This is a genomic window from Microvirga sp. VF16, from assembly GCF_016864375.1.
GTDB lineage: Bacteria > Pseudomonadota > Alphaproteobacteria > Rhizobiales > Beijerinckiaceae > Microvirga.
In genome coordinates this window covers 510,016-566,494 of record NZ_CP069354.1, presented here as the reverse complement: position 1 = coordinate 566,494, position 56,479 = coordinate 510,016, and the positions used below count along the sequence as shown (strand labels likewise).

Annotated in this window: 53 protein-coding genes and 3 pseudogenes (2 of these 56 running past the window's edge); 34 read left to right on the top strand and 22 right to left on the bottom strand. The window is 62.3% G+C overall.

Annotation, left to right across the window (positions count from 1 at the left end; all coding sequences use genetic code 11):
- Together JO965_RS02740 and JO965_RS02735 are read left to right on the top strand one after the other, a co-directional pair.
- A protein-coding gene (locus tag JO965_RS02740; protein WP_203442190.1) for an efflux RND transporter permease subunit crosses the window boundary here: on the top strand, positions 1 to 2,370 show its 3' portion. Its footprint begins 774 nt before the window's first position; 2,370 of the gene's 3,144 nt are visible here — the last part of the coding sequence; its start codon lies off the left edge, out of view; it ends in the stop codon at positions 2,368 to 2,370.
- A 74-nt stretch (positions 2,371 to 2,444) separates the two neighbouring features.
- Positions 2,445 to 3,068 carry a TetR/AcrR family transcriptional regulator gene (locus JO965_RS02735; protein WP_203442189.1) on the top strand — a complete coding sequence of 208 codons (624 nt, stop codon included), beginning with the start codon at positions 2,445 to 2,447 and terminating at the stop codon, positions 3,066 to 3,068.
- A 267-nt stretch (positions 3,069 to 3,335) separates the two neighbouring features.
- Here the strand turns inward: JO965_RS02735 and JO965_RS02730 are convergent, their stop codons facing one another.
- Positions 3,336 to 3,755: a hypothetical protein gene (locus JO965_RS02730; RefSeq protein ID WP_203442188.1), complete on the bottom strand. Its 420-nt coding sequence runs from the start codon at positions 3,753 to 3,755 to the stop codon at positions 3,336 to 3,338.
- A 712-nt stretch (positions 3,756 to 4,467) separates the two neighbouring features.
- On the opposite strand from JO965_RS02730, the gene JO965_RS02725 reads away from it, so the two are divergent.
- A complete protein-coding gene (locus JO965_RS02725) occupies positions 4,468 to 5,916 on the top strand; it encodes a hypothetical protein (RefSeq protein WP_203442187.1) in 1,449 nt (482 codons plus the stop codon).
- A 140-nt stretch (positions 5,917 to 6,056) separates the two neighbouring features.
- Here the strand turns inward: JO965_RS02725 and JO965_RS47675 are convergent.
- From JO965_RS47675 to JO965_RS02700, 7 genes and pseudogenes are all read right to left on the bottom strand, one after another.
- Positions 6,057 to 6,320: pseudogene (locus JO965_RS47675) on the bottom strand (IS6 family transposase); the annotation flags it as partial.
- Between the two features lie 197 nt (positions 6,321 to 6,517).
- On the bottom strand, positions 6,518 to 7,534 hold the full coding sequence (locus JO965_RS02720) for a sugar-binding protein (RefSeq protein WP_203442186.1): 1,017 nt from the start codon (positions 7,532 to 7,534) through the stop codon (positions 6,518 to 6,520).
- A gap of 38 nt (positions 7,535 to 7,572) precedes the next feature.
- Entirely contained in the window at positions 7,573 to 8,598 is a 1,026-nt protein-coding gene (locus JO965_RS02715; protein WP_203442185.1) for an ABC transporter permease, read from the bottom strand.
- Positions 8,599 to 8,610: 12 nt separating this feature from the next.
- Positions 8,611 to 9,351: an ATP-binding cassette domain-containing protein gene (locus JO965_RS02710; protein WP_203442184.1), complete on the bottom strand. Its 741-nt coding sequence runs from the start codon at positions 9,349 to 9,351 to the stop codon at positions 8,611 to 8,613.
- A 338-nt stretch (positions 9,352 to 9,689) separates the two neighbouring features.
- A complete protein-coding gene (locus JO965_RS02705; protein ID WP_203442183.1) occupies positions 9,690 to 10,448 on the bottom strand; it encodes an SDR family NAD(P)-dependent oxidoreductase in 759 nt (252 codons plus the stop codon).
- Between the two features lie 248 nt (positions 10,449 to 10,696).
- Positions 10,697 to 10,891: pseudogene (locus JO965_RS49255) on the bottom strand (IS6 family transposase); the annotation flags it as partial.
- A gap of 94 nt (positions 10,892 to 10,985) precedes the next feature.
- Positions 10,986 to 11,465 carry an Lrp/AsnC family transcriptional regulator gene (locus JO965_RS02700; protein ID WP_203442182.1) on the bottom strand — a complete coding sequence of 160 codons (480 nt, stop codon included), beginning with the start codon at positions 11,463 to 11,465 and terminating at the stop codon, positions 10,986 to 10,988.
- Between the two features lie 63 nt (positions 11,466 to 11,528).
- Between JO965_RS02700 and JO965_RS02695 the strand changes: the two genes are divergently transcribed.
- The 16 genes and pseudogenes from JO965_RS02695 (at position 11,529) to JO965_RS02620 (ending at position 28,379) form a co-directional block, all read left to right on the top strand.
- Positions 11,529 to 12,989, top strand: a complete 1,461-nt coding sequence (locus tag JO965_RS02695; protein ID WP_203442181.1) for a PLP-dependent aminotransferase family protein — start codon at positions 11,529 to 11,531, stop codon at positions 12,987 to 12,989.
- A 214-nt stretch (positions 12,990 to 13,203) separates the two neighbouring features.
- Positions 13,204 to 14,193 (top strand): hydroxyectoine utilization dehydratase EutB, encoded by a 990-nt coding sequence (eutB, locus tag JO965_RS02690; RefSeq protein WP_203442180.1) that lies wholly within the window; start codon positions 13,204 to 13,206, stop codon positions 14,191 to 14,193.
- Entirely contained in the window at positions 14,193 to 15,206 is a 1,014-nt protein-coding gene (gene eutC / locus JO965_RS02685) for an ectoine utilization protein EutC (RefSeq protein WP_203442179.1), read from the top strand. The genes eutB and eutC overlap by 1 nt, the downstream gene beginning before the upstream one ends.
- Positions 15,203 to 16,381, top strand: a complete 1,179-nt coding sequence (doeA, locus tag JO965_RS02680) for an ectoine hydrolase DoeA (RefSeq protein WP_203442178.1) — start codon at positions 15,203 to 15,205, stop codon at positions 16,379 to 16,381. The genes eutC and doeA overlap by 4 nt, the downstream gene beginning before the upstream one ends.
- Positions 16,378 to 17,385 (top strand): N(2)-acetyl-L-2,4-diaminobutanoate deacetylase DoeB, encoded by a 1,008-nt coding sequence (doeB, locus tag JO965_RS02675; RefSeq protein WP_203444036.1) that lies wholly within the window; start codon positions 16,378 to 16,380, stop codon positions 17,383 to 17,385. Before doeA ends, doeB begins: the two co-directional genes overlap by 4 nt.
- Before the next feature lie 83 nt (positions 17,386 to 17,468).
- On the top strand, positions 17,469 to 18,320 hold the full coding sequence (ehuB, locus tag JO965_RS02670) for an ectoine/hydroxyectoine ABC transporter substrate-binding protein EhuB (RefSeq protein ID WP_203442177.1): 852 nt from the start codon (positions 17,469 to 17,471) through the stop codon (positions 18,318 to 18,320).
- Between the two features lie 78 nt (positions 18,321 to 18,398).
- Complete coding sequence (gene ehuC / locus JO965_RS02665; protein WP_203442176.1) at positions 18,399 to 19,064, top strand: ectoine/hydroxyectoine ABC transporter permease subunit EhuC; 666 nt, start codon at positions 18,399 to 18,401, stop codon at positions 19,062 to 19,064.
- The gene (gene ehuD, locus JO965_RS02660; RefSeq protein WP_203442175.1) at positions 19,061 to 19,753 is read left to right on the top strand and encodes an ectoine/hydroxyectoine ABC transporter permease subunit EhuD; all 693 of its coding nucleotides are present in this window, start codon (positions 19,061 to 19,063) and stop codon (positions 19,751 to 19,753) included. Before ehuC ends, ehuD begins: the two co-directional genes overlap by 4 nt.
- Complete coding sequence (ehuA, locus tag JO965_RS02655; RefSeq protein WP_203442174.1) at positions 19,750 to 20,517, top strand: ectoine/hydroxyectoine ABC transporter ATP-binding protein EhuA; 768 nt, start codon at positions 19,750 to 19,752, stop codon at positions 20,515 to 20,517. The genes ehuD and ehuA overlap by 4 nt, the downstream gene beginning before the upstream one ends.
- A gap of 125 nt (positions 20,518 to 20,642) precedes the next feature.
- Positions 20,643 to 22,154 (top strand): NAD-dependent succinate-semialdehyde dehydrogenase, encoded by a 1,512-nt coding sequence (locus JO965_RS02650; RefSeq protein WP_203442173.1) that lies wholly within the window; start codon positions 20,643 to 20,645, stop codon positions 22,152 to 22,154.
- Positions 22,155 to 22,167: 13 nt separating this feature from the next.
- On the top strand, positions 22,168 to 23,559 hold the full coding sequence (locus JO965_RS02645; RefSeq protein WP_203442172.1) for an aspartate aminotransferase family protein: 1,392 nt from the start codon (positions 22,168 to 22,170) through the stop codon (positions 23,557 to 23,559).
- Positions 23,560 to 23,655: 96 nt separating this feature from the next.
- Positions 23,656 to 24,783: an alanine dehydrogenase gene (ald, locus tag JO965_RS02640; RefSeq protein ID WP_203442171.1), complete on the top strand. Its 1,128-nt coding sequence runs from the start codon at positions 23,656 to 23,658 to the stop codon at positions 24,781 to 24,783.
- 156 nt (positions 24,784 to 24,939) lie between these two features.
- Positions 24,940 to 26,313 (top strand): ArgE/DapE family deacylase, encoded by a 1,374-nt coding sequence (locus JO965_RS02635; protein WP_246776724.1) that lies wholly within the window; start codon positions 24,940 to 24,942, stop codon positions 26,311 to 26,313.
- 354 nt (positions 26,314 to 26,667) lie between these two features.
- Positions 26,668 to 27,096 (top strand): MerR family transcriptional regulator, encoded by a 429-nt coding sequence (locus JO965_RS02630; protein ID WP_203442170.1) that lies wholly within the window; start codon positions 26,668 to 26,670, stop codon positions 27,094 to 27,096.
- Positions 27,032 to 27,304: pseudogene (locus tag JO965_RS02625) on the top strand (carboxymuconolactone decarboxylase family protein); the annotation flags it as partial. The gene JO965_RS02630 and the pseudogene JO965_RS02625, both read left to right, overlap by 65 nt.
- Positions 27,305 to 27,383: 79 nt before the next feature.
- On the top strand, positions 27,384 to 28,379 hold the full coding sequence (locus JO965_RS02620) for an aldo/keto reductase (protein ID WP_203442169.1): 996 nt from the start codon (positions 27,384 to 27,386) through the stop codon (positions 28,377 to 28,379).
- 441 nt (positions 28,380 to 28,820) lie between these two features.
- On the opposite strand, the gene JO965_RS02615 is transcribed toward JO965_RS02620, so the two are convergent.
- Positions 28,821 to 30,206: a PLP-dependent aminotransferase family protein gene (locus JO965_RS02615; RefSeq protein WP_246776723.1), complete on the bottom strand. Its 1,386-nt coding sequence runs from the start codon at positions 30,204 to 30,206 to the stop codon at positions 28,821 to 28,823.
- A gap of 200 nt (positions 30,207 to 30,406) precedes the next feature.
- Between JO965_RS02615 and JO965_RS02610 the strand changes: the two genes are divergently transcribed.
- A complete protein-coding gene (locus JO965_RS02610) occupies positions 30,407 to 30,841 on the top strand; it encodes a DUF983 domain-containing protein (protein WP_203442167.1) in 435 nt (144 codons plus the stop codon).
- 70 nt (positions 30,842 to 30,911) lie between these two features.
- Positions 30,912 to 31,214 (top strand): aminotransferase class I/II-fold pyridoxal phosphate-dependent enzyme, encoded by a 303-nt coding sequence (locus JO965_RS49250; protein ID WP_203442166.1) that lies wholly within the window; start codon positions 30,912 to 30,914, stop codon positions 31,212 to 31,214.
- Here JO965_RS49250 and JO965_RS02600 read toward each other — a convergent pair.
- From JO965_RS02600 to JO965_RS02590, 3 genes are all read right to left on the bottom strand, one after another.
- Positions 31,133 to 31,930, bottom strand: a complete 798-nt coding sequence (locus JO965_RS02600; RefSeq protein ID WP_203444034.1) for an MOSC domain-containing protein — start codon at positions 31,928 to 31,930, stop codon at positions 31,133 to 31,135. The genes JO965_RS49250 and JO965_RS02600 overlap by 82 nt on opposite strands.
- Positions 31,931 to 32,142: 212 nt before the next feature.
- Complete coding sequence (locus tag JO965_RS02595) at positions 32,143 to 32,418, bottom strand: hypothetical protein (RefSeq protein WP_203442165.1); 276 nt, start codon at positions 32,416 to 32,418, stop codon at positions 32,143 to 32,145.
- Between the two features lie 6 nt (positions 32,419 to 32,424).
- The gene (locus tag JO965_RS02590; protein ID WP_203442164.1) at positions 32,425 to 32,751 is read right to left on the bottom strand and encodes a hypothetical protein; all 327 of its coding nucleotides are present in this window, start codon (positions 32,749 to 32,751) and stop codon (positions 32,425 to 32,427) included.
- Between the two features lie 175 nt (positions 32,752 to 32,926).
- Here JO965_RS02590 and clpB point away from each other — a divergent pair, with 175 nt between their 5' ends.
- Positions 32,927 to 35,548: an ATP-dependent chaperone ClpB gene (clpB, locus tag JO965_RS02585; RefSeq protein ID WP_203442163.1), complete on the top strand. Its 2,622-nt coding sequence runs from the start codon at positions 32,927 to 32,929 to the stop codon at positions 35,546 to 35,548.
- Between the two features lie 190 nt (positions 35,549 to 35,738).
- On the opposite strand, the gene hpf is transcribed toward clpB, so the two are convergent.
- Both hpf and JO965_RS02575 read right to left on the bottom strand, forming a co-directional pair.
- Positions 35,739 to 36,179, bottom strand: a complete 441-nt coding sequence (gene hpf / locus JO965_RS02580) for a ribosome hibernation-promoting factor, HPF/YfiA family (RefSeq protein ID WP_203442162.1) — start codon at positions 36,177 to 36,179, stop codon at positions 35,739 to 35,741.
- Between the two features lie 99 nt (positions 36,180 to 36,278).
- Positions 36,279 to 37,382 carry a S1C family serine protease gene (locus JO965_RS02575; protein WP_203442161.1) on the bottom strand — a complete coding sequence of 368 codons (1,104 nt, stop codon included), beginning with the start codon at positions 37,380 to 37,382 and terminating at the stop codon, positions 36,279 to 36,281.
- A gap of 154 nt (positions 37,383 to 37,536) precedes the next feature.
- Here JO965_RS02575 and JO965_RS02570 point away from each other — a divergent pair, with 154 nt between their 5' ends.
- From JO965_RS02570 to JO965_RS02555, 4 genes are all read left to right on the top strand, one after another.
- Entirely contained in the window at positions 37,537 to 38,259 is a 723-nt protein-coding gene (locus JO965_RS02570) for a DUF4142 domain-containing protein (protein WP_203442160.1), read from the top strand.
- A gap of 118 nt (positions 38,260 to 38,377) precedes the next feature.
- Complete coding sequence (locus tag JO965_RS02565) at positions 38,378 to 38,995, top strand: hypothetical protein (protein WP_203442159.1); 618 nt, start codon at positions 38,378 to 38,380, stop codon at positions 38,993 to 38,995.
- 388 nt (positions 38,996 to 39,383) lie between these two features.
- Complete coding sequence (locus JO965_RS02560) at positions 39,384 to 40,475, top strand: TRAP transporter substrate-binding protein (RefSeq protein ID WP_203442158.1); 1,092 nt, start codon at positions 39,384 to 39,386, stop codon at positions 40,473 to 40,475.
- A gap of 111 nt (positions 40,476 to 40,586) precedes the next feature.
- Positions 40,587 to 40,748, top strand: coding sequence for a hypothetical protein (locus JO965_RS02555; RefSeq protein ID WP_203442157.1), 162 nt, complete (start codon positions 40,587 to 40,589; stop codon positions 40,746 to 40,748).
- A 65-nt stretch (positions 40,749 to 40,813) separates the two neighbouring features.
- Here the strand turns inward: JO965_RS02555 and JO965_RS02550 are convergent, their stop codons facing one another.
- The gene (locus tag JO965_RS02550) at positions 40,814 to 41,680 is read right to left on the bottom strand and encodes a DMT family transporter (RefSeq protein WP_203442156.1); all 867 of its coding nucleotides are present in this window, start codon (positions 41,678 to 41,680) and stop codon (positions 40,814 to 40,816) included.
- A 327-nt stretch (positions 41,681 to 42,007) separates the two neighbouring features.
- Between JO965_RS02550 and JO965_RS02545 the strand changes: the two genes are divergently transcribed.
- The gene (locus tag JO965_RS02545; RefSeq protein ID WP_203442155.1) at positions 42,008 to 42,898 is read left to right on the top strand and encodes a YihY/virulence factor BrkB family protein; all 891 of its coding nucleotides are present in this window, start codon (positions 42,008 to 42,010) and stop codon (positions 42,896 to 42,898) included.
- Positions 42,899 to 43,134: 236 nt separating this feature from the next.
- Here the strand turns inward: JO965_RS02545 and JO965_RS02540 are convergent, their stop codons facing one another.
- The 3 genes from JO965_RS02540 to JO965_RS02530 form a co-directional block, all read right to left on the bottom strand.
- A complete protein-coding gene (locus JO965_RS02540) occupies positions 43,135 to 43,803 on the bottom strand; it encodes a hypothetical protein (protein WP_203442154.1) in 669 nt (222 codons plus the stop codon).
- A gap of 365 nt (positions 43,804 to 44,168) precedes the next feature.
- On the bottom strand, positions 44,169 to 46,112 hold the full coding sequence (locus JO965_RS02535; protein ID WP_203442153.1) for a bifunctional 2',3'-cyclic-nucleotide 2'-phosphodiesterase/3'-nucleotidase: 1,944 nt from the start codon (positions 46,110 to 46,112) through the stop codon (positions 44,169 to 44,171).
- A gap of 317 nt (positions 46,113 to 46,429) precedes the next feature.
- Entirely contained in the window at positions 46,430 to 47,581 is a 1,152-nt protein-coding gene (locus tag JO965_RS02530) for a PLP-dependent aspartate aminotransferase family protein (protein WP_203442152.1), read from the bottom strand.
- Between the two features lie 73 nt (positions 47,582 to 47,654).
- Here JO965_RS02530 and JO965_RS02525 point away from each other — a divergent pair, with 73 nt between their 5' ends.
- Positions 47,655 to 48,164, top strand: a complete 510-nt coding sequence (locus JO965_RS02525) for a TspO/MBR family protein (RefSeq protein ID WP_203442151.1) — start codon at positions 47,655 to 47,657, stop codon at positions 48,162 to 48,164.
- A 57-nt stretch (positions 48,165 to 48,221) separates the two neighbouring features.
- Here JO965_RS02525 and hpt read toward each other — a convergent pair whose 3' ends face one another.
- Positions 48,222 to 48,794: a hypoxanthine phosphoribosyltransferase gene (hpt, locus tag JO965_RS02520; protein WP_203442150.1), complete on the bottom strand. Its 573-nt coding sequence runs from the start codon at positions 48,792 to 48,794 to the stop codon at positions 48,222 to 48,224.
- A gap of 463 nt (positions 48,795 to 49,257) precedes the next feature.
- Here hpt and JO965_RS02515 point away from each other — a divergent pair, with 463 nt between their 5' ends.
- The 5 genes from JO965_RS02515 to JO965_RS02495 all read left to right on the top strand — a co-directional run bounded on the left by JO965_RS02515 (position 49,258) and on the right by JO965_RS02495 (position 53,523).
- Positions 49,258 to 49,881: a cell division ATP-binding protein FtsE gene (locus JO965_RS02515; protein WP_246776937.1), complete on the top strand. Its 624-nt coding sequence runs from the start codon at positions 49,258 to 49,260 to the stop codon at positions 49,879 to 49,881.
- Positions 49,882 to 49,886: 5 nt separating this feature from the next.
- Positions 49,887 to 50,861, top strand: a complete 975-nt coding sequence (locus tag JO965_RS02510) for an ABC transporter permease (protein ID WP_203442148.1) — start codon at positions 49,887 to 49,889, stop codon at positions 50,859 to 50,861.
- Between the two features lie 220 nt (positions 50,862 to 51,081).
- Positions 51,082 to 51,822: a YdcF family protein gene (locus JO965_RS02505; RefSeq protein WP_246776722.1), complete on the top strand. Its 741-nt coding sequence runs from the start codon at positions 51,082 to 51,084 to the stop codon at positions 51,820 to 51,822.
- A 178-nt stretch (positions 51,823 to 52,000) separates the two neighbouring features.
- Positions 52,001 to 52,768: a 1-acyl-sn-glycerol-3-phosphate acyltransferase gene (locus JO965_RS02500; RefSeq protein WP_203442146.1), complete on the top strand. Its 768-nt coding sequence runs from the start codon at positions 52,001 to 52,003 to the stop codon at positions 52,766 to 52,768.
- A gap of 356 nt (positions 52,769 to 53,124) precedes the next feature.
- On the top strand, positions 53,125 to 53,523 hold the full coding sequence (locus JO965_RS02495) for a hypothetical protein (RefSeq protein WP_203442145.1): 399 nt from the start codon (positions 53,125 to 53,127) through the stop codon (positions 53,521 to 53,523).
- Here JO965_RS02495 and JO965_RS02490 read toward each other — a convergent pair.
- Positions 53,511 to 54,047, bottom strand: coding sequence for a gamma-glutamylcyclotransferase (locus tag JO965_RS02490; RefSeq protein ID WP_203442144.1), 537 nt, complete (start codon positions 54,045 to 54,047; stop codon positions 53,511 to 53,513). The genes JO965_RS02495 and JO965_RS02490 overlap by 13 nt on opposite strands.
- A 73-nt stretch (positions 54,048 to 54,120) precedes the next feature.
- Here JO965_RS02490 and JO965_RS02485 point away from each other — a divergent pair, with 73 nt between their 5' ends.
- Positions 54,121 to 55,173: a DUF2125 domain-containing protein gene (locus JO965_RS02485; protein ID WP_203442143.1), complete on the top strand. Its 1,053-nt coding sequence runs from the start codon at positions 54,121 to 54,123 to the stop codon at positions 55,171 to 55,173.
- Positions 55,174 to 55,391: 218 nt separating this feature from the next.
- Here the strand turns inward: JO965_RS02485 and JO965_RS02480 are convergent, their stop codons facing one another.
- Together JO965_RS02480 and hisC are read right to left on the bottom strand one after the other, a co-directional pair.
- Entirely contained in the window at positions 55,392 to 56,342 is a 951-nt protein-coding gene (locus tag JO965_RS02480; protein WP_203442142.1) for a prephenate/arogenate dehydrogenase family protein, read from the bottom strand.
- Positions 56,335 to 56,479, bottom strand: partial view of a histidinol-phosphate transaminase gene (gene hisC, locus JO965_RS02475; RefSeq protein ID WP_203444033.1) — the end only. The gene runs 956 nt beyond the window's last position; the window shows 145 of its 1,101 coding nt (coding positions 957-1,101); the start codon falls outside the window, past its right edge — the gene reads right to left on this strand; the stop codon is at positions 56,335 to 56,337. Before hisC ends, JO965_RS02480 begins: the two co-directional genes overlap by 8 nt.

The window sequence follows — 56,479 nt, the reverse complement described above, 5'->3', positions numbered from 1 at the left end:
GGTGACATCGCGACGATCACCCGTGGCTTCGAAGACCCATCCGACTTTCTGGTGCGCCAGCGCGGCCATCCTGCGATTGGTCTCGGAGTTGTCATGGCCAAGGGGGCGAACATTCTCGCCTTCGGCCACGATGTGAATGCCGCCAAGGACGCCTTCGTGCAGGCGGTGCCGCAGGGCATCGACATCGAGCAGGTCGCCGACCAGCCGCAGGTGGTTGATCACGCGATCACCGAGTTCGAACACTCGTTCATCGAAGCCCTCGGAATCGTGCTCCTCGTCTCGTTCGTGTCGCTGGGCTGGCGCACCGGCATCGTGGTGGCGCTCTCCGTTCCCCTTGTGCTCGCGATCACGTTTGCTGTGATGAGCGTCCTCGGCCTCGACCTCCACCGCATCACCTTGGGTGCTCTGATCATAGCCCTCGGCCTGCTGGTCGACGATGCGATCATCGCCGTCGAGATGATGATGGTGAAGATCGAGCAGGGCTGGGACCGTATGCGCGCAGCGGCTTTCGCTTGGACTTCGACAGCTTTTCCGATGCTCACCGGAACGCTGGTGACCGCAGCGGGCTTCCTCCCGGTTGGCTTCGCCAATTCGGCAGTCGGCGAATACGCCGGCGGCATCTTCTGGGTCGTCGCAATCGCCCTGATCGCATCCTGGTTGGTGGCGGTGATATTCACCCCCTACATAGGGGTCAAGCTTCTACCGGAGACGCTTGCCCAGCACGCGAACCCGCACGAGATTTACGAGACCCGTATATACCGTGGCCTGCGCCGGATTGTGCAGGCCTGCGTTCACCGGCGGGGACTTACGGTATTGACTACGATCGGCATCTTCGTGACTTCAATCGTTGCCTTCGGCCGGGTCCAACAGCAGTTCTTCCCATTATCCGAACGGCCCGAGCTTTTCTTTCAGATGCGTCTGCCCGAAGGCACGGCGATCGGCGTCACAGCCGAGACGGCCCGACAGGCGGAGGCAATCCTCCGCGACGATCCCGATATCCTCACGCATACGACCTATATCGGTCAGGGCTCCCCACGGTTCTGGCTCGGCCTCAACCCTCAGCTCCCCAACGAAGCCTTCGCGGAGATCGTGATCGTCGCCAAGGACGTGCCGGCGCGCGAACGTGTCAAGGCACGCATCGAAGAGGTAGTGGCACAAGGCGCCCTCGCCGCGGCGCGGGTACGGGTCGACCGCTTTAATTTCGGGCCGCCTGTCGGCTTCCCGGTTCAGTTCCGCGTCATCGGCCCGGACGCGATGACAGTGCGCCAGATTGCATCCGAGGTCCGCGACGTCATGCGGACCAACCCCGATGTGGTCGATCCCCATCTCGAGTGGAACGAGTTGGTCCCATCAGTGCGGCTGGTGGTCGATCAGGAGCGTGCCCGTGCGCTCGGGCTAGATCCGAAGACCGTATCGCAGTCCCTGCAGACGCTTCTGTCTGGTACCCCTATTACCACCGTTCGTGACGGCACCGAACGGGTAGAGGTCGTCGCCCGGACAGTAGAGCAGGAGCGCCTGGATCTCGGTGGCATTGGCGACCTTACAATTGTGTCCCGCAACGGGCTCGCGGTGCCGCTCGCCCAAGTCGGACGCATCGAGTATGCCCATGAGGAGCCGATCCTTTGGCGGCGTAACCGCGATCTATCGATCACAGTTCGAGCCGACGTGGTCGATGGCGTCCAGCCGCCGGATGCGACGAGCCAGATCTGGCCGACACTAGCAGGGATCCGTGACCGGCTTGAGCCCGGCTATCGTCTCGAAATCGGCGGTGCGGTGGAGGAGTCGGTGAAAGGCAATGCATCCATCTATGCGCTGTTCCCGCTGATGATTGGAGTGATGCTGACGCTGCTGATGATCCAGCTTCAGAGCTTCTCGCGTCTGCTCCTGGTTTTCCTGACCGCGCCGCTTGGCCTGATCGGCGCGGCGCTCGCACTCAACTTGGCGAGCCGGCCCTTCGGCTTCGTGGCGCTGCTCGGCTTGATCGCGCTGGCCGGCATGATCATGCGCAACACCGTAATCCTGGTCGATCAGATCGAGATAGACGTGGCGCAGGGTGCAACCCGGCGCGAGGCCATCGTCGAAGCAACGGTACGTCGGGCGCGTCCGGTGGTGCTCACCGGACTGGCGGCGATCCTGGCAATGATCCCGCTCTCCTCGTCGGCGTTCTGGGGACCTATGGCCGTCACCATCATGGGAGGTCTGTTTGTCGCTACCTTCCTGACCCTGCTCTTCCTGCCAGCACTCTATGCGCTGTGGTTCCGCAACCACCTCGACGAGCGTGGCGCCGGAAACCGCTCGGCCGAGGAATCTGGGATAGGTCGATCAGAAGAATTGGATAGGCAGCCCTCGCTGCCGATTGCCGCTGAGTAGGCTCGCTGCGAGGATGGGAGCCGTGCACTAAGCCATTCATTGACGAATGATGAATTTTATCATAGGTTTAGTCCATGGATGCTGATGCTGTTCGCACTTCGGCTGAGCCTGACACCCGCTGTCGTATCGTCGAGACGGCCGAGCGGCTTTTCCGGCAGATCGGCTATCAGAAAACCACCGTAGCCGACATCGCGAAGGCGCTCCGGATGAGCCCGGCGAACGTGTACCGCTTTTACGACTCCAAGAAAGCGATTAACGAGGCGGTCGCCGAGCGCCTAATGCGCGAGGTCGAAGAGGCAATCGAAGCGATCGCACGTCAAAAAGTTCCGGCGGCAGACCGATTGCGAGACATGATCGCGACCATGCATCGGATGACTGCGGTCCTGTACACCGATGAATTGCGCATGCATGAAATGGTGGAGCGGGCTCTGAGCGAGAGCTGGCAGGTTGTCCACGGCCATCTTGAGCGCAAGAGTGCGATCTTCCAGCGGGTCGTCGAGGAGGGGATCGCCGCCGGTGAGTTCACGTCCGCCGATCCGGTGGTGGCGTCGCGGTGCGTGCTGGTTGCCCTGATTCGCTTCTGTCATCCGGCGCTCCTCGTGCAGTGCGCTGGAGAACCCGGCCCATCCTTGGATCAAATGACGGAGTTCGTGCTGGCCGGCTTGGGCTGCCGCACTGGATCGGCGGTAGAAGGCTGACCTTGCCACGGTGGTCATGGCTAAACCCGGGATTGATAGAGTTCGGTCGATTGGCTGTTGCGTCAAAACGCTTCGGCAGGAGACTGCATCGCGGGTCCCAACGAGCCAGAGAGCACTACCATCATCAGTGAGCGCAATTTCGCCAATCGTCGACGGGGCGAAGCTCCCCAACCTGTGGGCGGTGTGTCTGGAGCCTCATAGGCTGGCGACGCGGGGCAAGTCCCGTTTCAATGCTGGCAACACTTTTCAAAGCAAACTCTCATCTGATTACTCAGCTGGGACGAAGCTCTCGCGATGTGTTTGGACCAAGTCAGCCTTCGTTGCCATAAATCCAATATAGATAAAGAGTGCGACCGAGATCACAGTCACGAATTCCCCGCCAAGTAAAAGAGGCAAACCCAAATCCATGTGACCAAAGACGACGAGGGTAAGCCCAACCATCATCGCAGGAAGGCCGATGACGGCAGTCCAGAAATGGGTCCATGAAAGCCGGGTCCCGGCGGTGTGTGGAAAGAAGCGATAAAACGAAGCGTAAAGAAAGAAGCCGACCCAACCAAGCAGATTCACATGCACATGCACAGGCCTAACCGTAAAATCTTGCGACAGGGACATAAATATACCCATGGAAACCCCTGTTCCGAGGAAGACGAGAGCCGCGCGTAAAAAGAGATTAGACAGATTGATCACGGCATATTATCCTTCTATCATGAAGTCATTACTTCCAAAACAAGAGCACAGAATTGAAATAAACTGCGGGCAGTGATTTTCATTCACACGCACTACTTCTAAGTGACGTGATATATTATCCTGGAAGATGACCGAGACAACTCTGATCACAGAGGCTATCCGGCCGACGGAGCATTGACCGTTCGTGGGCTTCAATCATCTGTTTGTTGGTCTCAGCGTAATTCACGTCTCTGGTGCTGATACGACCTATGTGCTCGGGTTGCCGGACTTACTTGAAAGACCGTTACGCTGCATACGGTGACACCGTATTCGGCTCCTGCCCGAAAGCCCTCAATGCAGTACTGGACTCGAGCACCGTCAGTTCAGTTCCACAGTCAGCGCAGGTACCGATCGAGGGAGCTGCAATCAGTTTCTTAGTCCCGCATGCCTCGCAGCCGCAGAGCGCCGGGATCAGTGTCTCTGCGGCTCGCTCCGCAGCCGTTCTCAATGCCTCGCTTGTTTGTACGATGTGATCGAACATGGTCATCTCCTCATGTCTAGTCCAACAGGGCGCGTCTTGATCAGTCTTGCGCTAAGAAGACTTTCCTCATTTGCCTCCTTGACAATGCGGCAGTTGTAGCGAGCATTTTCTTCCGTGGCTCTTATCGGAAGTTGTCTGTATTTTCCGGAAGTTTCCCGGCCAATTTCTGGGAGTTCACGGACAGGCGGGGTGATGCTGGACGACAGGAAACAGATTGCGGCAGTGATCAGGGACTACATCGCGCGTGAACGCATGTCGCGCGAGCAGTTCGCGTTCAAAACGAAGTTGGGCAAGTCGACAGTCGACAAACTGCTGACAGGACGCTTCTCCGATAAGACCCTATCGATCATTGAGAGCCAGACGCAACTTTCCCTGCGACCTATAGTCGGTGGATCGTTCCGGTTACCGAACGACACGGCCCGCCACTCCCCTAAAGCCGCAGACTTGAAGCCCCTCGACAAGCCATCAATCGCTGTCTTGCCCTTTGTGAACATGGGCATGGATCCTGAGCAGGACTTTCTCGCGGACGGCATCTCCGAGGACATCATCACCGCCCTTGCACGTCTGCGCTGGCTGTTCGTCACCGCCCGGAACTCCACGTTTGTCTACAAGGGCACGGCCGTGGATATCCGACAGGTCGCGCATGATCTCGGGGTCCGTTACGTCTTGGAGGGTAGCGTCCGAACCGCCGGCTCGCGCATTCGTGTCACCGGTCAGCTTATTGATGCGACATCAGGCAAGCATATCTGGGCCGAGAAGTATGACCGCGACAGGCAGGACATCTTTGCCGTTCAAGATGATATTGCAGAGCGTGTAGTTGCTGCCGTAGAGCCGCACCTTTATGCCGAGGAAGGATTTCGCGCCTCAACGGAGCAACCCGACAGTATCGATGCCTGGGGGCTAGTGGTTCGGGCCATGACCCTTCTCAACAAGGTGGAGCGGACGCAGAATGAGGAAGCCCAGTTGCTCCTGCGGCGTGCCGTTAGCCTGGAGCCGCGTTATGCACGAGCCCATGCCCTCCTCAGCTGGGCCATTTGGTGGGCATGCATGTGCCTGTGGGCGCCTGACGTGGAGGCAGGTTACGAGCAGGCAGCCATTCACGCCCAGGATGCTCTTGCCCTCGATCCCGGCGAGCCTTGGGCCAGAATGGTGTCTGGACTAGGTCTCAGCACGGCCGGCCAGCATCAGCGAGCATTGGCGGAACTCGAAACCGCTCTGATGCTCACCCCGAGCTTCGCACTTGGTCATACAGCGCTCGGATGGGCACTCCTGAGAGTAGGCCGGTTCGAGGAGGCCATTGTCGAAACTGGGTGGGCATTGCGCATGAGCCCGCTCGACAGTTTCTCCGGGTTCTATACGACCACCCATGGCCTTGCCCTCTTGGGTGCGCGTCGATTCGAAGAGGCACTCCCTTTTCTCAGAGCATCCGTTTCCGGTTTCACAGACTACACCGGGCCCTTCAATACCCTGATTAGCTGCTGCGGCCATCTAGGGTTAATTGAAGAGGCTAAGGAGTTAATTGCTGTTCGAGACCGAATGGACCCGCCGCTGAGCCTGAGCTTAGTCCGCAGGCATCTGCACAAATTCGCGCACTGTGAGGTGTTCGTTGAGGGCCTTCGCAAGGCGGGCGTTCCTGAATAGGTATCATGAATTTCGCCTCCAGCGAAATACCATGACGAATTGCAGCATCGGCCTTGTCATGGGAACCTGACCCCAGCCGCAACCGAGAGCGCATTGGATCTTGTTATTCTGCCGAGGCCGCAATGCGCCATTGACGAGTCGCTTCTGCCCTGAATAGAGACCACCGTCTCATCCAGATGCCACGTACCGGTCGGTTGAGGACGCAGTCGGCGCAGATTGCGGGTGAAGGCAGGTTCGAACTTATGGACCTGCCGCCGGACTGTCTCATAGGATAGATCCAGTCCGCGCTCGGCCAGGAATTCCTCTGCATCACGGTAGCTGAGAGTGAAGCGCAAGTAGAGCCAGACGGCCTACCGGATGACCTCGGGTGGAAACTGATGGCGAGCATAGGAGATCGGCTGCATTCCCTACCCACCCTACCGTGCATCAGCCTGCAGCCGTTTCCCGTAACAAGGCCAGGCTCTCCGGTAACATCATCCTGAAGAAAGGCGTCGTCCGCCCTTCATGACAGACAAAGAAGAACACCTCCGAACGTGGGTTCGGAGGCGCATTTCTCTGGTTGCGGCGGACTAGATCCACCTCGCCGTCAAAATGTGATGTCCTAGGTTCCGGAGCCACCGATGCAGGTTGCCGCGTTCTGCGGGGTGCAGACATCGAGACCGGTATAAGTCGGATCCTTCGGCGCAGGCTTACCGTCCTTCATGTCCTTCAGGAACAGCATGGTCTTGTAGCCCATCTCGAATGGACGCTGACCGACCTGTCCCTTGGAGAGTCCCGCCTTCATGAGGTCCATCTGGACCGGGAGCGTGTCGGCGACGACCAGCGCGAGCGAGCCGTTGTCGATGCGGTCCTTGTATTTTTCGGCAACCCGGCGATAGGCCTGCGGAATGAACTGCGGGAAACCACCCGTCGGAATGAAGGCATCGAGTTGCGGGTTCTTGCCGAGGATGTCCTCCATCTGCTGAACGGCCCGTGGGAAGTCGTCATCCGTGTAGAGCGGGCAGCCGTCGATCTCGCGCCAACCGTTCTGGCCTGTCAGCTTCGTGCCTGGAGCCGCGCTCGATTTCGCTCCGGACAGCGTATCCCGGATCCCCTGCATGCGCTCGTTGTGGTTGGCCGCGGCTGCGCCGCCAGACTGGATGCAAATCGTTCCCCCCTGCGGCTTGAGCTGCTGGGCGAGCTTGGCGAGGTTCACGCCAATGTCATAGTTGTAGGTTCCGACATAGGCCGTGCGCAGGGCCTTGTCCTTGTCGAGAAGGTCGGAGTCCCAGGTCAGAACCGGGATGCCGGCCTTCTTCGCGCCTTCGAGAGCTCTCGCCATCGCGGCTGCGTTCGAGGGGGAGACAGCGATGCCGTCAACTTTCTTCGTGATCAGGTCGTTCACGACCTGAACCTGCTCATCGCCGCCGCCATGTTCGCCGGGGCCGATATACATGCACTCGATCGCGCCGTTCGACTCCTTCTCGGCCTTCTTGCAACCGTCGCGGGCCTGATCGAAGAATGGGTTGTTCATGTTCTTAGGCACGAGTGCGAAGGTGTATTTCTTCCCCTGCGCCTGAGCGCTGGCGCCCAGCGCAAGGAGAGCGGCAGCCGCCACGCCTAAGGTTAGAATCCTCATTGGTGTCCTCCTGTGGTTATGATCGCCCGGCATTGTGCTCAAGCCGAACGTTTGCCGCGGATCCGCTGGAGCAGAACCGCCAACACGATGAAGAGGCCGACAAAGGCGCCCTGCCAGTTGGCATCGACGCCTGCCATGAGAAGAGAGTTGCGAATGACTTCGATCAGTGCCGCACCGATAACGGCGCCGTAAGCGCCACCCTGACCGCCCATGAGATCGGCCCCGCCGATGACGGTCGATGCAATGACGCGCAGTTCATAGCCTTGTCCAAGAGCGTTGATGGCCGAACCCTGCCAGCCGACGATCAGGACGGATGCGAGCGCTGCCGTAAGGCCCGAGACGATGTAGGCCTGCAGCTTCACGCGCCGGACCGGAACGCCGGTCAGACGGGCGGCATCCTCATTGCTGCCAATGGCGTAGAGATAGTTGCCCCAGGCCGTGAAGTTGAAAATAAAGCCAAAGATGAGTGCCAGGATCGCCAACACCCAGACGGGATTGGCGATGCCGAGAATCGAGTCACCCCCGATAGCGTTGAACGTCTCTCCCCATGGCCCGAATTCATAGATCATCCTGTTCTCGGACAAAACGATTGCGAGAGATCTGGCTGCCGAGAGCATGCCCAGTGTGACGACGAAGGCTGGAAGCCCGACATAGGCGACGAGAAATCCGTTCACCGCTCCTGCGGCCGCGCCTGTGAGAAGTCCTGCCAGGATCGCAACAGCCCAGTGATACTCGGCCTGGAGGATGAGACCGCAGACCACGCCCACGAGACCCATCAAAGAGCCGACGGATAGATCGATGCCGCCAGTGAGGATCACGGCCGTCATGCCGACGGCCATGATACCGATGAAGGCGAAATTGCGAGTGATGTTGAAGAAGTTGTCGGACGTGGCAAAAGCATCGGGCTGATCCCACGCCATGACGGCACAGATGATGACCAGAGCGATCGTAACCCAGAAGGGCTGGCTTGAGAGCAGCCTTTGACCAAGGCTCCGTTCCTTGAGGCCCGTAATATCCTCAATCGCGACGCTGCTCTGGAGGGGGCGAGTGGGAACGGTCGTCATAGGTCCTCGGGGTTATACTGCGTGAATGGCTCCTGTGATGAGGCCGGTGACCTCCTCAGGAGAGGTTTTGTCGACAGGTTTGTCTGCGACCTTCGTGCCTCTGCGGATGACAGCGATACGATCGCACACGGCGAACACGTCCGGCATGCGATGGCTGATCAGCATGACGGCGATGCCTTTGTCCCTCAGACGCCGAATCAGATCGAGCACCTCGGCCACCTGCCGCACGCTGATCGCCGCCGTCGGCTCGTCCATGAGCACGATGCGCGCGTCCGACAGGCGCGTGCGTGCGATGGCCACGGCTTGGCGCTGGCCACCCGACATCTGCTTGACCAGATCGCGGGGGCGCGTCTCCGATTTCAGCTCTTTGAACAGCCCGGCGACGCGGGCATACATGGCCGGATAATCGAGGATCTTGAGCGGCCCGATCTGGCGCTTCAACTCCCGGCCGAGGAAAACGTTGGCGGCGGCCGTGAGATTGTCGCACAGGGCGAGGTCCTGATACACGACCTCGATGCCCTCGGCACGGGCATCGACCGGTTTATGGAAGTGCTTGACCTGACCCTGTATCCGAATCTCGCCCTCGGAGGGGCGGAAATTCCCGGCAATAACCCGCACGAGAGTGGATTTGCCGGCGCCGTTGTCGCCCATGAGGCCAACCACCTCGCCGGCATCGACGGAGAGATCGATGCCTTTCAATGCCTCGATGGCACCGAAATGCTTGGCAATACCCTGAAGCTCGAGGAGCGCCATGCATCCTCCCTCGATCGGTTCTCAACGCGAACCGGGCTGCCTTCTCGGCATCTCTTCAGGGGAGGATTGCAGTTCTGTTGGGAACGGTAAAGCCCTTTCGTCAGCGGCCCATGGCACGACAGGATATAGCTTAGTTCTCTAATACTTAATTCCCAAAGATTTCGGCCACGCCGTTTCCCTTGCGCCGGAGGCAGAGAATGCTCCTAGCGCATCCTACAGAACCGAAGGGTCGCGCCGAACGGTGCGCCCGCTCAGAGAAGGAGGATCGGCCTGCCGTCACCTCCGCGGGCACCGACCGTTGATGCGATGCGGCGTGTGGGGGGCTTCACAGATATCGGTCAGACCCAGCCGCCATCGACGATATATTGCTGGTTGGTGCAGGCCGAGGCTTCGTCGGAGGCAAGGAAGACCGTGAACCTTGCGATCTCGTCCGGGACGAGCTTCCGCTTCAGGCACTGACGCTGCATCAATTCTCGCTCGCCTTCGGGCGTCAGCCATTTTTCGATCTGGCGTTGCGTCATGATCCAGCCCGGCGCGATGGCGTTCACGCGAATATTGTAGGAACCGTAGTCGCGGGCGAGCGAGCGGGTGAGCCCAAGGACAGCGGATTTGGCCGCCGTGTAAGCGGCCATGCCGCCTTGGCCCGCCATCCAGGAGACCGACCCAAAATTGATGATGGCGCCGCTGTTCGCGGCCTGCATATCCGGCAGGACGGCCTGGGCAGCGAAGAACTGATGCTTGAGGTTTACGGCAATGCGGTCGTCCCAGTACTCGGGCGTAACCTCCGGCGTGGGATGGCGCTCGTCGTGAGCGGCATTGTTGATGAGGATCTGAATGGCACCCAGTCCATTCCTGATCCGGCCGATCGCGGCGCGCAGGGCTCCGATGTCGGTCAGGTCGGCATATTCGAAATGCACGTCGAGGCCTTGATCCGTCAACTCGCGGACGAGCCGCTCCGATCCGTCACGGGCAATATCGATGAAGGCAACCCTGCATTTCTGCTCGGCGAAGCGGCGAACGATTGCTTCGCCGATGCCGGAACCGCCGCCGGTGACGAGGACCACCTTGCCCTCCAAGTCGGTATATATCGCAGCCATCCGATCCTTCCGCTTTTCGGCCGTCAGACCCTTCCCGACTGAGTATCTGGCGGAGTTCTTCGGACGTGCAAGCATGATCCAGGAAAAAGGACGCTGCGTGTCGGGTTGCGACGCGATGCCAATCCTGCCCCGGCTTCGAGGACGAGCCCATGCAGCCTACGTTCCAAATCGGACAGCATGAAGTCAACCAGCTGGCCATGCTTGTCGGCAGCCCGAAACAAGGACTAGGGGGCAAAGCGATGACCTTGGTATGAACGGATCCGCTTCGCCATCTTCGGAGCGTAGCGCTGCACCCACCGAAAGATCGTGGATGGGTCGATCTCGACGCCCCGCACCTAAATCATCTCGGCGAGATCGCAGTAGCTGATCCCGTACTTGCAGTAACGGCGGACGCACAACAGAGTGATCTCGACTGGAAAGCGGCGGCGCTTAAACAGAGACAACCGGGCAACCCCTTGGCTAGCCTCCTGTCCTAGGCCGCCAAGATCAATGCAACAGCCCCTCGAACGTCCTCGCCAAGTTCGTTCCTGAACCCAGTCAGATAGCATTTTCGATTGTAAGACTCGGGAGCGGGTCGGCGGTCTTCACGTTCTTCGTTATCACGTACGTGAAATACCGCTCGATCCCAAGATCAAGCCGCAACAGCTTATCGATCAACCTCTGATAGGCATCGATGTCTTCGGATACGATCTTGAGAATATAATCGACACCGCCGCCGGTCGCGTCACAGGAGATGATCGCAGGTTCCTTGAGAATTGCCTCCTCGAAGCGGTCGAAATCGGACTGCTGATGGCTTTTCAGCATGATTTCTACGAGGACGGCGGTTCGGCGGGCCAATTTGTTCGAATTGATGCGCACCGTATAGCCGGTAATCACTCCACTCTTCTCAAGGCGGCTCAGGCGCTCCCAACATGCCGTGGGAGACAGATTGACAGCCTCGGCGAGCCGAATTTTGGTCATCCGGCCGTCCCTCTGGAGCGCGGCAAGGATCTTCAAGTCAATTTTGTCGAGTTTCATGGCTATCTCGAAGTTCCAGCACAATGTAAGGCTTTATCCATTTCAATCGTTCGAGACAATCCCATGCGCGAGCTGCCTCGCCCCCTTGATGACCAAGACGCCTTTATCCAACCCGAGGAAACGCGGATTGCGGACTGGCGCCCCACACTGACCAAGCGGAAGGGGGTCACGAAGCACAAGCTTCTGACCGAACGGATCATCGCGGATATAGACGCGGATATCCTGCCGGCGCATGCGCGCATGCCGACGCACCGGGACCTTGCCCGGCAGCTCGGAGTGTCCGTGCAGACAGTGAGCCTCAGCTATCGGGAGGCCGAGCGGCGCGGCTATCTGCGTGGAGAGGTCGGCCGAGGCACCTTCGTCCGCAGTCGGGTTACGGAGAAGGCCGACCGCTTCATGCTTGATCGGGATCCTGGCGAGACCGTCGATCTCTCCATTATCCGGGCGGTCTACACCGAAGCGCACGAAGACGCGTCCCGCGCCGTCATGAGGCGTCTTGCCCAGAGCGACAACAGCGCCTTCATGCGCCCCTGCAGGCCCATTGCGGGGCTGGAGCGCCACCGGGCGGCGGCACAGGTCTGGTTGAGAGGTCTTGATGCGGAGGCGGCGACGGATCGCATCCTGATCACGAACGGCGCCGCCCACGGCCTGTTTCTGGCGGTCGCAGCCATCGTCCAGCCTGGCGAGATCGTTCTCACGGAGAATCTGACGGACCATGGCATCATCGGCCTTGCCAATGTCCTGGGCTTTACCCTGCGCGGCGTCCCAACCGACCACGAAGGCATTCTCGTGGAAGCCTTCGAGGAGGCCTGCGCTGCCGGCGGGGTGACCGCTCTGGTGCTCATCCCCTCGCTGGGTAATCCGACCAGCCATGTGATGGGCGCCGAGCGGCGGCGCGCCATCGCGGAGATTGCCCGTCGCTACGGCATCTATGTCGTGGAGGACGAAGTCTATAAGCCGCTGCTGGAGACTCCGCTTCCATCCTTTACCGAATTGTTGCCCGACCTCGGCTTCTTCGTCACCAGCTTCACGAAATCGGTCCTGACGGGACTGCGTGTCGGATATCTCGTGGTGCCGCCGCAATACTCGATTCGCGTCGCAAGCATCATGCGCGTGACGAGTTGGAGCGCCACGAATCTTCCTGCCGAGATCGCAACCCTGTGGATCGAAGACGGCACGGCCCTGAACCTGATCGACCTGCAACGCCGGGAGGTGCGGGCGCGCCAAGCCATGGTGTCGGAGATCCTCGGAGCGCACATCGCCCGGACTCATCCCTTGTCTCTTTGCGCTTGGCTGAAAGTGCCGCCTCGCTGGACGGAAGAAGGACTCGTGCGGATGCTGGCTCAGAAGAACATCGCCGTGACCCCGGCTGATCCCTTCAAAGCAGCGGCAGACAGCACGGGCGGCATCCGCATCTGTATCGGCGGTCGTCTTTCCCACGCCACCCTGAGCCGCTCGCTGCGGACGATTGCAGAGACCTTTGAACAGTTGCCGCCAGTCTTCGATACGAGTTCCATTGCATAAACTGCAGCCTCCTGAACAAGGCATCGGGTGAACCGGGCCAGGATTGTTTCATGACAATATAATGATTGACATGAAAATTGACGCATCACACCATCGCTTTGTCCTGGCAAAATGTCAGCCGGCAAGGGGTGACGATGCAGTCGAGCCGCACGCATTATCGAAGTCATGAAACTTGCCGCGTCGGTACGGGCGCAGCCTGCCAGGGCCGCTGCGCATGAGCTTGGTCGGCCTCGATAGCATCACGGCAGCCGCCAACCGGATTTCCGGTCATGTCCGGCGAACGCCTTTGGTCGAGTCTCCCAGCCTCTCAAGGCACTGCGGCGTTCCAGTCTTCCTCAAGCTCGAAAGCCACCAAACCACCGGCAGCTTCAAGCTCCGGGGCGCCACCAATGCAGTTTTATTGCTTGGGAATGAGGCGCGTGCACGGGGTCTCGTCACTGCGTCCACCGGCAACCACGGACGTGCCCTCGCCCATGCGGCCAAGGCGGAAGGTGTGCGGGCGGTCGTGTGCATGTCAGCCCTCGTGCCCTCGAACAAGGTCGAGGCCGTGCGGGCACTTGGCGCGGAGGTTCATATCGTGGGCCGCTCCCAGGACGACGCCCAGGACGAGGTCGATCGGCTGGTGCGCGAGGAGGGCCTGACGGCCATCCCGCCATTCGACCATCCAGACGTCATTGCCGGTCAGGGCACCATGGGCCTGGAGATTGCGGAGGATTGCCCGCAAGCCGAGTTGATCCTCGTGCCCCTCTCGGGCGGCGGCCTCGCGTCCGGCGTTGCTGCGGCAATCAAGGCCGAATTGCCCAGCGCCCGCGTGATAGGCGTGTCGATGGAGCGAGGAGCCGCCATGGAGGCGAGCCTGCGGGCGGGGCAGCCGGTGGCCGTCGAGGAATTCGAGACGCTGGCGGATTCCCTCGGCGGCGGCATCGGCCTTGCCAACCGCTACACGTTTCCCATGTGCCGCGACCTTCTGGACGGCACGATCCTGCTGACCGAGGACGAGATTGCGGCAGGCATCTGCCACGCCCATGCCGAAGAGGGCGAGGTGGTCGAAGGCGCCGGCGCGGTCGGCATCGCTGCGCTGATCGCTCGCAAAGTGCCCTTGAACGGTCCAGTCGTTGCCGTGCTTTCGGGCCGCAATATCGACGAAGCCCGCCATCGCAGCCTCACGGGCGCGGATGGGCTCGCGACGGCGGGAGATTCCTGATGGCCAAGATGGTCATTCTCACCGAACCCGATCTGCGCAGGATCGTCACCCTCGACGACAGCGCGGTCGCCTGCGTTGAGGATGCCTTCCTGGCGCTCGCCACCAAGCCTGTCGTCATGCCACCGATCCTGCGTCTCGACATCGTGGAGAACCGGGGCGAGGTCGACGTGAAGAGCGCCTATGTGCCGGGCCTCGACGGTTTCGCTATCAAGGTCAGCCCCGGGTTCTTCGACAACCCGAAGATCGGCCTGCCGAGCGTCAATGGTCTCATGATGCTGCTCAGCACGAAGACCGGCCTCGTGGAGGCGCTGCTGCTCGACAACGGCTATCTCACGGATGTGCGCACCGCCGCCGCCGGAGCCGTCGCTGCGAAGTATCTGTCGCGGCAGGATTCCGAAAGCGCCGCCATCTTTGGCGCAGGCATCCAGGCGCGCCTGCAATTGCAGGCGCTGACTCTCGTGCGCCCGATCCGCCGCGCCATGATCTGGGCTCGCGACCCTGCCAAGGCTGAGGCCGCCGCGCGGGACGCATCCGCAACGCTGGGCATCCCGGTGGAACGATCTTCCTCGCCTGAGGCCGCCTGTCGCAACGCGGACATCATCGTCACGACGACGCCTGCCGAGCAGCCGATCCTGAAGGCCGAGTGGGTCCGGCCCGGTCAGCACATCACGGCCATGGGCTCGGATTCCGAGAACAAGAACGAAATCGACCCAGCCCTGATCGCCCACACAATCTATGTGGCAGACAGCCTCGCACAGACGCGCCGCCTCGGCGAGTTGCACCACGCCATCCGCCTCGGCCTGATGCCCGCCGACAAGGTTTTCCCCGAACTTGGCCAGATCGTCGCCGGACAGGCGGCAGGCCGGGAGCGCCCGGACGCCATCACCCGGTGTGACCTCACGGGTACCGGCGTGCAGGACACGGCCATCGCCACTCTCACCCGCCGCCGTGCTGCGGAAGCCGGTGCGGGCAAGGCCATCGATACGCTAAAACCAACCGGAGAAACGCCTTGAGCGCGCCCAATCTCAATTTCAGCCGAGCGGAATACGCCGAGCGCCTCGCCAAGACGCGCAAGGCCATGGAGAAAGCCGGGATCGACCTTCTGATCGTTACCGACCCGTCCAACATGCACTGGCTGACGGGTTATGACGGCTGGTCCTTCTACGTCCACCAATGCGTGCTCGTACCGCCGGACGGCGAGCCGATCTGGTACGGACGCGGCCAGGACGCCAATGGCGCAAAGCGTACGGCCTATCTGTCCCACGACAACATCATCGGCTACCCGGACCATTACGTGCAGTCCACGGAACGCCACCCGATGGACCATTTGTCCGGCATCATCGCCGAGCGCGGCTGGAACAAGGGCACAATCGCGGTCGAGATGGACAACTACTATTTCTCGGCGGCTGCCTACGCGTCATTGGCGAAGCATCTGCCGAATGCGAAGTTCAAGGATTCCCTATCGCTCGTGAACTGGCAGCGTGCCGTCAAGAGCCCGCAGGAAATCGAGTACATGAAGATCGCCGGGCGCATCGTGGAGAAGATGCACCAGCGCATCCTTGAGAAGGTCGAGCCCGGCATCCGCAAGAACGACCTCGTGGCCGAGATCTACGATGCCAGCCTACGCGGCGTCGACAATTACGGCGGCGACTACGCCGCCATCGTACCGCTCCTTCCCTCGGGCGAGGAAGCGTCGGCTCCCCATCTGACCTGGGACGACAAGCCCATGCGCAGCGGCGAAGGCACGTTCTTCGAGATCGCCGGCTGCTACAAGCGCTATCACTGCCCCCTGTCTCGCACGGTGTTCCTCGGCAAGCCCACTCAGGCGTTCCTCGACGCCGAGAAGGCAGTGCTGGAGGGTATGGAGGAAGGCCTTGCAGCCGCCAAGCCCGGCAATGCCTGTGAGGACATCGCCAACGCGTTCTTCGCCGTGCTCAAGCGCTACGGCATCGTCAAAGATAACCGCACGGGCTATCCCATCGGTCTGAGCTACCCGCCGGATTGGGGCGAACGTACGATGAGCCTACGCCCCGGCGACAAGACCGAGCTTCGGCCCGGCATGACGTTCCACTTCATGACAGGTCTCTGGCTCGAGAACATGGGCCTGGAGATTACCGAGAGCATCGTCATCACCGACAGGGGCGTCGAGTGTCTGTCCAACGTGCCGCGCAAGCTGTTCGTGAAATGATGGACACCATCCAGCGCCCCTCCCCCATCGCGGCCAGCGTCGATTTCGATGCGGATGGCGTGCAACACGGCTTCCTGCGTCTGCCCTACAGCCGGGACGACTCGGCCTGGGGCTCGGTGATGATCCCGATCACGGTGGTGAAGCGTGGCGAAGGGCCGACGGCCCTTCTCACCGGCGCGAACCATGGCGACGAATACGAGGGGCCTATCGCCCTCTTCGATCTCGCCCGCACGCTGACGACCGATCAGGTTCGGGGTCGGGTCATCATCGTGCCGGCCATGAACTATCCGGCCTTCCGCGCCGGGACCCGCACGTCTCCTATCGACCGGGGCAACCTCAACCGCAGCTTTCCGGGCCGACCGGATGGCACGGTGACGGAAAAGATCGCCGACTACTTCCAGCGCACATTGCTGCCGCTGGCCGACATCGTGCTCGATTTCCATTCCGGCGGACGCACTCTCGACTTCCTGCCCTATGCAGCCGCCCATGAGCTGCCGAACAAGGACCAGGAAAAACGCTGCTTCGATGCGGTCGCGGCCTTCGCGGCTCCCTATTCGATGCGAATGATCGAGATCGATGCCGTTGGCATGTACGACACGGCTGCCGAAGCAATGGGCAAGGTGTTCGTGACGACCGAACTTTCGGGCGGCGGCACCGCATCGGCCAAGACGGTGCGAATTGCCAAGCGGGGCACCCTGAACGTGCTCAAGCATGCCGGGATCGTCTCCGGCGCACCGGAGACGCAGCCCACACGCTGGCTCGACATGCCGTCCGCCGATTGCTTCCGCTTCGCGGAGGATGACGGCCTCGTGGAGCCTATCGTGGATCTGGGCGATCCGGTGCGCAAGGGCGACGTGATCGCGCGCATCCATCCGGTGGGCCGCACCGGACAGGCGCCGATGGAATATCGCGCCGCTCTCGATGGCGTGCTCGCCGCCCGGCACTTCCCGGGCCTCGTGAAAACCGGCGACTGCCTCGCGGTGATCGCCACGGTGGAGGACTGACCACACTTGAAACACCGCCAGCGACAACGCTGTAAGCCGGATCAACCGGCACGCGGATCCATAGACCCAGAGGAGAAAACCAGATGAAGAAGACCATCCTTTCCGGCATCGCCGCTCTCGCTCTCGTGGCGGGCATCGGCGCCGCTCAAGCCCTCACTCTCGATGAGGTGAAGAGCAACGGCTACATCCAGGGCGCGACGGCCAACGAGGTGCCCTATGGCTACATGAAGGAAGACGGCACCGCCGCCGGCATCGGCCCGGATGTGGCGATCGCCGTGCTCAAGAAGATGGGCATCAACGAGGTCAACTGGACCGTGACGCCCTTCGGCACTCTCATTCCCGGACTCAAGGCACGCCGCTTCGCTTTTGCGGCCGCCGAGCAGAACATTTCGCCCGAGCGCTGCAAGCAGGTCTCCTTCACGGAGCCGAACTCCAGCTACGGCGAAGGCCTGCTGGTGAAGAAGGGCAACCCGAAGAAGCTGACCACCTATGCGGATATCGCCAAGGATCCGTCCCTGAAGGTGGCCGTGGTATCGGGTGCCAACAACATCGACTTTCTCCGCGCCGTCGGCGTGAAGGAGAACCAGATCGTCATCATCCAGGCCAATGCGGACGCACTTTCCACGGTCCAGACTCGCGCCGACGCCTATGCGGCCACCGAGCTGACCGTCTCCAAGCTCGCCGAGGGCGGCACGAATGTGGAACAGGTCAGGCCCTTCACCGACCCGATCGTGAACGGCAAGCCGGTGCGTAACTACGGCGGCTTTGCGTTCCGTCCCGAGGACAAGGACCTTCGCGACGCCTACAATGCCGCGCTGGTCGAGTTCCGCAAGACGGAAGACTACAAGAAGATCCTCACGTCCTACGGCCTGAGCGAGGAGAGCATCAAGGCCGCCATGGCCAAGAACGTCGCCGACCTCTGCGCCGGCAAGTAGTCCGCCGCATCCTTCGAACCGCCCGGCCCGGAACTTGCATCTCCGGCCGGGCGGAACACCGTCAAGAAGGGATCGACGATGACCTGGTCGCAATATCTCGTGCCCCTGCTCAAGGGCGCGCAGATCACCGTGATGATTTCGCTCGCCTCGATCATGCTCGGCGTAGTCCTGGCTTTCGCAGCAGGCATCGCCCGCACATCGAGCAACCCTATCATCTCCGGCATTGCCTTTGTCTATATCGTGCTGTTCCGGGGCACTCCGCTCCTCGTGCAGCTCTTCTGGTTCTACTACGCCTTGCCCCTGATCGGCATTTCCTTCGACCCGATCACTACTGGCATCATGGTTCTCTCGCTCCTGACAGGAGCGTTCGGAGCCGAGGTGGTGCGCGGCGCTCTGCTTGCGGTGCCACCGCAGCAGCATGAGGCGGCACGTGCGCTGAATTTCAGCAAATCCTACACGCTCTGGCACATCTCCATGCCGCAGGCGATCATCGAGATGATGCCGGCCTTCGGCAATCTGGCGGTGCAGAATCTCAAGGACACGGCTCTCGTGTCGCTCATTTCCATCGCCGACCTGACATTCCAGGCCCAGTCCCTGCGCAACATCACCCTGGACAGTGCCACGGTCTACACCATGACCCTGCTGGGCTATTTCATCATCGCGCTCTGCCTCATGTTCATCATGCGGTTCATCGAGATGAAGCTCCGGCGCGGCCCAGCCTTTCCCCGGAGTGCCCATTCATGATGTACGGCTATGAATGGGACACGACGACGACGCTGTCCTTCGCCCTCTCGATCCTGCCGATCCTGGGGATCGGCCTTCTCGTGACGCTTCAGGCAGCGGCGCTGGGCTATGCCATCGCGCTGGTCCTCGGCCTTGTCCTGGCCCTGTTGCGGCGCAGCCGCTACAAGGCGATCTCCTGGACGGTCGCCTGCTTTACGGAGTTCGTCCGTGACACGCCGCTTCTGGTCCAGCTCTTCTTCCTCTACTACGTCCTGCCCGATTTCGGCATCGTCCTGCCCGCCTTCATGACAGGCGCGCTGGCGCTGGGCCTGCAATATTCGGCCTACACGTCCGAGGTCTATCGCGGCGGCATCAATGCCATCCAGCGCGGCCAGTGGGAGGCAGCAACGGCGTTGAACCTCACGCGGCTTCAGACCTACAAGGACATCGTTGTGCCGCAAATGATCCCGCGCATCGTCCCGGCGCTCGGCAACTACCTCGTGTCCATGCTGAAGGAAACGCCGGTTCTCTCCGTGGTGACGGTGCTCGACATGCTCGGCCTCGCCAACATGATCGGCGAGCGGACCTTCGATTATCTCGTGCCGCTCTCCATGGTCGGCCTTATCTTCCTCCCCATGACTCTCATCTGCTCGGCTCTCATCCACCTGGTGGAAAGAGCTCTGCCCAAAAGCGGGATTCCCCTGCGATGACGCCTATCATCCGCTTCAAGAACGTCACCAAACGGTTCGGCGCACTCACTGTTCTGGACAACTTCAATTTCGATGTCCGCCAGGGCGAGAAGGTGACGTTGATCGGGCCGTCCGGTTCCGGCAAGTCCACCGTTCTGCGCATCCTGATGACCCTGGAACCGTTTCAGGAGGGAGACCTGGAACTTGCCGGCATCAGCTATCACGAGAAGCATGGACGCGGTGCATTCAAGGCCAGCGATAAGCACCTGCACAGGATCCGCAGCAATGTCGGCATGGTGTTCCAGAGCTTCAATCTGTTCCCGCATATGACGGTGCTGCGCAACATCGTGGAAGCGCCGGTCGCGGTGCTGAAGATGAAGCGCGACGAGGCGGAAGGCCGTGCCATTGAGCTGCTTCGCATGGTGGGGCTCCTGGACAAGAAGGACCATTATCCGAGCCAGCTCTCCGGCGGCCAGCAGCAGCGCGTGGCCATCGCGCGGGCGTTGGCCATGCGGCCCCGCGTTCTCCTCTTCGATGAGCCGACCTCGGCGCTCGATCCGCAGCTCGTTGGCGAGGTGCTGGGCGTCATTCGCGGTCTCGCCCATGAACACGACCTGACCATGCTTCTCGTCACCCATGAAATGCGCTTCGCCCGCGAGGTCTCCGACCGGGTCTGCTTCTTCGATAAAGGCCGCATCGTGGAACAGGGCGAGCCCGATCGCTTCTTCAGCAATCCTGAACAACCGCGTACGCGCGAATTCCTGAGTTCGGTGCTGAACGGCTGACCCAGGAAAGTCTCGGTTGCAGCCCGTCAAAACCGAGACTTTCTCTGCCTCCCTCGCCAAGAACCGAAAGTGTCTCGCCGCCTGAGCGGCTAGTGTCTCGCCATTGGTTTTCAGGAGAGCGCCGCATGAATGCGATCACGCACATCACCTCGTCCCTACCGGCCAAGCCCGACACCCACCCTGCCCTTAGCCGCCTGCGGGATCCGCGCATCCTGCGCGAAATGGCCTATATCGACGGTCGCTGGGTCGGAGCGGAAGCCGATGCCCGTTTCGAGGTGCGCGATCCGGCCTCGGGCCTGACCGTCGCCCACGTGTCCCGCCTGGGCGCCAAGGAAGCGTCCCAGGCGGTCGATGCCGCCGCTCGCGCATTGCCAGCCTGGAAGGCCCTTCTGCCTCAGGAGCGCTCGGCACGCCTGCGTGCCTGGCACGATCTCATCCTGGAGGCCCGCGAGGATCTCGCCCTTATCATGACCCTGGAACAGGGCAAGCCCCTCGCCGAGTCGCTCGGCGAGATCTCTTACGCCGCCTCCTTCGTGGAATGGTACGCCGAAGAGGCCAGGCGCCTGAATGTGGAGAGCGTCACGAGCCACCTGCCCGGCACCGAGATGCTGGTGCGCCGGGAGGCTCTCGGCGTCGCGGCCCTGCTGACGCCCTGGAACTTCCCGTCGGCCATGCTGACTCGCAAGGCGGCTGCGGCCCTCGCCGCCGGTTGCACCGTGGTGGCGCATCCGTCTTCCTACACCCCGCTCTCGGCGCTTGCTCTGGCGGAACTGGCGGAGCGTGCAGGCCTGCCAGCGGGCGTCTTCAACATCGTGACCGGAGACGCTGAGCCCATCGCCAACCGGTTCTGCGACGACGAGCGCGTGCGGGTCGTCAGCTTCACGGGTTCGACCGCGATCGGCCGCAGGATCGCGGCCCGCTGCGCCGGAACCATGAAACGGCTTGTCATGGAACTGGGCGGTCATGCGCCCCTGCTGGTCTTCGATGATGCGAACATCGACAAGGCCGTCGAGATCGCCATGGCGGCCAAGTTCGCCACCTCCGGCCAGGATTGCCTGGCGGCCAACCGCATTTACGTCCAGCGCTCGATCTACAATGCTTTCTGCGAGGCGTACGGCAAGCGGATCGCCGGTCTGAAGGTCGGCCCGGGTCTCGAGGCCGACACGGAGATCGGGCCGCTGATGCATGCCAATGCCGTCTCGAAGGCTCACGCCCAGATCGACGATGCCTTGGCGCTGGGTGCCCGCCGCGTGGCCGGGGACGCAGCCCCTGCCGGACCGCTCTACGTGATGCCGACCCTGCTGGCCGATGTGCCGGACGACGCCCTCATCATGAGCGAGGAGACCTTTGCGCCGATTGCCGCCGTGACCCCCTTCGATACGGAGGAGGAAGTGGTGGCCCGGGCCAATGCGACCGAGTACGGTCTCGTGGCCTATGTCGTGACCGAGAACGGTGCGCGAGGCCTAAGGCTCGGCCGCGCCCTCGAATACGGCATGGTGGCGGTCAACCGGGTGAAGATCACCGGTGCGCCCATTCCGTTCGGCGGCATGAAGCAGTCCGGCATCGGCCGCGAAGGCTCGCGCCACGGCCTCGAAGCTTTTACAGACCTCAAATACCTCTGCCTCGACATCAACTGATCCGGAGTTCCCCATGCTCGAAGAGAACCAGACTCTCGATAACCAACTCAACGCCTGGGACCGGGATCACTTCTTTCATCCCTCCACCCATATGGCCCAGCATGCGCGCGGCGAAACGCCGAACCGCATCATCACGGGCGCGGAGGGCATATATATCGTCGACCGTCAGGGCAAGCGCAGCCTCGACGCCTTTGCGGGCCTCTATTGCGTGAATGTCGGCTACGGCCGCACCAAGATCACCGATGCCATCGCGGCGCAGGCCGCCGCCCTGCCCTATTACCACGCCTATGTGGGCCACGGCTCGGAGCCGTCGATCCGTCTTGCCAAGATGATCATCGACCGGGCTCCGAAGGGTATGAGCCGGGTGTTCTTCGGCCTCTCCGGCTCGGACGCCAACGAGACCAACCTCAAGCTCGTCTGGTACATCAACAACGTGCTCGGGCGCCCGGAGAAGAAGAAGATCATCTCGCGCTGGCGCGGCTATCACGGTTCGGGTCTCATGAGCGGCAGTCTCACGGGCCTCGCCGCCTTCCACAACCTCTTCGATCTTCCCCGTCCGCCGATCCTGCACACGGAAGCGCCGTATTACTTCCGCCGCCCCGACCGCTCCATGAGCGAGGAGCAGTTCTCGCAGTTCTGCGCCGACAAGCTCGAGGAGATGATTCTGGCCGAGGGGCCGGAAACCATCGCGGCCTTCATCGGCGAGCCGGTGCTCGGCACCGGCGGCATCGTGCCGCCGCCGAAGGGCTATTGGGACAAGATCCAGCCGGTGCTGCAGAAATACGATATCCTGCTCATCGCCGACGAGGTTATCACCGGCTTCGGCCGTCTCGGCACCATGTTTGGCTCCGATCACTACGGCATGAAGCCGGACCTGATCACCATCGCCAAGGGCCTGACCTCGGCTTACGCCCCGCTTTCCGGTGTCATCGTGTCGGAAAAGCTCTGGCGCATCCTGGAGCAGGGCTCCGACACATACGGCCCCATTGGCCATGGCTGGACCTATTCGTCTCACCCGCTTTGCGCGGCGGCAGGCGTCGCCAATCTCGAGGTGGTGGACGAGCTCGATCTCGTGGCCAATGCGGGCGAGGTCGGCACCTACTTCAAGAAAGCCCTGACCGATGCCGTGGGCGGCAACCGCTTCGTGGGCGAGGTGCGCGGCGAAGGCCTGATGGCAGCCGTCGAGTTCGTGCGCGACCGGGACGACCGGGTGTTCTTCGATGTCTCCGAGAAGGTCGGCCCGCGCATCACAGCAGCCCTGCTCGAGCGGGGCGTCATCGGTCGCGCCATGCCGCAGGGCGATATCCTCGGCTTTGCTCCGCCGCTCTGTCTGACACGGGACGAGGCCGACACCATCGTGGCAGCTACGAAGGATGCCGTGGAAGCCGTGACGTCAACTCTTTGACGCTTTCTCCCTTGACGGGCAGGTGAACAAGCCTGCCTGTTATTCAAGCCATCACCGACAACGATACAAGGTCGGGAACATCTGGGAGACGCTCACATGCTGATCGGGGTGCCGTCAGAAATCAAGGACAACGAAGCTCGCGTGGGGCTGATCCCCTCGTCCGTTCACGAACTGACCCTTCATGGTCATCGCGTCATGGTGCAGTCCGGAGCGGGCCTCGGCTCAGGCTTCACCGATGAGGATTACGGACTCGCCGGAGCCGAAATCGTCGACGGTCCAGACGCGATCTTTTCGAACGCCGAGATGGTGGTGAAGGTCAAGGAGCCTCTGGCTCAAGAGCGCAAGCGCCTGCGGCCAGGGCAGATCCTGTTTACCTACCTGCACCTTGCGCCCGACCCGGAGCAGACCCGGGATCTCATGGAGTCGAGGGCTATCTGCATCGCCTACGAGACGGTCACCTCGCCCTCGGGCGCCCTGCCCCTTCTGACGCCGATGTCCGAGGTCGCGGGAAGACTCGCGCCACAGGTGGGGGCCCACGCTCTTGAAAAGGCGCAGGGCGGACGCGGCATTCTGCTGGGTGGTGTTCCGGGCGTGCCGGCTGCTTCCGTGGTGATCCTGGGTGGAGGCGTGTCGGGCACTCACGCAACCACGATTGCCGTCGGCATGGGCGCGCAGGTGACGGTTGTCGACCGATCGCCGGAGGCCTTGAGGCGCCTCTCGAGCCAATTCGGCAACGCGATCTCCACGGTTTATTCCACGCGCGCGGCGATTGCGGAGCTTGCCAGGGAGGCCGATCTCATGATCGGCGCGGTGCTCATTCCCGGCGCCGCCGCTCCGAAGCTGGTGAGCCGCGAGGTTTTACGCACCATGAAGAAGGGCTCTGTCGTCGTGGACGTTGCCATTGACCAGGGAGGCTGCTTCGAGACTTCCCGCCCAACCACGCATTCCGAGCCGACCTATGTGGTGGATGATGTCGTTCACTATTGCGTCGCCAATATGCCAGGCGCGGTGGCCCGGACGTCCACCTTGGCCCTCAACAATGCAACGCTGCCGTTTGTGCTGGCTCTCGCGGACAAAGGCTGGCGTATGGCGCTGTCACAGGATCCGCACTTGCTTGCCGGCCTGAACGTGTTCGATGGCAAGATCACCTGCCAGCCTGTTGCGGAGGCACAAGGGCTTCCCTATACGCCGGCCCACACCCTGGTGGAGGACCACCGCTCCTGAGCGGCTGGCGCATCGTGCGGCTCTTAGGGTCGTGCCGGACGATGCGTTTGAACTGATCCCACGAACGCGAAGTCATCTCTGGATTCTCACAACCGATGAAGTCATCCGGCGTCTTCGGTCAATCCGGTTCTCGGCTTCCTACCAAAGGCTCCCGCATTGACGACTGCAGCTCCCAAGACCGAATTCTCATCGATACGTCCCCTTTCCGAAGCCGACCGGGATCGCATACTCGCCGCTGTCGACACGGCCTTTGAAACCCAGCTTGACTTTCTGTCAGACCTGATCCGTTGCGTCTCGCTTCGGGGGCAGGAAGCCGAGGTACAGGAACTTGTCGAAAGGGCGCTTTTGGAGCGCGGATATCAGGTTGATCGCCAATCGATCGATCCAGCTCTGATAGGACAGCATCCGGCTTTCTCCCCGGCGACGGTTAGCTATGACAAATCCTGGAATGTCATCGGAGTTCACAACCCGCCAATGATCGATGGGCGATCCCTCATCCTGAACGCCCATGTCGATATCGTGCCCACAGGCGATCCAGAACGTTGGCAGTATCCGCCCTTCGAGCCGACGCGGCATGGCGAGTGGTTGTATGGCCGTGGCTCCGGAGACATGAAGGCGGGGCTGTCTGCGGCGATCTTTGCTCTCGATGCGATCAGGGCTGCAGGACTTGAACTGACGGCCCCCGTCCAGATCCACTCTGTCGTAGAGGAGGAGATCACTGGGAACGGAGCCGCGATGGCTGTGGCCAGTGGAAAGATTGCCGACGCGGTTCTGATTCCGGAACCGACCGACGAGAAGCTCGTTCGGGCAAACTCCGGCGTGATCAAATTTGCCATCACGGTTCAGGGCACTCCTGCTCACCCACGCGAAGTCAGTGGAGGTGTGAGCGCACTTGAAGCGGCGATGCGGCTCATCGATCACTTGCGTAAGCTCGAGGCACGCTGGAATGAGGAGCGACCGACAAGGCCATTCTTCGACGAGGTCGACAATCCTGCAGCTCTGACCATTGGGACGATCAATGGCGGCGAGTGGATCGCATCTGTTCCATCATGCTGCCGCTTCGAGGGTCGCATCGGCTTTTATCCTGGCGATGACCCGCAGGAGCGCGTGAAGGAATTCGGGGCCTTTGTCGCTGTGGTGGCGGCCGATGATCCGTTGGTGCAGCGCTGCCCGGGGCCCGTTGTGGAGTGGGTCGGTGTCGTACATGCAGGCTATACCCTTGATCCCGGGTCCGAAGCCGAGGCCGTCCTAGCCGAGGCTCACGCTGCTGCCAATGCACCTGATGGTTCGCCAATACAGACCTATGTCATGGCGTGCTACCTGGATGCTGCCGTCTATTCCGTCCACGCGAGTATTCCCTCTCTGGTCTACGGGCCCATTGCGGAGAACATCCACGCCATCGACGAGCGTGTATCCCTTCCTTCCTTGCGGCGTGTGACGAAGGCGATCGCATTGTTCGCGGCATCGTGGTGTGGCGTTCGCCCTGCAGAGAGCGCACCGCGCATCTCTGCCGCGGGTCTTGAATCCTGAACTTTCGGCTGAGGCCCTGATCGAGAGATAGGAAGCACGGCCATTCGAAGAAACATCCAACGAATTCCTGACCTACGACAATTGCTAGGCCGCGCAAGCTGAAGTTCTGCAATGGGTCAGACATTCAGGCCGCGCAACAAACATCGGCTTTGAAGCACCAAAGCCGGCCAAGCTCTTTGGTCCGGGGACCCCAAGAGCCGCCTTTTGGCTCGGATTGCGGTCCTTCTGCTATCGACCCACGGACGACGCACAACCGTCGCCTCTATTGCGGCACTGGCGAAGCCATTTTGCCCCTTGACTTAGAGTGCGCTCCAACCCCTAGCCTTGGAAGCATCGGGGCGAAAGAGAGCATCCATGAAGATCGGGGAACTGGCGAAGTGCTCGGGGTTGTCAGCCCACACCATCCGTTACTATGAACGGATCGGGCTGCTTCCATATGCCGACAGGGATCAATCGGGTCAGCGTGACTACGACGCATCAATCCTGATCTGGATCGAATTCCTCGGCCGTTTGAAGATGACCGCCATGCCGATCCGGGAGATGCTGCGCTACGCAGCCTTGCGGGAGCGCGGCGTCGACACGGAAGCGGAACGCCGTGAGCTGCTGGAACAGCATCGCGAACGTGTGCGTGCCCGCCTGGCCGAACTGTCGGATTGCCTTCTCCTCCTCGACAACAAGATCGCCGGCTACACCGCCACAACGATGAGGAGAAAGGAATATGACCCGGCACCTCCAGAGCACCGACGAAAGCCGGCTCGCGCGCGGCCGGCGCATGCTCGCTGAAATTGACGGCGAAGCCGGCAGCAACAATGTGATCGCGGCCCTGGCAGACATGGCACCCGACTTTGCAACCTATCTGTTCGAGTTTCCTTTCGGCGACATCGACAGCCGACCGGACCTCAATCTACGCGGCCGCGAGACTGCAACGATCGCCGCGCTGACAGCTTTGGGCAATGCCACCCCAACAGAAAGCCCGTCCCTGCAATGCGGGAGACCCACGGCCGGACAGAACTGGGCATCGCTGGCCAGTCTGCCGGTGGATCTATGGCGTTAAACAAAAGGAATGAACCGTGAAGACACGCAAACTCGGTCCCCACCTCACCGTTTCGGCCGTTGGGCTCGGTTGCATGGGCATGAGCCACGCATATGGTGGCCAGGACGAACAGGAGTCCATCCGCACGCTTCATCGGGCCGTCGAGCTCGGCGTCACCTTCTTCGACACGGCTGAGGCCTATGGCCCATTCGAAAACGAAATCCTGGTCGGCAAGGCGTTGAAGCCCTGCCGCGACAAGGTGGTGATCGCCACGAAGTTCGGCTTCCGGCTCGACATAAGCAAGAAGGGCGCGGACGCCATGTCTGGCGTCGACAGTCGGCCGGAGCATGTCCGCGAAGTGGCCGAGGCGTCGCTGAAGCGGCTCGGGGTCGAGGTGATCGACCTTTTCTACCAGCACCGCATCGACCCGCAGGTACCGATCGAGGATACCGTCGGCGCCATGGCGAATCTTGTGAAGGAAGGCAAGGTACGCGCGCTCGGCCTTTCGGAGGCGGGAGCCGCCATCATCCGCCGGGCCCACGCTATCCATCCGATTTCCGCTCTTCAGAGCGAATACTCGCTCTGGACCCGCGATCCGGAAGGCGAAATCCTCGACACCTGTCGTGAACTCGGCATCGGCTTCGTGCCGTTCAGCCCGCTCGGCCGCGGTTTTCTGACGGGCAAGATCCAGAAGCCGGAGGATTTCGGCGCCGAGGATTTCCGACGGACGCTTCCCCGCTTCAGTCCCGCGAACATGGCCGCCAACGCCTCACTCGTGAGAATGCTGGAGGAGATGGCGGTGGAAAAGGGCGTGACAGCGGCACAGCTCGCGCTTGCCTGGATCATCAACCAGGGAGATTTCATCGTGCCCATTCCCGGTGCACGGAAGATCGCGCATCTGGAGCAGAACGTCGCGGCTGCGGATATTACGCTTTCACCGGAGGAGCTGAAGTCGCTCGGCGACATGCTGGCGCCGGAAAAATTCGCCGGCAAGCGCTATGGCGATGCAGCCATGTCGCTGACCAACAGGTGAGTTTGCGTGATGCCACCCTGTCCTCGGCGTGGCATCACAATCAAATCGAGTGCTCTCCATCCGCTGATGAAAGTAAAGGGAGACGATGTTGGAGGAGGAGACAGTCCAGTCCATCGTCTAACTTTACTTGGACGACAGGGACGCATCCCTGTCGTTCGCGAAGCTCAATCGAAAAACCGGCTCCCTATGCGGTCGTTCGCCGTCCAGATCTTAGGATCGCAATAGGTCAGGCATGAAGTTCGCCGACTTTTTGGAATGTCTGGTGCTCCCGCGTAAGCGGACATTCGGTGTACTTCCGCCCCCTGCCATTAGGCGACCTTTACGGCTCCCGTTTATCCATTCCATCGGGGTCCGCCCCACCAGGTGATCGAGTTAGCTGTTACGTCGTCGCGATCCCCTCGCGCTGATTGAGGACGCGACAGTACCCGCGCTTTAAGCAGGTCACACGATCGAGGACAGAGCGCTGGGGCCATGCGACAGGACCGTCGCCAGAAGGTTGAGCCCGCGTTCCAGCACGGCTTGGTTCTGTGCCGCGCCAAGAGAGACGCGAATGGCCTCCGGAGCAGGCCCGACCGCGAAGGCCTCGCTTGGCACCAGGGCAAGGCCCGACTGCCGCGCATAGAGGTTGAGGTCGGTCCGGCGCCAACGCTCCGGCAGGGTCAGCCAGAGATGATGTCCTTCCGGGTGAGCCTGGAATTCGAGGCCTTGCAGAGTTCGGCGTGCGATAGACTGCCTGGCGGCACTCTCCTCGCGAATGGCCGCCGTGATGGCATCCAGCGTGCCGTCCAGGATCCATTTCGAGGCGAGGGCCGCCATGAGGGGCGGCATCATCAGGGACATGGCCCGGATTTCTGCCGCGAGCCGCAGGGTGTCGGCAAACCCGGGTGTAACCACGTAGGCCGTCCTTAGGGTGGGTGTCACGCACTTCGACAGGGTGGCGATGTGCCAAGTGATCTCCGGCGCGAGCGCTGCGATCGGTGCCGGAGCCTGGCGGGGCAGTGCGCCGTAGGCGTCATCCTCGATAATCGCGATGCCGGTGCGGCGTGCCACTTCGGCGACAGCTTCGCGCCGCTGGGTGGACATGGTCGCTGTTGTCGGATTGTGGACGGTGGGGACGCAGTAGACCGCTCTCAGCTTCTCACGCCGGCATGCGTCCTCCAGAGCGGCAGGGTCGATCCCTTCCCGGTCCATGGCTACGGGCACCAGCCGTACCTTGAGCTGCTCGGCGATCGCGCGCAGGCCCGGATAAGTGAGATCCGGCACGCCGATGGCCTCGCCCGCCTGAACCAGAACCCGCACGACGGCATAGAGCGCCGTCTGGGCGCCTGATGTCACCACGAGGCGATCGACCGGGACCGGACCCAGGCGTGCGCCGAGCCATCGGGCGGCTGCCGCGCGATCCGGCCCGGCGCCGACGCTCTCCTGGTAGTGCAGGTGCATGAGTCCGTGGGGAGACGAAAGGACACCTGCAATTCCCTCCTGGATACGCTCGCGCAGCCTCGCCGCCGATGGCTGCGGTGGCATGTTCATGCTCAAGTCGATGATCGGGGAGTCGGCGGGCCCGGCATTGTCCTGTTCCGGCGCCTTGCCCCGCACGTAGCTCCCCCGTCCGGTGTTGGCCTCTATCAGCCCCATCCTGCGGGCCTCGTTGAAGGCGCGGGTGACGGTGGTGAGGTCCACTCCGAGTTCTTTCGCGAGCTGGCGCTGCGGCGGCAGGCGGTACCCGGGCTTGAGGCGTCCGGACTGCACGTCGGCCAGCAGAGCCTCCGCAATGGCCAGGTACTTCGGCCCGCTTTCCTTCTCGATCTGCGGCAACCAGGACAACACGTTTCCTTGACCTTCTTGTCTTGTAAATGTATGGCTCATGCACGACATACATAATGTGCAAAGTGGGCTGGTGCAAACCTCGACCCGGTCCGTTGCATCTTCTCGGCTCGGGCACCGAAATTATTGCCTAATGTATGGACAATCAATCCATACATATACAACTGACCCCGAAAACCGGGCCTAGATCTGAAGGATCTGAGATGACCAAGACCCTGACCGCCAAGGACGCCGTCCTCAAGTACGGCCTCAAGTGCCGCTGCCCCAAATGCGGGAAAGGCCGCCTATTCAACGGCTTCCTGACGCTCGCCCCGCGTTGCGAGTCGTGCGGCCTCGACTTCTCCTTCGCTGACCCGGCCGACGGTCCGGCCTTCTTCGTCATGATGACGATGGCCATTCCCGCAACGGCATTCGGCGTGTGGATCGAGATGGCCTACGAGCCGGGTCTGTGGGTGCACTTGCTCTCGACCTTGCCGTTTCTGTTGCTGAGCTGCGTGCCGACGATCCGTCCGTTCAAGGGCATGCTGGTCGCCAGCCAGTACTTCTACAAGGCCGAGGAAGGCCGTTTCGCAACCCCGCAACGGGCCGATGCGAAGAATGAGGTAAGCTCCGTCGGGTCCGCCGCGTCGGGCGGCTGAGTCTTTCGCCGTTCAAGAAGGCTGCCGCTATGTCCGATACCAACCCTATGTCGACTTCGTCGATCCGGGAATGGCGCACGATACCGCCAATCTGGCGCGGGAGTGCGACAACGTCCTGCTCCTTCGCACGATGAGCAAGGGCTACTCCCTCGCAGGGCTGCGCCTGGGCTACGGGATCGGCTCGCCGGGATTGGTTTTGCCGATGCTGACCAAGACCAAGGATTTCGTACAACGTGGACGCAATCGCCCAGCAGGTAGGCGAGGCCGCGGGGTAGGCCTCGACGGCATGGATCACTCAAGCGCCAGCGTCGCCTGCTCGCGATCGAGACTGTCGCCGGTCTCGATCACGCCGCCATCGAGCACTTCGGCATAGATGCCGCAATCGAAATGGCCATAGGCTTTCATCAGGCTTTTCGGGATTTCCAGGTCGCGGATGCCTCTCTCCGGATCCACATTGGTGGCGGCGCAGCGCGTGATGCGACTGGTGACTTTGAGACGCAGGCCCGAGGGCGCGGTCAGCACCTGGCCGACGAGGTCGAACTCGGCCCACGGCGCCAGACCCTCGATATGAATATTGCCGCGAAAGCGCAATGGATCGACCGGCGCACCGACCACATTCTCCAGTTCACGCACGCTCGCCAGATTGATGAGCGAGACGAAACCGCGCCGGGAATCGGTGAAGCGGAAGCCGTCGGGTGCTGAAAGCACCTTCGGCGGGCCGCGCAGTTCCTTCGGCATAAAGCGACGGAAGTAAGCTTCGATGGCAAGCCGCCCTTCCCGTGTCGAGAGATCGCCGCGAACCACCTCGCGCCCGCCCTGCTCGATGAAGAGCGTGGTGATCGAATCGAGATAGCGGGTTTTCAGCCGCGCCAGGCTCTCGTTCTTCATCAGCATCAGGAACTTGATCTTGGGCTGATGCTGCGGCTTGTCCGGATCGAACCCGGCCGGCCCGTTCTCGATGGCAAACAGCCGGTCGCCGGGAAAGTAGTCGCCCTTGGTGAGAGTGACGGACGTCAGCGGCTCGGGCGACAGGCCCTTGACCGGATAGCGCTGGAGGGACGTGATGCGGATGCTCATGGCTTCAGCGATAGAGGGCGCGGGGGTGCGGGGCAAGGGACCTGCTTAAACGTTCCGCGCCTCTCCCGTCATGGCCGGACTTGTTCCGGCCATCCACGTCTCACGCCAGTGCCGAATAAGACGTGGATTCCCGGGACAGGCCCAGGGATGACCTGGAGGGATTGAACAACGAAAAAGCCCCGCCATTCGGCGGGGCTTTCGCCAAAAAAGCGTAACCGCCACGCTTAAGAAGCGTCGCCCGAGCGGGCCACCTTGGACCGCTTCATCTGCGGCGTGAAACCGGCTTCGCGACGAGAATGTTCCACCTCCACCCGGTGCGGATCCTGGTGCATGCCCTCGTTCGCAGTCTTATGCTCCGGAATATGGGCGGTGGGTCCGGCCTCCTGCTTCATGCGTAGGGCCTTTTCGGCATTGGCCTTCAACTCCTCGCGCGCCTTGTCGGCCTGTTCGGCCTTGCGCTTCTTGGGGCTGAGGCGGGACATCATCTTCGATAGAACCATGGTGCATCACTCCTTTGCGCGCGACAGGATGTCTTCGTCATCATCCGGCCGCTCGGTTTCCAATTCATCGGGGTAGACGGGAACGCGCCCGCTTGGCGGAATTGTTCCGGTGCCTGTGGAATCCCCATCATCTGTCTCAAGAGGCTCGGCACGCTGGGCGGCGGCCTGGTCCCGAGCTTCTTTCCGGGCCATTTCGGTCGTATCGCCAAAGGTCTCCGGGGTGACAGAGGGTCCTTCCTCGACCGGGCTTTCGGGCACCGCAAGGCCAAGCTCCGCATTGCGGGCAAGGTCGGCGCGGGCTTTCTCGGCGTCTGAGCGCGGATCGCGGATCATGGGAACCTCCTTGAATGGTTGCAGGGTCAATGCCAGCGCCGCGAGCGGGTTCCTCCCCTTGTTGTTCCGGATCAATGCACCCACCTAAGGTTCGCGGATGCTCCAAAGGGAGGTCCGACATCGCAGGATCGGCCTGTGCCTCCAGAAGGGCGGGCGGATCTGAGGAGGGATGAGAATGAATTTTGAAAAGTATACCGAGCGCGCCCGGGGCTTCGTTCAGGCGGCGCAGAACCTTGCCGTGCGCGAAGGCCACCCGCAGCTCGCTCCCGGTCATGTCCTGAAAGTTCTGCTCGACGATCCGGAAGGCCTCTGCGCGGGCCTGATCGACCGGGCCGGCGGGCGCTCCCGCGACGCGCATGCGGCCGTCGAGCAATGGCTCGCCAAGCAGCCGAAGGTGTCCGGTTCGGCCTCGCAGCCGCAGGCGACGCGCGAGCTGATGCGCTTCTTCGACACCGCCGAGAAAGCCGCCGAAAAGGCGGGCGATTCCTTCGTCACCGTCGAGCGGATGCTGCTGGCCCTTGCCGTGGAGAAGGATACGGAAGCCGGCAAGATTCTGGCCCAGGCCGGCGTGACCGCCCAGGGCCTCAACACAGCCATCAATGCCCTGCGCAAGGGCCGCACCGCCGACAACGCTACGGCGGAGAACGCCTATGATGCGCTGAAAAAATATGCGCGCGATCTGACGGAAGCTGCCCGCGACGGCAAGCTCGATCCGGTCATCGGCCGCGACGAGGAGATCCGCCGTACGATCCAGGTTCTGTCGCGTCGCACCAAGAACAACCCGGTGCTGATCGGAGAGCCCGGCGTCGGCAAGACCGCCATCGTCGAAGGCCTGGCGCTGCGCATCGTAAACGGCGACGTGCCGGAATCCCTGAAGGACAAGCAGCTTCTCGCCCTCGACATGGGCGCACTGATCGCGGGTGCAAAGTATCGCGGCGAGTTCGAGGAGCGCTTGAAGAGCGTGCTGCAGGAAGTGACCGCAGCCGAAGGCGGCATCATCCTGTTCATCGACGAGATGCACACGCTTGTCGGCGCAGGAAAAGCCGATGGCGCGATGGATGCGTCGAACCTCTTGAAGCCTGCGCTTGCCCGCGGCGAGCTGCACTGCGTCGGCGCGACGACTCTCGACGAGTACCGTAAGCACGTGGAGAAGGACGCGGCGCTCGCCCGTCGTTTCCAGCCGGTCTTCGTGAGCGAGCCCACGGTGGAAGACACCGTGTCGATCCTGCGCGGCCTGAAGGAGAAATACGAGCAGCATCACGGCGTGCGCATCACCGATAGCGCGCTCGTGGCTGCGGCGACGCTCTCGAACCGCTACATCACCGACCGCTTCCTGCCGGACAAGGCCATCGACCTCGTCGACGAGGCGTCGTCCCGTCTGCGCATGCAGGTCGATTCGAAGCCGGAAGAGCTCGACAACATCGACCGCGAGATCGTGCGCCTCAAGATCGAGCAGGAAGCCCTGAAGAAAGAGACCGATTCGGCGTCCAAGGATCGCCTCGAGCGCCTCTCGAAGGAGCTTGCGGATCTGGAAGAGCAGTCGAACGCGATCACCGCGCGCTGGAAGGCGGAGAAAGACAAGCTCGGCACCGCGGCCGATCTCAAGAAGAAGCTTGAGGAGGCGCGCAACCAGCTCGCCGCCGCGCAGCGCAACGGCGATTGGGCGAAGGCCGGTGAGCTTTCCTACGGGGTCATTCCGGGGCTCGAGAAGCAGCTCGCCGATGTCGAGGCGAAAGCCGATGGCGGCGGCCTGATGGAAGAGGCGGTGACGCCCGACCACGTGGCTGGCGTCGTCTCGCGCTGGACCGGCGTGCCGGTCGACAAGATGCTCGAAGGCGAGCGCGAGAAACTGCTGCACATGGAGCAGGATTTGGCTAAGCGCGTCGTCGGACAGGCCGAGGCCGTCTCGGCGGTCTCAACCGCCGTGCGCCGTGCGCGCGCCGGCCTGCAGGATCCGAACCGGCCCATTGGCTCGTTCATGTTCCTCGGCCCCACAGGCGTCGGCAAGACGGAGCTGACGAAGGCGCTGGCCGCGTTCCTGTTCGACGACGAGACGGCGCTGATCCGCCTCGACATGTCGGAATACATGGAGAAGCACTCGGTCGCCCGGCTCATCGGCGCGCCTCCCGGCTATGTAGGCTACGAGGAGGGCGGCGCGTTGACCGAAGCCGTCCGCCGCAGGCCCTATCAGGTGGTGCTGTTCGACGAGATCGAGAAGGCGCATCCGGACGTGTTCAACGTGCTGCTGCAGGTGCTCGACGACGGACGCCTCACGGACGGGCAAGGACGCACCGTGGACTTCCGCAATACGCTCATCATCATGACCTCGAATCTCGGTGCCGAATATCTGGTGAACCAGCCCGAGGGCCAGGACACGGATGCGGTGCGCGAGGAAGTCATGGACGTGGTGCGCACGCATTTCCGGCCCGAGTTCCTCAACCGCGTGGACGAGATCATCCTGTTCCACCGGCTGAAGCGTTCGGAAATGGGCGCCATCGTGGACATCCAGATGCGCCGCCTGCAGAAGCTCTTGGAGGATCGCAAGATCGTGCTGCAGCTCGACGAGGAGGCACGCAACTGGCTCGCCGACAAGGGCTACGATGCGGCTTACGGAGCGCGCCCCTTGAAGCGCGTGATTCAGAAGAACGTGCAGGATCCGCTGGCGGAGCTCATCCTCTCCGGCGTGATCAAGGACGGCGAGACCGTACCGGTGCATGCAGGCCCCATGGGCCTGATGATCGGCGACGTGACGGTCAGCGGCGCCGAGCGGAGGCCGGAAGGCGCGCGGCTGAACTGAGCTGCGTGTCGGTAACGAGTAAGACAATGGCCGGGCCTAAAGCCCGGCCATTTTTGTTTTCAACTTATCCACCGATGTCATTCCCGGCCGGAGCGGAGGGGAAGGGAATCCATCGGCTTCGAGCACATGAGTGGATCCCCTTCCCGGCCTGCGGCCGCCCGGGATGACAGTGACGCGTTAACTTGTCGGATTATTCAGCGGCGGCGCGGTAATCGCCCTCGTCATTGGCCACCGGGATGGTGCTTTCCTCACTCCGCTCCCTGCGGCTCGGCGCCATGCCTTCACGCAGGAGCATGTCCTTGTCGACGCGCTCGGCCTTGTCCTCGCGCAGTTCGCGCTTCGAACGGCGAAGCTGCTTGGCGGTCTTCTGCAGGGCGGCACGGAAAGCCGTATAGACATCCTTGTCCTTGGCCTCCCCGGTCATCATCTTGAGCGCGCCCATCTGCATATTGACCGTACAGCGATAGGTAATGCCCTCCCGTGTGACGTGCACGGACGCCGCACTCAAGTGGCCGAAATATTTTCCGGCGACCTGACGGATATTGGTTTTCGCATATTCGGGAAACATTTCGCCCAGATCGACTGCTGAGCTTTGCACCAGGATATTGGGTTCGGTGCTATCAGGTTTCATTCGCTCCTCCGTTGGTGAAGGTTCGATGACTAACGATGGGACTGAACGAAAGTTTCGGCCCTGAGGAAACAAATCAGAGCCTGCAAAGTTATGTTCTCTTTATGGTCTGCGCATGCGCGACGTCTGTTCTCCCACATCGACGACGGCCACATCGACCGTTTCGCGGCGGTCGTTCCGGAGAATGGTAATAGACACGGTCTGGCCGACGCCGCTGCGCTCAAGCCTGTCCGTCAAATCCGACAATTGCTTGACCGGCGCATCCTCCACCGCAACGATGATGTCGCCGATTACGCCCGCCCGCGCATCGACACCGCGCAGGCCGGCCCGGTCCGCCGGCGAGCCCGGCACGACATCCGCCACGATCACTCCGTTCACGCCAAGCTGCGCCGCGAGCGTTTCGTCGCCCGCGAGAATCCCGATCCCCGGTGTCGGCACGCGGCCGCTGCGGATCAGTTCAGGCACCACCCGATTGACCACGTCGACGGGAATGGCAAAGCCGATGCCTGCATTGGTGCCGGAGGGTGAGAAGATCGCCGTGTTGACGCCGATGAGCCTCCCGGCGGAATCGAGCAGCGGACCCCCGGAATTGCCCGGATTGATCGCCGCATCGGTCTGAATCACATCCGCGACTTCACGCCCGCCGCTGGTGGGCAGGCGGCGCTTGAGCGCGCTGATGATGCCGGTGGTAAGCGACTGGTCGAGACCGAACGGATTGCCGATGGCATAGGCCGTCTGGCCCACTTTGAGATCGGCCGAGCTTCCCACCGGAACCGGTGGCGGCAATCCGCCCTGGCGCTCGACGCGCAGCACGGCAAGATCATAGTTCGGCGCCTGGCCCACGACCTCGGCCGGCAGCACCTCGCCCGATGCCAAGCGCACTACGAACGAGGAGCCATTGGCCACCACGTGATCGTTCGTCACCACATGGCCCGCTGCGTCCCAGACGAAGCCTGTGCCCGAACCGGATGGGTCGCCACCCGCAGGCCCGCGGCCCGACAATCCGACCACCTGAACGACGGAAGGCGCGACAGCCTCGAAGACATTGATTGTCGACTTCTCGTAATCCGAAAGGTCTCCACGCGCCGCGACCGGTCGCGGTTCCCGCGCCGAGAAGAGATAGGTGTTCACATAGGGCTGAAACACGAGGAGCGCGAGCAATACCGCGACGATCACCATGACAATTCGTGTTGCCCGATCCTTCATCTCATCCCCACAATCGATCTGTCTTACAACGGACACGCTTGCCTGAAGTTCGACCTCTTAAAGATATTAAAGATAAAGGTGGAAACAGGCGCCTCGCGAACAAAAACTTTCTGCAAACGTTCGCCCTCACAACTCGTTTGCAGGAGAATTCTTGATGTCACGCTCGCTCGTGATTGCCGGCCTCATCGCCGCCATCGGCCTGCCCGCCCTCGCCCAGCAGCAGAACCGGGCCATTCCCTATCCCGCCACGCCGCAGCCTGCCGAGACGCAGCCCAATCCGGCCCTGGGGCAGAATGTACAGGAGCGCCAGCAGCGCACACAGCAGGGCGGCGCGCCTCAGGATACGCAGACGCCCTTGCGCCAGGGCCAGGCGAGCGCGCCAGCCGCCATGGGCCAGCAGCAATCGCAGGCCGACCAGCAATACATTCAGCAGATGCTGGCGCTCAGCACCATTTCGCTACAGCAATCGAACTTCGCTCACGGCAAGGCTCAGAATCCACGTGTGAAGCGATTCGCGGAATTCGAGATCGGGGAACAGAATCTTCTCACCGAGATCATGCAGTCCTTCGCCGATCCTTCTGCGACAGCGTCGACCACGCGAGGCGCTCAAGCTGCCGCCTCGACCGCGCCCGAGCTGCCACCGAGCGATGCGCAGGCCATGGAGCGCCTGTCGAAAGCACAGCCCGGAGCGGCCTTCGACAAGGACTACGTCGCCTTGCAGATCGAGGGGCATCAGAAGTTGCTGAAGCTTCAGGAAAACCATCTCCAGCAGGCGTCCGGCAATCGCGAGATGACGAACATCGCCAAGCTCGCACGCGGGCAGATCACGGAGCATCTGGCGCTGCTGCAGGACATCCAGAAAGAGCTTGCCAATTGAGAAAAACCGGCCCCGCTTTTTCACTTATGCGGGGTCGGAACACCCGTCCTCGACAGGACGTTGCCTCCTGGACTCGCAGGCTGCGCGAAGCCTGCCCAATCACGAAGAGGAATAGCCCATGGCGCGAGACAAGCGCGGACAGCCCACCGAGCCGGATGTGGATGAGGTCATGAACGAGCTGGCTCAGCAGGAAGGCGGCGACGATTTCATCGCAGGCCCGACCCAGCGCAACGATGTCGGCAACGCCAAGCGTGCTGCGGCAAAAGCCACCGGTTCGATGGGCGCCTCGAAGAAACTCGATCCCGATCTCGACATCGACCATGTGGACGACAACCGCGTGACGAGCGGCTCGAAGGCAGGCCTGCGCTCGTTCAAGGAGGTGCCACCGGAGAAAGGCGCGAATGATGCCGGTTTCGAACTTTCCAACAAGGACATCGCCGAGAGTGTGAACACGACCGCGACCAAGAGCCCGGCTCCCCGCGCCGCACAGACCCGAGGCAAGGTGGGTCCCACCGGCATGAGCGGCGGTGCCACCTCCCGCGCCCGAGTGCCGGCGCCCGGCAATGCGGTGGATGTGCCCAAAGGCACCCTAGTGCGTGGCCATCCCACCGCCAGCCAGTCCGGCGGACGCTCGATGTCCTCCACCGGCGACGAGAAACCGCCGAAGCGCTCCGCCCGTGCCGGCGGCGGGCAGCACGAGCGCCATGTGGCCAAGGGCGGCGAGGAGGAGCGGTAAGCCTGTTCTGTTCAAGGCGTCATCCCGGACGGCGCGCAGCGATGATCCGGGATCGCAGGACAAGGAAAGCACTGTCATCCCGGGGCCGCGCAGCGGAACCCGGAATCCATGACCGCTGACGGTTTTTCATCCTGCCAAGACGGTGTTTATGGATTCCCGCCTATACAGGGATGACAGTGTTGAGGTTCAAGCGCGACATTCTGCCGACGATCCCGGATCTCCGCTGTGCTTCGTCAGGAATGACACGAATATGACCCCACTGCATAGCTTGTCCTCTCTTACTGCATATCTGCATCAACGGAAGGCGGAGTGACGCGGCAGGTCTCCCGCTTTATGGAATGTTCAGCCGAACCGGCAGTGACGACATAAATCGGTCGAGGAAATGCTCATGGATAGAAGAAAAGTTCTCAAAGGCGCGGGCCTGGCAGCTGCAGCAGGTGCCGTCGCCTCCCCCGCCATCGCGCAGGCGCAGCCGGAAATCCGCTGGCGCATGACTTCGGCCTATCCGAAGAGCCTTGATACCCTTTTCGGCGCGGGCGAGATGATCGCTAAGCGCGTGGCTGCTGCTACCGACAACAAGTTCCAGATCCAGCCCTTCGCGGCGGGCGAGATCGTCGGCGCGCTCCAGAGCCTGGATGCCGCGCAGAACGGTACGGTCGAGTGCGCCTATACCCTGTCGAGCTTCTTCATCGGCAAGGACCCGACCTTCATGTTCGAGACCTCGGTGCCATGGGGCATGAACGTGCGCCAGCACAATGCCTGGATGTATTACGGCGGCGGCCTCGACCTCGTGCGCGAGTTCATGAAGGAATACAACATCTATCCGATCCCGGCCGGCCAGACCGGCGCGCAGATGGGCGGCTGGTTCCGCAAGGAGATCAAATCCATCGAGGATCTGAAAGGCCTCAAGATGCGCATCGCCGGCATGGGCGGCCAGATCATGGCCAAGCTCGGCGTGGTGCCCCAGGTGCTCGCCGCAGGCGACATCTATCCGGCGCTCGAGCGCGGCACCCTCGACGCGGTCGAATTCTCTGGTCCCCACGACGACGAGAAGCTCGGCTTCGTGAAGGTCGCTCAGTACTACTACTACCCGGGCTTCTGGGAAGGCGGTGCGCAGCCCTCGCTCTACGTGAACATGAACAAGTGGAACGAGCTTCCGGCAAATTACAAGGCCATCCTCGAAGCGGCCTGCGCCGAAGCCAATGCCATGTGCGTCGCCAAATACGATGCCCAGAACGCCGATGCGATCCGCCGCCTCGCGAGCCAGGGCGTGCAGCTGCGTCCTTTCCCGCGCGACGTGATGGAGCAGAGCTACAAGGAAGCCTACAAGCTCTACGGCGAGCTCGCGGCTTCCAACGCCAAGTTCAAGAAGATCTACGATTCCTGGAACGCCTTCCGCGAGAAGGAACTGACCTGGTTCCGCATCGCCGAATTGCCCTTCGACTATTTCGTCAACCAGCAGCAGGGCCAACCCCGCTAAGGCTTCCTAAAAATGGCGCCGAAAGGCGCCATTCTCTTTTGAAGCGGATCGAAGCTTGGCCTGATGCGTTATCTTCTCAAAGGAAGTTCCCATCCGAACGGAGACATCACGATGGACAAGAACCGCAAGCCGGACGCCTCGAAGGACAAGCACGAGCGCAAGGACGACAAGTCGTCCGAGAACAAGAAGAAGCACGAGGACGAGCTGCTCGACGAGGGCGTGGAAGAGACCTTCCCCGCCAGCGATCCGGTGTCCGTGAAGATCACCAAATAAGTTCGCAAAATAAATTCGATTGCCGACGAAGCCCCGGAGCATCCGCTCGGGGGCTTTTTTACGTTTCAGCTGCGGCTCGCCACCGCGACGCCGAGAGCCGCGAGCGCCATGCCGGCGAGTTGGATCGGGCTCAGGGTCTCGCCGAAGAGCGCGAAGGCCATCAGGGCGGCAACCGGCGGCACGAGATAAAGCAGCGTCGCCACGCCCACGACCGCTCCCTGCCGGATCAGGAAAAGCAGCAGGCCGATGGCGCCGATGGACAGCCCGAGCACTGCCCAGGCCATGGCGCCGAGGAGCGGCAGGGTCAGCTCCATGTGTCCTTCCTCGGTCAGGAGCACCAGCGGCAGGGTGACGGCACCCGCGCCGCTATACTGGATGGCCGCATTGACCCGCAGGTCGAGATTGCTGCCGGTGCGCTTCTGCCAGATCGTGCCGAGGGTGATGGAGAGCATCCCCAGCACGCAGATGGCAAGCGCCAGGGGCGGCACGCCGCCCGCCCCCAGTTTCGGCGCCACCACGAGCGCTGCGCCCAAAAAGCCGATGCCGATCCCGATCCAGCGCCCGCGCGAGACCCGCTCGCCCAGGAGAGGCCCGGCGAGAAGTCCGGTCGCGAGCGGCTGAAGCCCGGCGACCAGGGCGGAGATTCCGGCCGGCAATCCGTGCTTCACTGACCAGAAGACGCCGCCGAGATAGAGTCCGTGCAGGAGAATGCCGGCGATCAGGCTGTTGCGCCAATCGTGCCAGTGGCGCGGCCAGGATACCCGCGCGACGGCAACGATCACGGCGAGGACGAGCGTTGCCAGCACATAGCGGACGAACAGGAAGGTCAGCGGCTCGGCATAGGGCGCCACGAACCGGGCTACGATGAACCCCGTCGCCCAGATGAGCACGAAGAGCGGCGGCGCAAGGCGGGCGAGGACATTGGGGTTCATGGCGGGAACGGGAATCGCGACCTGAAAATCTGGATGCCTTGTAGGCTCTAGGCCCAATCTTTGTCGATGTGCGAAGCCTCATCCAAACGTCGACCTTCAAGTCTGGTTGATCAGGCTATGAGATGCAGGCGCTATTTCCCTCCCCCTTGTGGGGAGGGCCAGGGCGGGGGTGTCGGCGCCAGGCCTTCATAGGCTATCGCTCACACCCCCACTTCCAACTCCTCCCCACAAGGGGGAGGAGGGCTCTGGTCGCGCCGGACGCGTAAGCGTGTATTCCTTGCCCTTGGCTCTTGGCGCACCATCTCCAGCAGCCTGGAGACCCGTCTTTTGAACCGCCTTCGCCTCTCGTTTGAACTCCTTGCCATCGCCTCCACCCGCTTCGTGCTGCACGACGCCTGGGCGATCGCGAGTCACATCGCCCTCTCGGTCCTGACCTCGCTGTTCCCATTCCTGATCCTGGTCACCGCCATGGCGAGCCTGTTCGGAACCGGATCGCTCGCGGACGAGGTGGCGGACATCATTCTGGAGGCCTGGCCGCAGGAGGTCGCCGGGCCGATTGCCCGCGAGGTGCACACCATCCTCACGGGACGGCGCAGCGATGTGCTCACCCTGGGTCTCGTGCTCGCACTCTATTTCGCATCGAGCGGCGTGGAGAGTCTCCGGGTGGGCCTCAACCGCGCCTATGGCGTGCGCGAAACACGGGCCTGGTGGCTGACGCGGCTCGAATCCATCGCCTTCGTGATTGCCGGCGCCTTCATGCTGATCGCTCTTGCCTTTCTCGTGGTGCTCGGCCCTTTCATCTGGCGCTTCGTGCTCTCCTGGGTGCCGGCATTGCAGCCCTTCGATGGGCTGATCGCGTTTCTGCGCATCGGCGTGGCGACCCTTGTCATCGTTGCGGGCCTGCTGCTCTCCCATAAGCTCGTGCCGGCCGGACGACGAAGCTTCCGCGCCGTGCTGCCGGGAGTGGGCGTGACGCTGGCCCTGTGGCTTTTGGGCGGCTTCGCCTTCAGCTGGTATCTCGAATTCTATCCCGGCGCCTATGCCTCGACCTATGGAGGACTGGCCACCGCCATGGTGGCGCTGATCTTCCTCTACACGCTCGGTGCCATCTTTCTCTTCGGTGGAGAACTCAACGGCACCATCATCCTCGCCAAGCGCAAGCGCCTCGGCAAGGAACCGAAGCCTGAAAGCATGAGCGACCTGATTACGCTGCCCTGAGCGTGGATCTCGGCCCTTAACCTAAAAATCCATATCCAATGAGGCTAACGAGACCCAGGCCCACCAGGAAGAGGTGAAACCAGCCCGGGCAGTGAAGAGCACAATCATCCGTATCCAAGCGCTCCCCGAAAATATCTTTGCTAAATTGGTTCGTCATGCGGCGCGGATAACGCCGGAATATCTCAGTTTCGTGACGCAGCAGAACGAGCGAGCAAGGAGCGGAAGCTCACTCCGCGTCAGAGATTGGGCGCGATCCGCAATTCGAGTTTCGCGGAAGCGACAGGCTGGGTGTTGGGAGCAAGGCCATAGCCCAGCCTGACATTGAGATCGGACCGGAACCGGTCCGCGGGTGAGGTCAGCCGGGTCTGGCCGACGATCTCCGACAAGAGACCGGTGCTGATGTCTCCGTTCGTCGCATCCAAATTCACGCTGGGAGAGAGACGCAACTCCGTGCTCCATGTCTGCAGAGAGAGGTCGAGCGGGATGTCCATGGTGCCGATGAAGGATTGCGAATAGCCATTCTGAACGCTGTCGACGAAGCCCGCCGTCGAGAGACCGATCATGACGCCGAGGCCCTGCCAATCCCGTTTCAGATAAGCCTCCCAGCTCGCTTTCGACGACAGAAGACTCGACTCGCTGCCACCACGGATCAGTTCCGTTCCGACCAGGAAATTGTAGTCCTGAAAGGGCTGCATCTTGGCCCCGATGGCGCGATCGAAATCCGTCGGCAGGAACGCATGCATATCGGAGCGGGCGATGCCATTCGCCCAGACCTGCGTGCGGTTCAAGCGCGGCGAATGGCGCGGGCGGACCGCGCGCTTTGCCACCACATGATCGTTCAGCCACGCGGGGGTGATGTTCGCGCTCCAGATCTCGTCCTCATTGGCGATGGCAATCGTCGACATCACCACCCATGCGAGCAGACAAAATCCCAATCTGCGAAGAAGCGAAATCATCAAAATAACCAGAATAAAATGAGGATCGAAAACACAACGATTCCATCATTCGAAGTGTCTCTGGTTAACGCGTCGTTAACTTTGGTTCAATCTTTGAGAGTGGCGAGTTTGTCGTCAGAAGAAGCATAAGAGATGCAGCCAATTTCGGCCGCGACATCAGTCACATGGCGAAATGGGCTGCCTGTTTCGCCATCAGTAGTCAAAGTGACGCAGCGTGCAATCACACAGGTGTGCTGCTTTTCCGCCCATCATCTGCACAAACGAAAACGGCCGGGCATATGCCCGGCCGCCTCGTATCTCGATGAGAAGAGCGATCAGCTCACGATGCGATACTTCACGAAGCCTTCCGGCGCATCGCCCATCTTTTCGACCTTGATGCCGGCCGGTTGATAATTGGCGGCATTCGGGCCGGTGGTGAAGGTCATGGTGACGCCGGCAGGCGCGGCGAGCGACCAGGAGCCGTCCGCCTTCGGCGCCACTTCCTTCTTTTCGATGATGTAGCGCATGATCGCATCGCGGGTGAGATCCGGCGCCTCGAACACGATGGTGGTGCCGTCCGCGCCAGGGAAGTTGCCGCCGCCGCCTGCGCGGTAATTGTTGGTCACGACGATGAACTGCTGATCGTCCGTCACCGGCTTTCCGTTATAGGTCAGGTCCTTGATGCGATGCGCATCGGCATTCACGACCTTACCGTTGTCATCGTAGCGCGAGGCTTGCGTCGGATCGATCTTGTACTGCACGCCCGCGATGACGTCGAAATTGTAGGCCGGGAATTTTTGATTGATGAGTTCCTGCTCGCCGCCCTTGGCCACATCGATCTGGTTGTAGACGCCGGCCGAACGCTCGAGCCATTCGCGCACCTGCGCACCGGTGATCTTCACCACGCGGATCGTATTCGGATAGATGTAGATGTCCGCCATGTCCTTGATGGCGAGCGGGCCCGGCTTGATCTCGGTGAAGTAGTTCGGGCCACCGCGTCCGCCGGCCTTGAAGGGCGCAGCTGCTGAGAGAATCGGCAGATCCTTGAAGGCGGAGGCTTTCAGCTGATCGGCCACGTACCAGGCCTGCGCCTCGGCAACGAGCTTCACGGAAGCATCGTCGGCCACGAGTGAGTAATAGGAGTGGATCGGAACGGCCGTGGTGCCGACGGGCTCGCGCACGTATTTCAGCGTCGCGTCGTGACCCGCCTGCGCGGCTGCCATTACGGCTGCATCGGAATCCACCTTCGCGACAACTTTACGGTCGACGCGATCGTAGATCGGGCGCGCCTCAGTGCGGAAATTCGCGACCTTCCAGACATTGCCTTCCTTGATCAGTTCCAGATCGATGAGGCCGAGATGGCTGCCCCAGAAGCCGGCCATGACGGCGGGCTTGCCATGCAGCGTGCCGGCCTTCACGTCAACGCCGGGGATGTTGTTGAATTCCTTGCCACCCGGGAACGTGAAGTGCTGGTGACCGGTGAGGATGACGTCGATGCCATCGACCTTGGCGAGATGCAGCGCCGCATTCTCCTCGCCCCCCTTTCGCTCGCCACCGGCGATGCCGGAATGGCAGAGCGCGACGACGATGTCGGCTCCGGCCTTCTTGAGATCCGGCACATGCTTGTTCGCCGCATCGACGATATCGATGGTGGTGGCCTTGCCGTCGAGATGCGACTTGTCCCACTGCACGATCTGCGGCGGCACGAAGCCGATCACACCGATCTTGATCTTCTGCTTTGCGCCGGCCTCATCGGTGAATTCGCGGTCGAGCACGAGCCACGGCTTCTGCAGGGTCTCGCCGTTTGCCTTGATGACGTTGGCGCAAACCAGCGGGAATTTCGCGGTGCCGAGTGCGTTCTGCAGGAACTCGAGGCCGTAGTTGAACTCGTGATTGCCGAGCGTGCCGCAATCGTAGTTGAGCTCGTTCATGGCGGCGACCATGGGATGCACGTCACCCGCCTTCATGCCGCGGCGATAGGCGACGAAATCGCCGAGCGGCGAGCCCTGGATCAGGTCGCCGTTGTCGAAGAGCAGGCTGTTCTTGGCCTCCGCCCGCGCGCCCTTCACGAGGGTCGCGGTGCGCGCGAGACCCACCGTGTCATCGGCCGCATCGCGATAATAGTCGTAAGGGAAGATGTTCACGTGAAGGTCGGTCGTCTCCAGGATGCGGAGCTTTACGACAGGACCGGCCGCCCAGGCGAATTGGGGGATTCCGGAAATAGCGGCAGCGGCCACGCCGGTCTGCAGGACGCGGCGGCGGGTGATGGAGTGAGTCATGGTCTTCCCTCGGCTTGTTTTTTGCGAAACAGGGTTCGCCTGTAGCGGAGAGAAGCACAGGTTTTGTGACAAGATCAATATAGCTGGCTAAGGGGCGCCCACTATCCACTGTCCCCCTTCGACCGTCATGGCCGGGCTCGTCCCGGCCATCCACGTCTTCAACCAGCGCAAAGACGTGGGTGCCCGTAAACCAAGTGCGGGCATGACGTAAGAGGATGTCATCCCAGGCGAGCGTAGCGAGGGAGGGGGATCCACACACAGGCTCGACGCTATGGATTCCCTTCCCCTCCGCTCCGGCCGGGAATGACACTGAAGCGTCAGCCCCTCAGCGCCTCGTCGAGATCCCGATAAAGATCCTCCACGTCCTCGATGCCGGTGGAGAGGCGCAGGAGGTCTGGCGGACACGGGGTGCCCGGTCCTTCGATGGAGGCGCGGTGCTCGATCAGGCTCTCGACGCCGCCGAGCGAGGTCGCGCGCTTCCACAGGCCCACGCGCGCCGCCGTGCGGATCGCGGCGGCCTCGCCTTCCGAGACCTGGATCGAGAGCATGTAGCCGAAGCCGTTCTCCATCTGCCGAGCAGCAATATCATGGCCAGGATGCTGCGGCAGGCCGGGATAGAGCACGCGGGCCACCTTGGGATGCGCCGAGAATCGCTGCGCGAGATCGAGCGCACTTTTCGCCTGTGCGGCGGTGCGGACATGGAGCGTGCGCATGCCGCGCATCAAAAGATAGGCCTCGAACGGGCCGAGGATCGCGCCCTGCATCTTGCGGATCGAGACGACCCGCGCCCAGAACGCGTCGGCCTTCGCACCGGCAAGTGCGCCTGCCACTACGTCGGAATGGCCGTTGAGCACCTTGGTCGCCGCATGCATGACGATATCGGCGCCGAGCGTCAGCGGCCTTGTGTGGATCGGCGAGGCGGTGGTGGAATCGACTGCGAGGCGGGCGCCGGCCGCATGCGCGATCTCGGCGGCGGCAGCGATATCGGTGATGGTCCAGAGCGGGTTCGACGGCGTCTCGACCCAGACCAGCTTGGTCTCGCCGGGCTTCACGGTGGCCTTGAGGGCCTCGAGATTGTCCGTCTCGACGAAATCGACCTTGAGGCCCCAGCGCACGGCTTCCGTCATGAGCCAGCTGCGCAGGGCCCAATACATGACCTTGGAAGCGACGATATGATCGCCGGGGTTGAGCGCCTGGAACACGGCCGTCGCCGCCGCCATGCCGGACGAGAACAAAAGCGCGCCGGCCTCAGCCTCCTCCAGCATGGCCAGCACTTCTTCCGCCTCACGGATGGTGGCGTTGTCAGGCCGGCCATAGACGAAGCCGGAGGAATAGGCGTTGTCCTCGTCGCGGATATAGGTGGTCGTCACATGGATCGGCGGCACGATCGCTTTCGTGATCGGATCCACATGGCCCATGGCCTGAGCGGTCAGGCTACGCTTCGACCATGGGGAACGCGATGACGACATGAGGGAACCTCCGCAAGCGTGACAGGTTGCGTCACAGGGACAACGATGCGCCCCTCATAAAGGGATTTCGAGCATGCATACAGACCAAACTGCGCCGGGCAGCCATGCAATGCCGCCGCTGCCACGCTTCCTGGTGGCCGTATTGCCGGTGGTCGCGGTGGCCGTGTCGGCAAGCCTCATCACGCAGCCGAACATCCCGACCTGGTACGCGAATCTGCTCAAACCCGGCTTCACCCCGCCGAACTGGGCCTTTCCGGTCGCCTGGACGCTGCTCTATGCCATGATGGCCTATGCGCTCTGGCGCATCCTGAGCCTGCCCGAGAACCGACTCGGACGCTCGACGGCGATCGTCGCCTTCTTCGTGCAGCTGATCTTGAACGGAATGTGGTCCTTCGCCTTCTTCGGCGGCAAGAGCCCGCTCGCGGGGCTCGTGATCATCGCCGCCCTGATCGTGGCGATCCTCGCCACGATCCGCTCCTTCTGGCGGCTCGACCGCGCCGCCGGCCTGCTGCTCGTGCCCAATCTCGCCTGGGTCGCTTATGCGACCCTGCTCAATGGCACGATCTGGCAACTCAACGGCTGAAGCTTTGGCTGACGCATTCTCTTAACGGCGAACCGGCATTCACTTCGCCTGAAAAAGCTATTGTCCCGGCTTGTCGAACAGGTCCGGGCTGTCGTCGTGGTGATCGAGCACGCCGACATAAGGCAGCTGGCGGTAGGAATGGGCCACGTCCATGCCGTAGCCGATGACGAACACGTCGGGGCAGGTGAAGCCTACGTAATCCGGGTGGATCTGCACGGCGCGCTTGCCGGGCTTTTCGAGCAGCACGGCGGTCTTCACGCTCTTGGCGCCGCGGGCCATCAGGAGGTCCTTGGCGAAAGTGACCGTGCGGCCCGACTCGAGGATATCGTCCACGAGCAGCACGTCGCGTCCGCGCACATCGCTTTCCACGTCGCGCAGGATCGTCACATTGCCGGTGGAAACGGTACCGTCGAGATAGCTCGACAGGTGCACGAACTCGACCTGCGGCGCCAGACCGGTCCGATGCAGGGCGCGGATCAGGTCCGCCGCAAACATGAAGCTGCCCTTGAGCACTGCGACGACGAGCAGGTTCTCGGGCTTGGCGGCCGCGATCTCCTGGGCCAGCGCCTCGTTGCGCTTGGCAATGGTGTCTTCGTCGAAAAGGACCCGGACCCGGGGGGCAGTGTTCATCGTCATCAATCCAGCAAAGAATACTAAAAGCCTTGGGCTTGCCTCTTCACGACCATGCTTAGGCAAGGATGTCAAACGGACTTGGTGACTTTTGGGGATGATAGACGGCTTCCACGTCATGGCCGGGCTTGTCCCGGCCACCTCGATACGCTGAGGGTCAGTCCTTCAGGCCATCGGGATTACTGGCACCAGACCGGTGATGACGCGAAGGGTGTCACCTCCTTCTCCCTGCCCCTCCTGCGGCAATGTCCCGCGAAACGCTCGCTTTCCGTCGTCGTTTGCCGAGTTTATGGCTTGCTAACCATACAGGGGCGATAAGAAGGCGAATCGCGGTCCTGTCCGCCACAAGAACCGACAACCTCCAAGGATGGCTTGAGCACGCGTGAGGGCGCTTTACGACGAGGACTACGATGAGGGCGCGGCTCCGGCCGTGCACTTCGAGAATGTGGGCGTGCGCTATGGCATGGGGCCCGAGGTCCTGCGTGACCTGACCTTTTCCATCGAGCCCAATTCCTTCCAGTTCCTCACCGGCCCGTCCGGTGCCGGCAAGACGACACTCCTGCGGTTGATCCTACTTTCCGTAAAGCCGACCCGCGGCCTGATCTCGCTCTTCGGCGAGGACGTGTCGCGGATCTCCAAGGAGGAGCTCACCGGGGTTCGCCGCCGCATGGGGGTGGTCTTCCAGGATTTCCGCCTGCTCGACCACCTGACAACTTATGAGAACGTGGCCCTGCCCCTGCGCGTCCAGGGCAAGGAAGAGTCGAGCTATCGAGCCGAAGTGGTTGAGCTTCTGCGCTGGGTCGGCCTTGGCGACCGCATGCACATGCTGCCGCCCGTGCTCTCCGGCGGCGAGAAGCAGCGCGCGGCGATTGCCCGCGCGCTGATCGTGCGCCCCGACCTGCTGCTCGCGGACGAGCCCACCGGCAACGTGGACCCGTCGCTCGCCCGCCGTCTCTTACGCCTCTTCATCGAACTCAACCGGCTCGGAACCTCGGTGATCATCGCGACCCACGACTTCAGCCTCATGGATCAGCTCGACGTGCGCCGCCTCGTGCTCGGCGACGGCCGGCTGCATATCGACGAGTGAGCCGGATGGGTGCGTCTCCCAAACCTCGCCTGAGGAAGGCCGCGGCTCCGGACGGGCAAAAACGCTCCCTGCCGGCCTCCTTGAGCCGCAACGCACCGCTCGTGCCGGTGGATTCGGCCGGTGGACAGGCGCTGGCCGCCGTCATCGCCATCCTGACTTTTCTTGCCGCGCTCTGCGCCGGAGGCGCGGAACTCGTTTCCGCCTCTTCCGCCCAATGGCGCTCCGAGATTGCCCGCGAAGTCACCATCCAGATCCGCCCCAATGCCCAACGCCCGATCGATCAGGACGTGGACCGTGCCGTGGCGCTGGCCCGGCAGACACCGGGCGTGGAGCAGGCCCAGGCCTTCTCCAAGGAGGAATCCGAGCGCCTGCTCGAGCCGTGGCTCGGCACCGGCCTCGATTTCAAGGATTTGCCGGTGCCGCGCCTGATCGTGATCAAGATCGGGCAAGACGCGAAGCCCGATTTCAGCACCTTGAGACAATCCCTGCAGCGCGACGTGCCGGGGGCGACCCTTGACGATCATGCCCTCTGGGTCTCGCGGCTCTCGACCATGGCCAACACCATCATCGGCGTCGGCGTGTTCCTGGTAGCATTGGTGCTCGTCGCTGCGGGCCTTGCCGTGATCTTCGCCACGAGAGGCGCCATGGCCGGCAACCGGGAAGTCGTGGAAGTGCTCCATTTCGTCGGGGCGAACGACGATTTCATCGCCAAGGAATTCCAGCGCCGTTTCTTCCGCCTAGGCCTCCGCGGCAGCGCCATCGGAGCCGCCGCCGCCCTGGTCCTCACCTTGATCCTGGGCTTCGTCGCCAGTTCCTGGCGGGCCAGCCCCACAGGTGACCAGCTTGAGGCGCTCTTCGGTGCCTTCACCATCAGCTGGCGCGGCTATGCGGTGGTGATCCTGATTGCGCTCCTCGTCGCGCTCATCACCGGCATCGTCTCACGCTTGACCGTGAGACGCTTTCTTAACGAAAATGGTTGATGGTGACAGTTAACCCGAACCGAGCGCATCATGCGGAAAAGGGGATCCGGTTTTCCGCGGGCAATGATGCGCCAGTTAAAAAATGAGCATCGAAACGACCCCAAAAGTGGCCTCACTTTTGGATCCGATGCTCTAGGAGGCCGCCTCTCCATTGCCGCATTCTCCATTATGGTCGTCCAGGATGATCTCGCGAACGCAGAGTTGGAGTGCGCCGGGCGCCATGGATCCCACCGAGGCCGTAGGCTGGGGCTGGACGATGCCCGCATCGACTAGGCACCCTGTTCGGCGATCCATCTTAAGCCGCCTCCTCGCCTTCGGATTCTGGAGCTGCATCGCGACCCTAATCGTCGGATTTCTCGGTTTTCTGGGCTTCGTCTATCACCTCGACCGCTTCGAGCAGCCCCCCGAGACCCGCGCCGACGGCATCGTCGCCATGACGGGCGGGGCGCAGCGGATCGGTGACGCCATCGACCTTCTCGCCAAAGGCTATGCCAAGAGGCTCCTGATCTCCGGCGTCAACGAGAACACCAGCCGCGACCAGATCGCCCGCCTCAACCCCGGCCAGCGGCGGCTGTTCGATTGCTGCGTGGACCTGGATTACCGGGCCCGCAACACCATCGGCAACGCCATCGAGACAAGGCGCTGGGCCGACAAGAATGGTTTCGATACCATCATCGTGGTGACGTCGAACTATCATATGCCGCGCACCCTGGTGGAGCTCGACCACGCCCTGCCGAACCTCCAGAAGATCCCCTATCCGGTCGCGGCCACCATCGACCCGCACGAATGGTGGCACAATCCAGCCGTCGCCCGGGTGATCTTCACCGAATACCTGAAATTCCTGGCTGTCTGGGTCCGGACCCGCTTCGAGGCCGATCCGGAAAGATCCTCGGTGGCAAATATCATTAGCGGCGGAGCGCCCATCAAGGCCCAAGTCGTCGCCGAGCCGATGTGGCGCTAGCGCATCGTGCGGCCCCGAAGGGCCGCTCCAAACGATGCGCCGCTTAAGAGAATGAGCATCGGATGGATCCCAAAAGTGGGCCCACTTTTGGGTCCGATGCTATAGAGCCTCAAGAAAAAACCTTCTATGGTGCCGCACTCGCGGAGCCTCATGCTCCGCTTTTCGTTTTCAAGAAATCATGCTGATCGTCCGCTCCCTGCTGTTCAACGTCGCCTTCTACGCCAACCTGATCCTGTGGCTGATCATCCTGATCCCAGGCTTTTTAGTGCCCCGCCGCATGTTCATGGAACTGGTCAAGATGTGGGGGCGCACGTCACTCTGGCTTCTCCGCGTGATCGCAGGGACGAAGGTCGTCATTACCGGCAAGGAGAAGATCCCGTCTGGCGGGGCCCTGGTGGCGGCTAAGCATCAGTCGTTCCTGGAAACCTTCGCCCTGATAACGATCCTCGACGACCCGACCTACATCCTCAAGCGCGAGCTGATGTGGATCCCGTTCTTCGGCTGGTATCTGGCGAAGGCGCGCTGCGTCCCGATCGACCGCAAGGCCGGTTCGCTGGCGCTGGTGCAGATGACGGCGCGGGCCAAGGACGAGGCCCAGCACGGCCGCCAGATCATCATCTTTCCCGAAGGCACCCGCCGCCCACCGGGCGCTCCCCCGGCCTATAAATACGGCGTGGCGCATCTCTATCAGAATCTTGGCTTCCCCTGCATTCCGGTCGCCATGAATTCGGGCCTGTACTGGCCCCGCCGCCAGTTCATCCGCCGCCCCGGCACGGTCCACATCGAGGTTCAGGATGCCATCGCTCCCGGGCTGCCGCGCGACGAGTTCTTCAAGTTGATGCAGGAGCGGATCGAGTTGGCCTCCAACCGGCTGCTGGATGAGGGCCGGAAGGAACTCGGCATCGGCGCCGGTTCCTCGTCAGAGGCCTCGCTGTCCAAGGTGTGAGGATCGGCAGCACCGTGTCGTTCCCGGCCGGAGATGGCGCAGCCATCGGAGGGGAAGGGAATCCATGGCGCTGAGCGTGTGAGGGGATCCCCTTCCCTTGCTTCGCCCGCCGGGGATGACACCCTCTTCACGTCATGGCCGGGCTCGTCCCGACCATCCCAATGCGGAAAGGCGCGGCGCTTTTCCAATTGAGATCACCGGGCACAAGGCCGGTTATGACGCAGGCGTGTGGGCACAGCGGAAAAACCCGCAAACCCAAGCACAGCCAAGCTTTCAGCTACCTTGACGACTCACTTGGCCGTTCTTACATATAAGAACATATGGCGAACAAACGAACCATATCCTGGAATGCGGCCATGCGGGATCTCCGCAACGACCGAATGCGGAGGTCTGGTGTGCGCGAGGAAAGGCTACGGGCGACCGCAGGGCTTCGCTCCTCTTCCACCTTGAGTTCCTGGCGCGGCCGTTCGGGACGCCGCTACATCGTCGGCGTGCATCCGTTGAACGAGACGGAGCTTCTCGAAGTCACCGATGCCGTGATTCTTGCCGTGAAGCGGGACCGGTCGGGCAATGGCATCGTGGTCGATGCCGCGATGGCGGCCTCCGATCCGAGTGAGCAGATCCGGATGCGCTGGCTCGCCAAGGTTCAGGAACTCGGCGCCACCGAGCTCCACATCCACCGCCTCGCCGCAACCGAGGACGACCGCCGCGCGATCTTCGAGGACCTGCGCGAGAGCGAGACTCACGCCTCCTGATCAAGCGAGTCGATGATTTTGTGCAGGAGCGGATCGACCACGTGCATGCCAATGAGATGCTCGTAGGTAGAACGCACATAATCGGGATTGCGTCCGGAGATGCCCTGCCCCTGGCGCACGAGCCTCAAGACCTCATCATAAGAAAGCCGGCCCGCATATTGCCCATGGTTGCGGTCGACCACATAGGCGAGCGCGCGGATCCGGCGCGCATCGGCGAGCCGTACCGGCAGATGCCGCTCCAGATAGACCGAGGTGACCTGCTCGCGCTCGCGTAAGTACTGGATCGTATCCTTCTCGTTTTCAGGCGCGACCCGGAAGGCGACCCCGTGGCAGCGCCCGCCCCGATCGAGGCCCAGGACCAGACCCGGATGCTCCGGCGTTCCGCGGTGGACATGGGAGAAGACGCACAGCGACCGGTGATAGCCGAAAAGATGGGCGTGGACCCGTTCAACGAAGGGAAAGCCCGGCCGCCACATGAGTGAGCCGTAGCCGAAAACCCATAAATCCTCCGTGAGGTCCTTCATCTCACCCGCGCCCGAACCTTGCCTGCATCCGGCGCTATCAGCTACCACGCATCAGCACAACAGGAGATCACGCATGGATCAGGCCGTCCCGGAGGGGAGTGTTCGCCGCAGTCGTTTCTGGCTCTACGCGCCCTTCGTTCTGCTGCTCCTCCTCGCCATCGCCTGGAGCATCGCCTGGTTCGTGATCCGCAACCGCACGGCAGGGGCGCTCGATGGCTGGATCGCAGCGGAGGCCAGGGCCGGGCGGCAATGGGCCTGCGGCGACCGCACCATCGTCGGCTATCCGTTCCGCATCGAAATCGTCTGCAACACCCTCGATCTGAAGCGGGGCGCCGTCTCCGCCTCCTTCGGACGCACCGAGGCAGTCGCCCAGGTCTACCAGCCCCGTCGAATCATCGTGGAGGTGGCCGGTCCCTTGCGGGTGACCGATGGAACCGTGACGGTCGATGGCAGCTGGGATCTTCTGCAGGCGAGCATCAATGCCTCGCAGACCGGGCTGCAGCGCCTGTCGCTGGCCGCCAATGTCCCCAAGGTGACGATCACCGGACTGGGCGGCGGCGAGATCGCAGGATCGGGCAAGCACCTGGAGCTTCATGTGCGGCCCAATCCCTCAAGGCGAGCCGAACTTGCCGGCGATGTGGCCGCCTCCCTGACGGAAGCCCGCATTCCCATCCTCGATGCCTTGGTCGGCGGCGCGGAGACCACCAATCTCAATGCGGACATCACCGTGACCCAGGCCGACGGGTTCAAGGGCGGCACCATTGCCGAGGAACTGGAGCTCTGGCGCAATGCTGGCGGCAAGCTCGACATCCTGATGCTCTCGGCCGCAAAGGGGCCCCGCCAGATCGAGGCCAAGGGCGAGCTGCGCCTCGACGAGCAGCACCGGCCCGCGGGCCAGCTCAACGTGGCCGCCGCAGGCCTCGACGGCATCATCGGCAATCTGACGGGCGGCCGGCTCGGCGGCAATCTTTTGGGCATGCTGCTCGGACAGAATCCGCGCACGGCCCAAGGCCAGCCCAATGCGAAGCCGCAGCTGACCTCCCTGCCGCCGCTGCGCCTTGAAAACGGCTTCCTGGCGATGGGGCCGTTTGTGATTCCCAACGTGAGGCTGCGGCCGCTTTATTGAGGGCGATTGTGTTTCTCCCCTCCCCCTTGCGGGGAGGGATCGAGGGTGGGGGTCGCAAAGTCGAAGCCCTGCACTTCCTCCAGCAGGTGTGAAGGCCGCTACAACCTCACCTCTCCTTGAGGGAGAAGTTGTCCTGCGCCCGATCCATTGATCGCTCGCCCCGTCGCACCATCCCCACCCCTGCCCTCCCCGCAAGGGGGAGGGAAGAGGAAGGCCGTTTACGCCTTGTCCTCGCGCCGACGGCCGAAATCCGGTTCCGGCGTTTCCTGGCCCGACGAGATGATGCCGCGCCGGATGGCGCGGGTGCGGGTGAAAAGGTCGAAGAGCTTGTCGCCCTCGCCCCAGCGGATGGCGCGGGCGAGCAGTGCGATATCCTCGTTGAGGCGGCCGAGCATCTCCAGCACGGCCTCGCGGTTGTGCAGGAAGACGTCGCGCCACATGGTCGGATCGGAGGCCGCGATGCGGGTAAAATCGCGGAAGCCGCCGGCGGAGAACTTGATCACCTCGCCCTGCGTGACGGTCTCGAGATCCGCCGCCGTGCCGACGATGTTGTAGGCGATCAGATGCGGGACGTGGCTGGTGATGGCGAGCACGAGATCGTGGTGCTGCGCGGTCATCACTTCCACATTGGAGCCCATCGCTTCCCAGAAGGCGCGCACGCGCTCGATGGCCGCCTCATCTGTGCCCTCGGGCGGCGTGAGGATGCACCAGCGATTATGGAAGAGCGTCGCAAAGCCGGCATCGGGGCCAGAATGCTCCGTACCTGCCACCGGATGGGCCGGGACGAAGGACACGCCTTGCGGCAGATGCGGCTGCACCTGTGCGATCACAGAGGCCTTCACCGAACCCACATCGGACACGATGCAATCGGGCTTGAGACCCGGCTTCATCGCCTCGGCCACTTTTCCACAGACGCCGACCGGCACGCAGAGGATCACGAGATCCGCATCCTTCACGCCAGCAGCGACGTCAGTCGTTGCCTCGTCGGCGATCCCGAGTTCCCGCACCCGCTCGACCACAGACTCGCTCGCATCGATGGCGACGATTGTGTGGGCGAGGTTGAGATGCCGTGTGGCGCGGGCGATCGACGAGCCGATCAGCCCGAGACCGATAAGGGCGATGCGCTCGAAGAGCGGCGTTTCACGCGGAGGACCGAGACGCTCAGGCATGTTTGCCGCCCATGAAATCGCGGAGTGCCGCGACGACGAGGCCGTTTGCCTCCTCGTCACCCACGGTCAGGCGTAGGGCATGTGGCAGGCCGTAAGCATCGATCCGGCGCAGGATCAGGCCGCGGCCGGAGAGAAAC

Excerpts from the sequence above, each read along its gene's own strand:
- JO965_RS02735 (WP_203442189.1), top strand. The coding sequence starts at position 2,445 with ATGGATGCTGATGCTGTTCGCACTTCGGCTGAGCCTGACACCCGCTGT.
- JO965_RS02725 (WP_203442187.1), top strand. The coding sequence starts at position 4,468 with ATGCTGGACGACAGGAAACAGATTGCGGCAGTGATCAGGGACTACATC.
- JO965_RS02720 (WP_203442186.1), bottom strand. The coding sequence starts at position 7,534 with ATGAGGATTCTAACCTTAGGCGTGGCGGCTGCCGCTCTCCTTGCGCTG.
- JO965_RS02715 (WP_203442185.1), bottom strand. The coding sequence starts at position 8,598 with ATGACGACCGTTCCCACTCGCCCCCTCCAGAGCAGCGTCGCGATTGAG.
- JO965_RS02710 (WP_203442184.1), bottom strand. The coding sequence starts at position 9,351 with ATGGCGCTCCTCGAGCTTCAGGGTATTGCCAAGCATTTCGGTGCCATC.
- JO965_RS02705 (WP_203442183.1), bottom strand. The coding sequence starts at position 10,448 with ATGGCTGCGATATATACCGACTTGGAGGGCAAGGTGGTCCTCGTCACC.
- JO965_RS02700 (WP_203442182.1), bottom strand. The coding sequence starts at position 11,465 with ATGAAACTCGACAAAATTGACTTGAAGATCCTTGCCGCGCTCCAGAGG.
- JO965_RS02695 (WP_203442181.1), top strand. The coding sequence starts at position 11,529 with ATGCGCGAGCTGCCTCGCCCCCTTGATGACCAAGACGCCTTTATCCAA.
- eutB (WP_203442180.1), top strand. The coding sequence starts at position 13,204 with ATGAGCTTGGTCGGCCTCGATAGCATCACGGCAGCCGCCAACCGGATT.
- eutC (WP_203442179.1), top strand. The coding sequence starts at position 14,193 with ATGGCCAAGATGGTCATTCTCACCGAACCCGATCTGCGCAGGATCGTC.
- doeB (WP_203444036.1), top strand. The coding sequence starts at position 16,378 with ATGATGGACACCATCCAGCGCCCCTCCCCCATCGCGGCCAGCGTCGAT.
- ehuB (WP_203442177.1), top strand. The coding sequence starts at position 17,469 with ATGAAGAAGACCATCCTTTCCGGCATCGCCGCTCTCGCTCTCGTGGCG.
- ehuC (WP_203442176.1), top strand. The coding sequence starts at position 18,399 with ATGACCTGGTCGCAATATCTCGTGCCCCTGCTCAAGGGCGCGCAGATC.
- ehuD (WP_203442175.1), top strand. The coding sequence starts at position 19,061 with ATGATGTACGGCTATGAATGGGACACGACGACGACGCTGTCCTTCGCC.
- ehuA (WP_203442174.1), top strand. The coding sequence starts at position 19,750 with ATGACGCCTATCATCCGCTTCAAGAACGTCACCAAACGGTTCGGCGCA.
- JO965_RS02650 (WP_203442173.1), top strand. The coding sequence starts at position 20,643 with ATGAATGCGATCACGCACATCACCTCGTCCCTACCGGCCAAGCCCGAC.
- JO965_RS02645 (WP_203442172.1), top strand. The coding sequence starts at position 22,168 with ATGCTCGAAGAGAACCAGACTCTCGATAACCAACTCAACGCCTGGGAC.
- ald (WP_203442171.1), top strand. The coding sequence starts at position 23,656 with ATGCTGATCGGGGTGCCGTCAGAAATCAAGGACAACGAAGCTCGCGTG.
- JO965_RS02630 (WP_203442170.1), top strand. The coding sequence starts at position 26,668 with ATGAAGATCGGGGAACTGGCGAAGTGCTCGGGGTTGTCAGCCCACACC.
- JO965_RS02610 (WP_203442167.1), top strand. The coding sequence starts at position 30,407 with ATGACCAAGACCCTGACCGCCAAGGACGCCGTCCTCAAGTACGGCCTC.
- JO965_RS49250 (WP_203442166.1), top strand. The coding sequence starts at position 30,912 with ATGGCGCACGATACCGCCAATCTGGCGCGGGAGTGCGACAACGTCCTG.
- JO965_RS02595 (WP_203442165.1), bottom strand. The coding sequence starts at position 32,418 with ATGGTTCTATCGAAGATGATGTCCCGCCTCAGCCCCAAGAAGCGCAAG.
- JO965_RS02590 (WP_203442164.1), bottom strand. The coding sequence starts at position 32,751 with ATGATCCGCGATCCGCGCTCAGACGCCGAGAAAGCCCGCGCCGACCTT.
- clpB (WP_203442163.1), top strand. The coding sequence starts at position 32,927 with ATGAATTTTGAAAAGTATACCGAGCGCGCCCGGGGCTTCGTTCAGGCG.
- hpf (WP_203442162.1), bottom strand. The coding sequence starts at position 36,179 with ATGAAACCTGATAGCACCGAACCCAATATCCTGGTGCAAAGCTCAGCA.
- JO965_RS02575 (WP_203442161.1), bottom strand. The coding sequence starts at position 37,382 with ATGAAGGATCGGGCAACACGAATTGTCATGGTGATCGTCGCGGTATTG.
- JO965_RS02570 (WP_203442160.1), top strand. The coding sequence starts at position 37,537 with ATGTCACGCTCGCTCGTGATTGCCGGCCTCATCGCCGCCATCGGCCTG.
- JO965_RS02565 (WP_203442159.1), top strand. The coding sequence starts at position 38,378 with ATGGCGCGAGACAAGCGCGGACAGCCCACCGAGCCGGATGTGGATGAG.
- JO965_RS02560 (WP_203442158.1), top strand. The coding sequence starts at position 39,384 with ATGGATAGAAGAAAAGTTCTCAAAGGCGCGGGCCTGGCAGCTGCAGCA.
- JO965_RS02555 (WP_203442157.1), top strand. The coding sequence starts at position 40,587 with ATGGACAAGAACCGCAAGCCGGACGCCTCGAAGGACAAGCACGAGCGC.
- JO965_RS02550 (WP_203442156.1), bottom strand. The coding sequence starts at position 41,680 with ATGAACCCCAATGTCCTCGCCCGCCTTGCGCCGCCGCTCTTCGTGCTC.
- JO965_RS02540 (WP_203442154.1), bottom strand. The coding sequence starts at position 43,803 with ATGTCGACGATTGCCATCGCCAATGAGGACGAGATCTGGAGCGCGAAC.
- JO965_RS02535 (WP_203442153.1), bottom strand. The coding sequence starts at position 46,112 with ATGACTCACTCCATCACCCGCCGCCGCGTCCTGCAGACCGGCGTGGCC.
- JO965_RS02530 (WP_203442152.1), bottom strand. The coding sequence starts at position 47,581 with ATGTCGTCATCGCGTTCCCCATGGTCGAAGCGTAGCCTGACCGCTCAG.
- JO965_RS02525 (WP_203442151.1), top strand. The coding sequence starts at position 47,655 with ATGCATACAGACCAAACTGCGCCGGGCAGCCATGCAATGCCGCCGCTG.
- hpt (WP_203442150.1), bottom strand. The coding sequence starts at position 48,794 with ATGAACACTGCCCCCCGGGTCCGGGTCCTTTTCGACGAAGACACCATT.
- JO965_RS02515 (WP_246776937.1), top strand. The coding sequence starts at position 49,258 with ATGGGGCCCGAGGTCCTGCGTGACCTGACCTTTTCCATCGAGCCCAAT.
- JO965_RS02510 (WP_203442148.1), top strand. The coding sequence starts at position 49,887 with ATGGGTGCGTCTCCCAAACCTCGCCTGAGGAAGGCCGCGGCTCCGGAC.
- JO965_RS02505 (WP_246776722.1), top strand. The coding sequence starts at position 51,082 with ATGGATCCCACCGAGGCCGTAGGCTGGGGCTGGACGATGCCCGCATCG.
- JO965_RS02500 (WP_203442146.1), top strand. The coding sequence starts at position 52,001 with ATGCTGATCGTCCGCTCCCTGCTGTTCAACGTCGCCTTCTACGCCAAC.
- JO965_RS02495 (WP_203442145.1), top strand. The coding sequence starts at position 53,125 with ATGCGGGATCTCCGCAACGACCGAATGCGGAGGTCTGGTGTGCGCGAG.
- JO965_RS02490 (WP_203442144.1), bottom strand. The coding sequence starts at position 54,047 with ATGAAGGACCTCACGGAGGATTTATGGGTTTTCGGCTACGGCTCACTC.
- JO965_RS02485 (WP_203442143.1), top strand. The coding sequence starts at position 54,121 with ATGGATCAGGCCGTCCCGGAGGGGAGTGTTCGCCGCAGTCGTTTCTGG.
- JO965_RS02480 (WP_203442142.1), bottom strand. The coding sequence starts at position 56,342 with ATGCCTGAGCGTCTCGGTCCTCCGCGTGAAACGCCGCTCTTCGAGCGC.